General features: G+C 28.6%; 46 protein-coding genes and 2 tRNA genes (1 of these 48 running past the window's edge). 30 read left to right on the top strand and 18 right to left on the bottom strand.

What is annotated here, in order from left to right; all coding sequences use genetic code 11:
• The 10 genes from mnmG to glmU all read left to right on the top strand — a co-directional run bounded on the left by mnmG (position 1) and on the right by glmU (position 10,606).
• Positions 1–1,899 (top strand): tRNA uridine-5-carboxymethylaminomethyl(34) synthesis enzyme MnmG, encoded by a 1,899-nt coding sequence (gene mnmG / locus Bsans602_RS00005; RefSeq protein ID WP_500837085.1) that lies wholly within the window; start codon positions 1–3, stop codon positions 1,897–1,899.
• Positions 1,900–2,534: 635 nt separating this feature from the next.
• Positions 2,535–3,347 (top strand): F0F1 ATP synthase subunit A, encoded by an 813-nt coding sequence (atpB, locus tag Bsans602_RS00010; RefSeq protein WP_500837086.1) that lies wholly within the window; start codon positions 2,535–2,537, stop codon positions 3,345–3,347.
• Positions 3,348–3,399: 52 nt separating this feature from the next.
• Positions 3,400–3,639: a F0F1 ATP synthase subunit C gene (gene atpE / locus Bsans602_RS00015; RefSeq protein WP_500837087.1), complete on the top strand. Its 240-nt coding sequence runs from the start codon at positions 3,400–3,402 to the stop codon at positions 3,637–3,639.
• A gap of 58 nt (positions 3,640–3,697) precedes the next feature.
• Positions 3,698–4,180 (top strand): F0F1 ATP synthase subunit B, encoded by a 483-nt coding sequence (gene atpF / locus Bsans602_RS00020; RefSeq protein ID WP_500837088.1) that lies wholly within the window; start codon positions 3,698–3,700, stop codon positions 4,178–4,180.
• A complete protein-coding gene (locus Bsans602_RS00025; protein WP_500837089.1) occupies positions 4,181–4,726 on the top strand; it encodes a F0F1 ATP synthase subunit delta in 546 nt (181 codons plus the stop codon). It begins immediately after the preceding gene.
• A gap of 37 nt (positions 4,727–4,763) precedes the next feature.
• Positions 4,764–6,305: a F0F1 ATP synthase subunit alpha gene (atpA, locus tag Bsans602_RS00030; RefSeq protein WP_500837090.1), complete on the top strand. Its 1,542-nt coding sequence runs from the start codon at positions 4,764–4,766 to the stop codon at positions 6,303–6,305.
• A 35-nt stretch (positions 6,306–6,340) separates the two neighbouring features.
• A complete protein-coding gene (atpG, locus tag Bsans602_RS00035; protein WP_500837091.1) occupies positions 6,341–7,207 on the top strand; it encodes a F0F1 ATP synthase subunit gamma in 867 nt (288 codons plus the stop codon).
• A gap of 28 nt (positions 7,208–7,235) precedes the next feature.
• On the top strand, positions 7,236–8,627 hold the full coding sequence (gene atpD / locus Bsans602_RS00040; protein WP_500837406.1) for a F0F1 ATP synthase subunit beta: 1,392 nt from the start codon (positions 7,236–7,238) through the stop codon (positions 8,625–8,627).
• Between the two features lie 36 nt (positions 8,628–8,663).
• On the top strand, positions 8,664–9,089 hold the full coding sequence (locus tag Bsans602_RS00045) for a F0F1 ATP synthase subunit epsilon (RefSeq protein WP_500837092.1): 426 nt from the start codon (positions 8,664–8,666) through the stop codon (positions 9,087–9,089).
• A gap of 128 nt (positions 9,090–9,217) precedes the next feature.
• Positions 9,218–10,606 (top strand): bifunctional UDP-N-acetylglucosamine diphosphorylase/glucosamine-1-phosphate N-acetyltransferase GlmU, encoded by a 1,389-nt coding sequence (gene glmU, locus Bsans602_RS00050; protein WP_500837093.1) that lies wholly within the window; start codon positions 9,218–9,220, stop codon positions 10,604–10,606.
• Between the two features lie 234 nt (positions 10,607–10,840).
• Here glmU and mnmE read toward each other — a convergent pair whose 3' ends face one another.
• From mnmE to rpmH, 4 genes are all read right to left on the bottom strand, one after another.
• A complete protein-coding gene (mnmE, locus tag Bsans602_RS00055; protein ID WP_500837094.1) occupies positions 10,841–12,256 on the bottom strand; it encodes a tRNA uridine-5-carboxymethylaminomethyl(34) synthesis GTPase MnmE in 1,416 nt (471 codons plus the stop codon).
• A 77-nt stretch (positions 12,257–12,333) separates the two neighbouring features.
• Positions 12,334–14,256, bottom strand: a complete 1,923-nt coding sequence (gene yidC / locus Bsans602_RS00060) for a membrane protein insertase YidC (protein WP_500837095.1) — start codon at positions 14,254–14,256, stop codon at positions 12,334–12,336.
• Positions 14,235–14,582, bottom strand: a complete 348-nt coding sequence (gene rnpA, locus Bsans602_RS00065) for a ribonuclease P protein component (protein ID WP_500837096.1) — start codon at positions 14,580–14,582, stop codon at positions 14,235–14,237. Before rnpA ends, yidC begins: the two co-directional genes overlap by 22 nt.
• A gap of 29 nt (positions 14,583–14,611) precedes the next feature.
• On the bottom strand, positions 14,612–14,752 hold the full coding sequence (rpmH, locus tag Bsans602_RS00070) for a 50S ribosomal protein L34 (protein WP_500837097.1): 141 nt from the start codon (positions 14,750–14,752) through the stop codon (positions 14,612–14,614).
• A gap of 322 nt (positions 14,753–15,074) precedes the next feature.
• Between rpmH and dnaN the strand changes: the two genes are divergently transcribed.
• The 3 genes from dnaN to Bsans602_RS00085 all read left to right on the top strand — a co-directional run bounded on the left by dnaN (position 15,075) and on the right by Bsans602_RS00085 (position 19,579).
• On the top strand, positions 15,075–16,202 hold the full coding sequence (dnaN, locus tag Bsans602_RS00075) for a DNA polymerase III subunit beta (RefSeq protein WP_500837098.1): 1,128 nt from the start codon (positions 15,075–15,077) through the stop codon (positions 16,200–16,202).
• Between the two features lie 318 nt (positions 16,203–16,520).
• On the top strand, positions 16,521–18,938 hold the full coding sequence (gene gyrB, locus Bsans602_RS00080) for a DNA topoisomerase (ATP-hydrolyzing) subunit B (RefSeq protein WP_500837099.1): 2,418 nt from the start codon (positions 16,521–16,523) through the stop codon (positions 18,936–18,938).
• Positions 18,939–19,168: 230 nt separating this feature from the next.
• Positions 19,169–19,579, top strand: a complete 411-nt coding sequence (locus Bsans602_RS00085; RefSeq protein ID WP_500837100.1) for an Hsp20 family protein — start codon at positions 19,169–19,171, stop codon at positions 19,577–19,579.
• A 162-nt stretch (positions 19,580–19,741) separates the two neighbouring features.
• Here Bsans602_RS00085 and Bsans602_RS00090 read toward each other — a convergent pair whose 3' ends face one another.
• Entirely contained in the window at positions 19,742–20,749 is a 1,008-nt protein-coding gene (locus Bsans602_RS00090) for an AI-2E family transporter (protein WP_500837101.1), read from the bottom strand.
• 453 nt (positions 20,750–21,202) lie between these two features.
• On the opposite strand from Bsans602_RS00090, the gene glyQ reads away from it, so the two are divergent.
• Positions 21,203–22,117, top strand: a complete 915-nt coding sequence (gene glyQ, locus Bsans602_RS00095) for a glycine--tRNA ligase subunit alpha (protein WP_500837102.1) — start codon at positions 21,203–21,205, stop codon at positions 22,115–22,117.
• A gap of 25 nt (positions 22,118–22,142) precedes the next feature.
• Positions 22,143–24,224, top strand: a complete 2,082-nt coding sequence (gene glyS / locus Bsans602_RS00100) for a glycine--tRNA ligase subunit beta (RefSeq protein WP_500837103.1) — start codon at positions 22,143–22,145, stop codon at positions 24,222–24,224.
• A 167-nt stretch (positions 24,225–24,391) separates the two neighbouring features.
• On the opposite strand, the gene Bsans602_RS00105 is transcribed toward glyS, so the two are convergent.
• A complete protein-coding gene (locus Bsans602_RS00105) occupies positions 24,392–25,012 on the bottom strand; it encodes a Fe-Mn family superoxide dismutase (RefSeq protein ID WP_500837104.1) in 621 nt (206 codons plus the stop codon).
• Between the two features lie 360 nt (positions 25,013–25,372).
• Here Bsans602_RS00105 and Bsans602_RS00110 point away from each other — a divergent pair.
• Together Bsans602_RS00110 and Bsans602_RS00115 are read left to right on the top strand one after the other, a co-directional pair.
• Positions 25,373–25,446: transfer RNA gene (locus Bsans602_RS00110), tRNA-Pro, on the top strand.
• A 200-nt stretch (positions 25,447–25,646) separates the two neighbouring features.
• Positions 25,647–27,737, top strand: a complete 2,091-nt coding sequence (locus tag Bsans602_RS00115; RefSeq protein ID WP_500837105.1) for a M3 family metallopeptidase — start codon at positions 25,647–25,649, stop codon at positions 27,735–27,737.
• A 262-nt stretch (positions 27,738–27,999) separates the two neighbouring features.
• Here Bsans602_RS00115 and Bsans602_RS00120 read toward each other — a convergent pair whose 3' ends face one another.
• Entirely contained in the window at positions 28,000–29,622 is a 1,623-nt protein-coding gene (locus tag Bsans602_RS00120) for an inorganic phosphate transporter (RefSeq protein ID WP_500837106.1), read from the bottom strand.
• A 339-nt stretch (positions 29,623–29,961) separates the two neighbouring features.
• On the opposite strand from Bsans602_RS00120, the gene ubiA reads away from it, so the two are divergent.
• Positions 29,962–30,834: a 4-hydroxybenzoate octaprenyltransferase gene (gene ubiA, locus Bsans602_RS00125; protein WP_500837107.1), complete on the top strand. Its 873-nt coding sequence runs from the start codon at positions 29,962–29,964 to the stop codon at positions 30,832–30,834.
• Between the two features lie 251 nt (positions 30,835–31,085).
• Here ubiA and zur read toward each other — a convergent pair whose 3' ends face one another.
• Complete coding sequence (gene zur, locus Bsans602_RS00130) at positions 31,086–31,559, bottom strand: zinc uptake transcriptional repressor Zur (protein WP_250232559.1); 474 nt, start codon at positions 31,557–31,559, stop codon at positions 31,086–31,088.
• Between the two features lie 564 nt (positions 31,560–32,123).
• On the opposite strand from zur, the gene dnaB reads away from it, so the two are divergent.
• From dnaB to gltP, 4 genes are all read left to right on the top strand, one after another.
• Positions 32,124–33,497, top strand: coding sequence for a replicative DNA helicase (gene dnaB, locus Bsans602_RS00135; protein WP_500837108.1), 1,374 nt, complete (start codon positions 32,124–32,126; stop codon positions 33,495–33,497).
• A gap of 489 nt (positions 33,498–33,986) precedes the next feature.
• On the top strand, positions 33,987–34,451 hold the full coding sequence (gene ssb, locus Bsans602_RS00140) for a single-stranded DNA-binding protein (protein ID WP_500837109.1): 465 nt from the start codon (positions 33,987–33,989) through the stop codon (positions 34,449–34,451).
• A 517-nt stretch (positions 34,452–34,968) separates the two neighbouring features.
• Positions 34,969–36,612, top strand: a complete 1,644-nt coding sequence (locus Bsans602_RS00145) for a Na+/H+ antiporter (RefSeq protein ID WP_500837110.1) — start codon at positions 34,969–34,971, stop codon at positions 36,610–36,612.
• 717 nt (positions 36,613–37,329) lie between these two features.
• Complete coding sequence (gene gltP / locus Bsans602_RS00150; protein ID WP_500837407.1) at positions 37,330–38,616, top strand: glutamate/aspartate:proton symporter GltP; 1,287 nt, start codon at positions 37,330–37,332, stop codon at positions 38,614–38,616.
• Positions 38,617–38,871: 255 nt separating this feature from the next.
• Here the strand turns inward: gltP and Bsans602_RS00155 are convergent, their stop codons facing one another.
• The 5 genes from Bsans602_RS00155 to Bsans602_RS00175 form a co-directional block, all read right to left on the bottom strand.
• Complete coding sequence (locus tag Bsans602_RS00155) at positions 38,872–39,279, bottom strand: Rid family detoxifying hydrolase (RefSeq protein ID WP_500837111.1); 408 nt, start codon at positions 39,277–39,279, stop codon at positions 38,872–38,874.
• An 89-nt stretch (positions 39,280–39,368) separates the two neighbouring features.
• Positions 39,369–40,412 (bottom strand): ornithine carbamoyltransferase, encoded by a 1,044-nt coding sequence (argF, locus tag Bsans602_RS00160; RefSeq protein ID WP_500837112.1) that lies wholly within the window; start codon positions 40,410–40,412, stop codon positions 39,369–39,371.
• Between the two features lie 261 nt (positions 40,413–40,673).
• The gene (locus Bsans602_RS00165) at positions 40,674–43,550 is read right to left on the bottom strand and encodes a valine--tRNA ligase (RefSeq protein ID WP_500837113.1); all 2,877 of its coding nucleotides are present in this window, start codon (positions 43,548–43,550) and stop codon (positions 40,674–40,676) included.
• A 7-nt stretch (positions 43,551–43,557) separates the two neighbouring features.
• Positions 43,558–44,013 carry a DNA polymerase III subunit chi gene (locus tag Bsans602_RS00170; RefSeq protein ID WP_500837114.1) on the bottom strand — a complete coding sequence of 152 codons (456 nt, stop codon included), beginning with the start codon at positions 44,011–44,013 and terminating at the stop codon, positions 43,558–43,560.
• Between the two features lie 24 nt (positions 44,014–44,037).
• Complete coding sequence (locus tag Bsans602_RS00175; RefSeq protein ID WP_500837408.1) at positions 44,038–45,567, bottom strand: leucyl aminopeptidase; 1,530 nt, start codon at positions 45,565–45,567, stop codon at positions 44,038–44,040.
• A 238-nt stretch (positions 45,568–45,805) separates the two neighbouring features.
• Between Bsans602_RS00175 and lptF the strand changes: the two genes are divergently transcribed.
• Positions 45,806–46,915 (top strand): LPS export ABC transporter permease LptF, encoded by a 1,110-nt coding sequence (gene lptF, locus Bsans602_RS00180; protein ID WP_500837115.1) that lies wholly within the window; start codon positions 45,806–45,808, stop codon positions 46,913–46,915.
• A gap of 17 nt (positions 46,916–46,932) precedes the next feature.
• Positions 46,933–48,006, top strand: coding sequence for an LPS export ABC transporter permease LptG (gene lptG / locus Bsans602_RS00185; protein WP_500837116.1), 1,074 nt, complete (start codon positions 46,933–46,935; stop codon positions 48,004–48,006).
• Positions 48,007–48,043: 37 nt separating this feature from the next.
• On the opposite strand, the gene Bsans602_RS00190 is transcribed toward lptG, so the two are convergent.
• Positions 48,044–48,943: a LysR family transcriptional regulator gene (locus Bsans602_RS00190; protein WP_500837117.1), complete on the bottom strand. Its 900-nt coding sequence runs from the start codon at positions 48,941–48,943 to the stop codon at positions 48,044–48,046.
• A 285-nt stretch (positions 48,944–49,228) separates the two neighbouring features.
• Between Bsans602_RS00190 and Bsans602_RS00195 the strand changes: the two genes are divergently transcribed.
• The 4 genes from Bsans602_RS00195 to Bsans602_RS00210 all read left to right on the top strand — a co-directional run bounded on the left by Bsans602_RS00195 (position 49,229) and on the right by Bsans602_RS00210 (position 51,379).
• Positions 49,229–49,311 (top strand) — tRNA-Leu (locus Bsans602_RS00195).
• 325 nt (positions 49,312–49,636) lie between these two features.
• Complete coding sequence (locus Bsans602_RS00200; protein WP_500837118.1) at positions 49,637–49,777, top strand: hypothetical protein; 141 nt, start codon at positions 49,637–49,639, stop codon at positions 49,775–49,777.
• A gap of 20 nt (positions 49,778–49,797) precedes the next feature.
• Positions 49,798–50,439, top strand: coding sequence for a metal ABC transporter ATP-binding protein (locus Bsans602_RS00205; protein ID WP_500837119.1), 642 nt, complete (start codon positions 49,798–49,800; stop codon positions 50,437–50,439).
• Positions 50,440–50,521: 82 nt separating this feature from the next.
• Positions 50,522–51,379, top strand: coding sequence for a metal ABC transporter permease (locus tag Bsans602_RS00210; protein WP_500837120.1), 858 nt, complete (start codon positions 50,522–50,524; stop codon positions 51,377–51,379).
• Between the two features lie 954 nt (positions 51,380–52,333).
• Here Bsans602_RS00210 and lptB read toward each other — a convergent pair.
• The 3 genes from lptB to lptC are packed head-to-tail and all read right to left on the bottom strand — an operon-like array spanning position 52,334 to position 54,195.
• Positions 52,334–53,059, bottom strand: a complete 726-nt coding sequence (gene lptB / locus Bsans602_RS00215; protein ID WP_500837121.1) for an LPS export ABC transporter ATP-binding protein — start codon at positions 53,057–53,059, stop codon at positions 52,334–52,336.
• A gap of 31 nt (positions 53,060–53,090) precedes the next feature.
• A complete protein-coding gene (lptA, locus tag Bsans602_RS00220) occupies positions 53,091–53,555 on the bottom strand; it encodes a lipopolysaccharide transport periplasmic protein LptA (protein ID WP_500837122.1) in 465 nt (154 codons plus the stop codon).
• A gap of 49 nt (positions 53,556–53,604) precedes the next feature.
• The gene (gene lptC / locus Bsans602_RS00225) at positions 53,605–54,195 is read right to left on the bottom strand and encodes an LPS export ABC transporter periplasmic protein LptC (RefSeq protein ID WP_500837123.1); all 591 of its coding nucleotides are present in this window, start codon (positions 54,193–54,195) and stop codon (positions 53,605–53,607) included.
• 1,533 nt (positions 54,196–55,728) lie between these two features.
• Here lptC and Bsans602_RS00230 point away from each other — a divergent pair.
• Positions 55,729–55,983 (top strand): BolA family protein, encoded by a 255-nt coding sequence (locus Bsans602_RS00230; protein ID WP_500837124.1) that lies wholly within the window; start codon positions 55,729–55,731, stop codon positions 55,981–55,983.
• A gap of 48 nt (positions 55,984–56,031) precedes the next feature.
• Positions 56,032–57,297, top strand: a complete 1,266-nt coding sequence (gene murA / locus Bsans602_RS00235; RefSeq protein WP_500837125.1) for a UDP-N-acetylglucosamine 1-carboxyvinyltransferase — start codon at positions 56,032–56,034, stop codon at positions 57,295–57,297.
• Between the two features lie 261 nt (positions 57,298–57,558).
• On the opposite strand, the gene Bsans602_RS00240 is transcribed toward murA, so the two are convergent.
• Positions 57,559–57,671, bottom strand: the 3' portion of a protein-coding gene (locus Bsans602_RS00240) for a Do family serine endopeptidase (protein ID WP_500837126.1). 1,264 nt of this gene lie beyond the right edge of the window; only the last 113 of its 1,377 coding nucleotides appear in the window; the start codon falls outside the window, past its right edge — the gene reads right to left on this strand; the stop codon is at positions 57,559–57,561.

Below are 57,671 nucleotides of genomic sequence, written 5' to 3' on the forward strand. Positions count from 1 at the left end.
ATGTTTTATTCGACTCATTTTGATGTTATTGTTGTTGGAGGAGGACACGCTGGGACAGAAGCAGCTTTAGCTTCTGCTAGAATGAAATGCAACACTTTATTAATTACACATAATATTGATACACTTGGACAGATGTCGTGTAATCCGGCTATTGGTGGCATCGGAAAAGGACATTTAGTAAAAGAAATTGACTCAATGGGTGGAGCAATGGCGTGTGCTATAGATAATGCAGGCATTCAATTTAGGATACTTAACAAAAGTAAAGGGGCTGCTGTTAGAGGAACACGCGCGCAAGCTGACAAGATGTTGTATCGTCAGATAATACGTAATGTTCTTGAATATCAAGATTTTTTACTAATTATCCAGGCGTCAGTAGAAGATTTAATAATTAATAAAAATAAAATTGTTGGAGTTTTTATTCCAAAAATAGGAATGAAAGTTAATGCTACGTCTGTTGTATTGACAACAGGGACGTTTCTTAATGGTAAGATGCATATTGGAATGAATAACTTTAGAGGTGGTCGCGCTGGAGACGTAGAATCATCCTCATTGTTATCTAAACGATTAAAAGAATTTTCTTTGAGAGTCGGTCGTTTAAAAACAGGAACTTCTCCTCGTGTACACAGTAAAGGGATAAATTTTGATGTTTTACAAGCACAATATAGTGATAATCCTGTGCCTGTGTTCTCATTTATAGGATCTGAAAAACAACATCCTAAACAAGTGCCTTGCTATATTACATATACCAATGATAAAACACATGAAATAGTTAGATCAAATTTAAATCAGAGCCCTATGCAGGCAGGATTAATAGAAGGAACTGCGCCTCGTTATTGTCCATCTATAGAAGATAAGATAACGCGGTTTTCGGATCGTAATGCTCACCAAATTTTCTTAGAACCTGAAGGGCTAACAACGCCTGAAATATATCTTAATGGCATTTCTACGAGTTTGCCATTTTATGTGCAAATACAGATCATTCAATCAATTCAAGGATTAGAAAATGCTCATATAATAAGACCAGGATATGCAATTGAATATGATTTTTTTGATCCGCGTGATTTAAAGCTAACATTGGAAAGTAAATTTATTTCTGGTTTGTTTTTTTCTGGACAGATTAATGGCACTACTGGTTATGAAGAGGCAGCTGCCCAAGGACTGTTAGCAGGAATAAATGCTGCTAGGTTTTCTCAAAATAAAGAAGGATGGTATCCTAGAAGAGATCAGGCATATTTAGGAGTACTTGTAGATGATTTATGTACACACGGAACAGACGAACCTTATCGTATGTTTACGTCACGTGCTGAATATCGTTTATCTTTACGAGAAGATAACGCTGATTTAAGATTAACTGCCATTGCGCGACAACTAGGTTTAGTAGATGAGTTACGTTGGAAAAATTTTTGTTTAAAAAAAGAAAATATTGAAAAAGAACGTCAAAGATTACGTAGTACTTATATTTTTCCATATAGTACAGATGCTAAACAATTGAATAATTTTATTAAGACACCTTTAATATATGAAGTTAGTGGTGAAGAACTATTAAGAAGACCAGAAATTAATTATACGAATTTATTTAAGTTAAAATCCTTTAGTTCCTTTGTGTTAGATCGTCAGGTATATGAACAAATTGAAATTCAAATAAAATATGAAGGTTATATTCATCATCAACAAAAGGAAATAGAGAGAAATATTTATAACGAACATATATTGTTGCCAACCAATATAGATTACAATATTGTTTCTGGTTTATCTAAAGAAGTGATTGACAAACTTAATGATTATAAACCTTATTCGATTGGACAAGCTTCAAGGATTTCTGGTATCACTCCTGCAGCTATTTCTAATTTGTTAGTTTGGTTGAGAAAAAAAGGTTTGTTGAGTCATAGCGTATGTTAGTTATGTTAAATGACGATAACATATATTAATATGAGTATTACTTATAAATAGCAGATATTTAATATTTCTGTATATGACGATGAAGTAAAAAAATGACACAGTATATGTGTTTATAAATTGTTTTAGCATAATTAAACTTATATATAGTTTAAGTTAGTTTAATTATATTTTTAAATATTTAAAAAGAAAAAAGATTATGCTAGGATTTATTTGAATGCAGCAGCAGGGGTTTTTTCTAAATTAAAGAAAGTATATGTTTGTATTAATATTTGTTAATAAAAAGGTTATGTTATTTATTTGATATTGGTCTTTTATTTAATTTATATGCAATGTACTGTTATATGATGTTAATTAATTTAATACCATTATGTATAATTGATGTCGCTGTACTGTAATGATTATAGATTTATTCAAATAGTCGATGTTTGTAGAGTTTAATTAACATTTAATTCTGTATAAAAATTGAACCTAAGTATTTTATTTTAAAATAGTCAACATTTAATAAGATCATGGTTTAGTATATTTATACATTGTTATAATTAGTTATATATCGAGAAATATAACTAATGCTAGACTGGATAAGAGCATCATAAAGTTTTTGATATATAGCAAATAATGTTTTTGACAGGTAGTTTATGTTAGAGATAAAAAATACTTCTCAGGGATATATTGGGCATCATTTGTATCATCTACAATTTGATTTAAACACTTTTTTGTGGGTAGACACAGGAAATATTTCCTCTTTTTGGGTGTTAAACGTAGATTCTATATTTTTTTCAACGCTATTAGCCGTTTTATTTTTGTTGGTTGTGGGTCGTGTTGCTAAAATGGCAACTTGTGGGGTTCCTACCAAAATACAAACGTTTATAGAACTGATAATATTGTTTGTTGACAATAATGTAAAAGATATTTTTCATGGTAAAAACAAATTAATTGCGCCGTTATCTATGACCATTTTTGTTTGGGTTTGTTTAATGAATGCTATGGATCTGTTTCCGATAGATTTATTTCCTTATATAGCGAAACTTACATTAGGATTACCGTTCCTACGTGTTGTGCCATCTGCTGATATCAATATAACTTCTTCAATAGCTTTTAATGTGTTTATACTTATTGTATATTATAGCATTTATACTAATGGCATTCATGGATTTATTAAAGGATTTATATACCATCCATTCAATCATCCAGTATGCATTCCTGTTAATTTAATTCTTGAAGTTATTAGTTTATTATCTAAACCAGTATCACTTAGTCTTAGATTATTTGGCAATATGTATTCTGGTGAGTTGATTTTTATTTTAATATCTGGTTTGTTACCATGGTGGAGTCAGTGGGCGTTAAGTTTGCCTTGGGCTATTTTTCATATCGTAATTATTATATTACAAGCCTTTATTTTTATGGTATTGACAGTGATTTATCTGTCTACAGCGCATGATTCGTGTTGAAATAGATACTATGTAATTTATATGGCACAGAAGATTGTAGATAGGAGGTTTTATGGAACATTTAAGTTTTGATATGTTGTATATTGCTGCAGCAATAATGATGGGATTAGCGTCAATTGGAGCGGCTATTGGTATTGGTATTTTGGGTAGTAAATTTTTAGAAGGTGCTGCGCGCCAACCAGATCTTATTCCTATTCTTCGTACTCAATTTTTTATTGTCATGGGATTGGTGGACGCAATACCTATGATTACTGTAGGCCTTGGTTTATATGTAATGTTTTCTGCGGTTTAATAATTAAAATTTATGAATGTATTATTTTCATTAATTATTAGATGTTGGGATTGGTGCTGTGAATATTAATGCAACAATATTAGGTCAGTCTATTTCATTCGTTTTATTTGTTTGGTTTTGCATGAAATATGTATGGCGTCCATTTATGCTTATTATTGAAAAACGTCAAAAAGAAATTTCTGATAATTTAACTTCTGCTAATTATACTAAGGTTGAATCTGAACGCATTCATGCTACAGCCTTGCTTTGTTTAAAGCAGGCTCAGGTTAAAGCTCAAGATATTATACAACAAGCAAACAAATACAAAATACAAATAATTAATGAAGCTAAATATGAGGCAGAAAAAGAGCAAAATAGAATTTTATCTCAAGCACGAGAACAAATTCTGTATGAAAAAAAATGTGTTACTGACGAATTAAGAAAGCAAATAAGTAAAATTGCGGTTGAAGGTGCAGAAAAAATTATAGAACATTCTGTAAATGAACTCGTTGATAATAATCTTATAGATAAGATTATTAATACGTTATCATATGAGGACTAAATGTCTAGAATGGTTGTAATTGCTCATACATATGCAGTGGCTATATTTAATGTAGCTATAGCATATAAAAGTATTAAAAAGTGGGAATCAATTCTTGATTTGTTCTCAAAAATAAGTCAGCACAGTTTAGTACGATCTTTATTTTCTAGATATTTAGAATCAAAAAAATTATCAAATATATTTATTGCTATTTGTGAAGATTATCAAAAAAAACCAATTGATATTTTTGGTAAAAATATAATTTATATTATGGCTGAAAATAATCGATTGCTGTTGTTACCAATTGTTTTTAAAGAGTTTGTAAATTTGTGCGCTGTACATGCAGGTACTATAGAAATAGAAATTTTTTCTGCTTATCCTTTAAACTGCGGACAGCTAAATAAAATTTCTAATGTAATGACTAAACGTTTATCTAAAAAAGTAAGTATAGTGCATAAAATAGATAAAGGCATTCTAGCTGGTATAATTATTCGTGTTGGAGATACTATTATTGATGGAAGTATACGTGGACGTATTTTACGCTTAAATCATATATTACAATCTTAATATTTTTAGTTTTATCCCTTTGGGTACAAATAAGATTATGCAATTAAACTCAAATGAAATTAGTGAATTAATCAGGCGGCGTATTGCTCAATTTGATATAATGTACGAGACTCGTAACGAAGGTACTATTACTGCTGTAGGAGACGGGGTAATTCATATACATGGTTTAACAAATGTAATGCAAGGAGAAATGATTGCTCTTCCGTCAAATCAGTTTGCCATAGCATTAAATTTAGAGCGTGCTTCTGTCGGAGCGGTAGTTATGGGTTCATATTTAAATTTATCTGAAGGAATGGTGGCAAAGTGTACAGGAAATATATTACGAGTACCTGTTGGACCAGAATTATTAGGAAGAGTAGTAAATACATTAGGTATGCCTGTAGATAATAAAGGAGCTATTCAATGTTCTTATTATCTTCCGGTAGAAGCTAACGCACCTAGTATAATAGATCGAAAATCGATAGATGAACCAATTCAAACCGGGTATAAATCTGTCGATTCTATGGTTCCTATTGGACGTGGTCAACGTGAGTTAATTATCGGGGACAGACAAACTGGAAAGTCTGCATTAGCAATTGATACTATTATTAATCAACGTTACAGCGGAGTTAAGTGTATTTATGTTGCTATTGGTCAAAAAGCAACAACTGTGGCTAGTGTTGTAAAAAAATTAGCACAGTATCACGCATTAGCTAATACCATTGTGGTTCTTGCATCTGCCTCTGAGTCCGCTGTGTTACAATATTTGGCTCCTTATGTTGGTTGTGCTATGGGAGAATATTTTAGAGATCATGGAGAAGATGCTTTAGTTATATATGATGATTTGTCTAAACAAGCGGTGGCTTATCGTCAAATTTCTTTATTATTACGACGCCCTCCTGGACGAGAGGCGTATCCAGGAGATATATTTTATTTACATTCTCGTTTATTAGAACGAGCTGCCAGAGTTAGTGCTGATTATGTTGCGCAATGCACTCATGGGAACGTGACAGGAAGAACTGGTTCATTGACTGCAATACCTATTATTGAAACTCAAGCTGGAGATGTTTCTTCATTTATTCCAACTAATGTGATTTCTATTACTGATGGTCAGATTTTTTTAGAGTCTCATTTGTTTAATTCAGGAGTTCGTCCTGCAGTAAATCCGGGTATTTCAGTATCTCGAGTTGGAGGATCGGCTCAAACCAATATTATGAAGGCGTTGTCTGGTGGAATTCGTACCGCCTTAGCTCAATATCGCGAATTAGCTGCTTTTTCTCAGTTTGCTTCAGAATTAGATGAAGTTACACAAAAACAATTGAAACATGGCCAAAAAGTTACTGAATTATTAAAACAAAAACAATATGCTCCTATGCCCCTTTCATGTCAATCTATTGTTTTATTCGCAGTGATACATGGTTATTTAGAAGATGTTGAAGTATCAAAGATAAGTGATTTTGAATCTGCATTAATATTATATATGACTTATAAGGAAAAGGAACTTATGAAAATCATTGATCGTGACGGTACATATGATATGAATATTGAAAAAAAATTTAAAAGTATTCTTGAAACTTTCAAATTAAATCAATCCTGGTGAATTTAAAACACATTATTATTGTGGAATAAGAAAACATGCCTAGCACAAAAGAGATACGCGGAAAGATAGCCAGTGTTCGAAATATACAAAAAATTGCTAAAGCTATGGAGATGATTTCTGCTTCTAAAATTCATAAAACTCAAAAACGTATGTTAGTAAGTCAACCATATGCAGAGACTATACGTAAAGTTATTAATCACATTGCTTTAGGAACATTAGAATACAAACATTCTTATTTTGAAGAACGAAACATTCGATCTGTTGGTTATTGGGTAGTTTCAACGGATAGAGGATTAACAGGAGGGTTAAATATTAATTTATTTAGAATGTTATTATGTGATTTCAGAAGATGGAATAACGCAGAAATATCAATTAAATTGGCAGTTATTGGATCTAAAGCTGATTCTTTTTTACGTTATATAAAACAGACAAAGATAGTTAGCTGCATTTCTGGAATTGGGGATGTTCCTCAAATGTCAGATTTAATCGGTTCAGTTAGAGTAATGTTGCAATTATATAATAAAAATGAAGTAGATAGATTATATTTAGCATATAATAGATTTGTTAATACTTTATCTCAGGTTCCTACAATTTTGCAGATTTTACCAATTGTTTCTGAGGATAAAGTTGTATTAAAAAATAAATATTGGGATTATTTATATGAACCCGATTCTAAAACATTATTAAACAATTTATTACAGCGGTATATCGAATCACAAGTTTATCAAGGGGTAGTAGAAAATTTAGCTAGTGAACAATCTGCTAGAATGATGGCAATGAAGACTGCTTCAGATAATGGGGAAGTTATTATTAATGATCTAAAGTTATTTTATAATAAAGTTAGACAAACTAAAATTACGGAGGAATTGATAGAAGTTATTTCAGGCTCTTCTGTAATGTAAATGATAAGATAGTAGGGGTGTGGCTAATATGAATTCTGGAAAAATAATCCAGGTTATTGGAGCGGTGGTTGATGTTGCGTTTGAGCAAGATTCAGTACCTGCTGTATATCATGCGCTTAAAGTATGTACTGATGATAGATTTAATAAAAAATTGATATTAGAAGTAGCTCAACAATTAGGCGGGGGTATAGTGCGCTGTATAGCTATGGGAAATACAGATGGATTGCGTCGCGGATTAGTAGTAATTGATTTGAAACGTTTTATTGAAGTTCCAGTAGGAAAAGAAACTTTAGGTCGTGTGGTAAATGTATTGGGTGAACCAATCGATATGAAAGGACCGATTAAAGAAAAAGAAAAACGGTCTATTCATAGATCTGCTCCACTTTATTCTGAGTTATCTACTAGCCAAGAGCTTTTAGTAACTGGTATTAAAGTAATTGATTTAATGTGTCCATTTGCTAAAGGAGGTAAAATTGGTCTTTTTGGGGGAGCAGGAGTTGGGAAGACTGTCAATATGATGGAGCTTATTCGTAATATTGCAGTAGAATATTCCGGTTATTCAGTATTTGTTGGTGTTGGAGAACGTACTCGTGAAGGTAATGATTTCTATTATGAAATGATAAATTCTCATGTTATTAACAAAGTTGCTTTAGTATATGGTCAAATGAATGAGCCGCCCGGAAATAGATTACGAGTAGCTTTAACTGGGCTTACTATGGCGGAAAAATTTAGAGATGAAGGACATGATGTATTGTTGTTTATAGATAATATATATCGTTATACTCTTGCTGGGAGTGAAGTATCCGCATTATTAGGTCGTATTCCATCGGCAGTAGGATATCAATCGACATTATCAGAAGAAATGGGTATTTTACAGGAACGCATCACTTCTACAAATTTGGGTTCGATTACTTCTGTACAAGCAGTGTATGTTCCTGCGGATGATCTTACAGATCCATCTCCTGCTACCACTTTTTCCCATTTAGATGCAACTATAGTTTTAAGCCGTCAAATTGCTGCTCTCGGTATTTATCCTGCGGTAGATCCATTAGATTCTAATAGCCAACAATTAAATCCGCTTATTGTAGGGCAGGAACATTATGATGTTGCTAGAGGCGTTCAATCAATCTTACAACGTTATCAGGAACTTAAAGATATTATTGCTATTTTAGGTATGGATGAATTATCAGAAGAAGATAAATTGATAGTGTTACGTTCACGGAAAATTCAACGGTTTTTATCGCAACCTTTTTTTGTTGCTGAAGTATTTACAGGATTTTCTGGCACATATGTTTCTTTAAAAGATACTATCCAAGGATTTAAAGAGATTATAGAAGGAAAATATGATAGTATTCCAGAACAAGCATTTTATATGGTAGGAACTATTGAAGAAGTTATAGAAAAAAATAAAACTCTTTAAATTTTTTGTTGATCAAAGCAAAGTATAAGGATGTGTATGTCAGTCAGTACTTATCATTTGACCGTTGTTTCTATTGAAAGTCAAATATTTTCTGGTACAGTTCAGAAAATTCAAGTAGCAGGGACTGAAGGTGAAATGGGTATTTTTCCGGGTCATACTCCGTTGCTTACGTCGATTAAGCCGGGAGTGTTGCGTATAGTGAAATTATATAGTGATGAAGAATTTATATATATATCTGGAGGCCTCCTTGAAGTTCAAAAAAATATAGTAACAATATTGGCAGATACGGCTATTCGTGCGGAAGAATTAGATGAAAAAAAAGCTGAAGCAGCAAAATATGAGGCTGAAAAGCGTATTAAAGACTTACGTTATAATGATAACGTAGATTATATTGCAATAGCTTTAGAAATATCTAAAGCTATTGCAAAACTTAGATTAGTTGAATTAACCAAAAAAAAATAATCATATTTAATACATAATTATAATATGATTTTATATAAAAATTTTTATGTGTACAAGTGTAGTTATATATTGTGATTGCGTAAATAAATTTATTTCATAAATAAAAAAACAAAAGAGATATATAAATTATGTCATATGTTAGTTTTAGCGCAATTATTCTTGCTGCTGGTAAGGGTAAAAGGATGTTATCTGATGTACCGAAGCCACTACATAGAATTGGTGGTAAATGTATATTGCAACATTTAATTGATTCTGTAGTACAAGCGGGAGTTCAGCGCATATATATAGTATATGGTTATAAAAGCAAAACGGTAATGGAAAAAATTAATACAGATCAATATAAAGTTCCTATACATTGGGTATTGCAACATGAACTTGTTGGAACTGGAAATGCTGCGCAAAGCGCGTTGTCTACCATCAGTGATAAAGAAGAAATTCTTTTTTTGTATGGCGATGTCCCTTTTGTTTCCTATAGAACATTACAACAACTGCATGTTGTTAAATCACAGTGTGATATCAGTATGCTGACAGCTACGTTATCTAATCCAAATGGATATGGACGTATTGTGCGTAATCAAAAAGGTGATGTTATTAGTGTAATAGAACATGATGATATAATTAATGATCATCACAAAAAAATAAAAGAAGTAAATACTGGTATTTTTATAGCTATTTCTGGAAATTTAAAGCATTGGTTAGGCGTATTAACAATTCATAAATTAAAAGATGAATTTTATTTAACAGATATAATTCAGATAGCTTATCAATCAGGATATATTATACACACTATGCATCCTTATGATACGTTTGAAATTATGGGAGTAAATAGTAAATCAGATTTGGTGTCTTTAGATAGACAATATCAACAAAGACAAGCACAAAGTTTGTTATCATCAGGAGTAACAATATCTGATCCAGATAGATTTGATTTGAGAGGAACATTAGTGTGTGGAAAAGATGTATATATTGATGTAAATGTGATTATTGAAGGACATGTTTCTTTGGGAAATAGAGTGAAAATAGGAGCAAATTGTATATTGAAAGATACAGTGATTGAAGATGATGTAATGATATATCCATTTTCAATTATTGAAAACACAAAAATAAGCATGAAAAGTGATATTGGACCATTTGCTCGGTTAAGACCAGGAACTGAATTAAAAGAAAACAGCCATGTGGGGAATTTTGTTGAGATAAAAAATACGCAATTAGGTAAAGATTCAAAAGTTAAGCATCTTAGTTATTTAGGCGATGCAAAAATTGGCGCCCAAGTGAATATTGGCGCTGGGACAATTATTTGTAATTATGATGGCGTCAAGAAACATCATACTGTTATTGGAGATGGTGTTTTAATTGGGGCTGATAGTCAGTTGGTAGCTCCAATTACTGTTGGAAAAAATGCAACTATTGGAGCTGGAACTACAGTAACTCAAGATGTACCGGCTGATGAAACTATTATCAGTAGAATACGACAGTTTTCTATTTTAAATTGGAAACGACCAATAAATAAAAAATAACTTTATTTTTTATTTATTGGTTATATATTTGCACAAAATATTTATTATAGGCTTTATATTTGGATATTAATTTCATCATGTGTTTATAATGTTGAAAGCATATTAGTTTGGATATATAAACAAGATGTTTATTACTTCATAAGCTATTATGTATTATGTACTGCAAAAGTAATAGTTTTGGGTTTTATATATCTGAAATAAGTATCATTTAACTTTTATAAACTTTATTAAAAATTATTTTCCAACGCAAAATGTGGAAAAAATTTCTTCTAATAAATCTTCAGAAGTAAATTTTCCAAAAATTTTATTTAGTTCATTATGTGCTAATCCAAGATCTTCAGCAAAAAACTCATTGATAGTTGTAACAGATAATAATTGCTCCTGAGCAGATAAAAGGTATTTATAAGTTTTTTCGAGAGCATTTAGGTGGCGTCTACGAGCAATATAATTTCCTTGATTTTCAGTTAAGTTATAAGAATAATTTTTCTGCTGCTTATATTTTAAATGGTCGTTTAAATGTTTTCTCAATAAATCTGTTCCATCATCAAACAAAGCCGATAGTGTGATACACGTATAATTATTTATTCTAGTGATTTCAATTTGCTCCTTAGTTAAATCAGATTTATTGCGTATAATTGTGATGGGAATCTTTTTATTTTTAGTAAATAATATTTCTTTTACATATTCTAATGTAATGTCATATTTTTTATTTGAACCATCATCATTAGAATCGATTACCCATAAGATATGATCCGCGTTATTTAATTCATTCCATGCACGCTTTATTCCAATTTGTTCTATTTCATTATCACTATTCTTTTGTAATCCAGCAGTATCGGTAATATGACATGTTACTCCGTTTAACTGAATAGACTCATGTAATGTATCTCGTGTAGTTCCAGCCACTGTGCTTACAATGGCTCTATCAATACCAACTAATGCATTAAATAAACTAGATTTTCCCGCATTTGGATTACCAGCGATTACTATTTTTATTCCTTCACGCAATAAAACACCGTGACAAGTTAATTCGTATACTTGTTGTATGTCATTTATAACGTTTTTTAATTTTCTTTTAATATCATTATATGATAATATATCAGTTGTTTCTTCTGAAAAGTCAATAGATGCTTCTATGTGCGTGCGTAAATTAACAAGTTTTTTTAAAATTATATGTATTTTACGAGAAAAAGCTCCTTGTAGGGTATTTGATGCCGATTTTGCAGCTTGATATGAAGAAGCATTAATGATATCAGCAATTGCTTCTGCTTGTATGAGATCTATTTTGTTATTTAAGAATGCTCGTTTGGTAAATTCTCCTGGATGCGCTATTCGAATGTTAGAAGATGTTTTTAAAATACGTTCTAACAACACATCTAAAATCATTGGACCACCGTGTCCATGAATTTCTAGTATGTTTTCTCCTGTAAAGGAATTGGGTTCAGGAAAAAATAAGGCTATTACTTTTTCTAATATAAATCCATCTGTATCTAAAAATGGTAAATATTCTGCTTTTCTAGGTTCGAGTATTTTTCCTAACAATTTAGGAATAATTTCAGGAACTAAATTTCCAGACATTCGTATAACTCCAATACCTCCGTGTCCTGGAGGCGTAGAAATGGCGGCTATTGTATCAATTATGTAATTCATAAACTTTTTTATTACTTTGTATAATATAGTTATTGAGATAGAAAATATATTTTTTTAAAAATCATGTTCCTATTAATTTAAAAATATTTTTGATTATGCAATCCTTTTTTTTCTAATCCTTGGTAAATTATTTGTTGTTGAATGATAGTAATTATATTACTTACTATATAATATAACACTAAACCAGATGGGAACCATAAAAAAAATATAGTAAAAATTATTAACATGATAGTCATCATCTTTTTTTGCATGGGGTCAGTAATAGTGGTAGGTGACATTTTTTGTATAAAAAACATAGTAATTCCCATTATTATTGGCAATATGTAGTAGGGATCTTGAGCAGATAAATCATGGATCCAAAAACCAAATTTAGCATGTCTTAATTCTACAGAACCTGATAGCATATAATATAGGGCTAAAAATATTGGCATTTGAATTAATAGAGGTAAACATCCTCCTAATGGGTTTACTTTTTCTTCTTTATATAATTCTATAGTTTTCTGATGATATTGATATTTATCATGTTTATATTCTTCTTGTATCGCAAATAATTTGGGTTGTAACATGCGTATTTTTGCCATAGAAGTATATTGTGCTTTGGTTAATGGATACATAGTTAAACGTATAATTAATGTTATAATGATAATAGATATACCCCAATTTCCTATATAGTTGTGAATTAAACTTAATAATTTAAATAATGGTTGAGAAATAAACCACAACCATCCGTAGTCTATTATTAAGTCTAAATTTGGAGCTATTTTTTTCATTTTTTCTTGGATTTTTGGTCCCATCCATAAGATAGACTTTAATTCTCCTTGCCCTCCTATAGGAATAGATATTGAATCAGATCGAAAACCTATAGTAGAAACACTATTATTTTTATGATAGGTAGTATAAAATGTGCTATCGCCCTGAGTGAGAGGAATCCAAGCAGTCGCAAAATATTTTTGAGACATTGCTATCCATCCGTTAGAAGTATTAATTTTTAAGTTCATATTTTTTATATCTTTGAAGCTATATTTTTGATATTTTTGTTTGTCAGTGGAATATGCTGATCCACGATAAGAATATAGAGGAAAATTATCTCCGTTATTGTTATCATCGTATGATTTAGGATAATGTATAGATTGCACTAAATTTCCAAATAATTTAACTGTTAATGGATGATCACTCATGTTTTTTATGGTATAATACACGTGTATGGCGTAATCATCCCTATTAAAAATATAATTCTTAGTACAGGTGATATTGTTAGAATGATTAATTAAAGTTAGATGTAATTTGTTTCTATTTTTTGGCAAAATAAACACATTTTGATCAGTTTCAGTAGTGTATAATAGTTTCTTATAATTAAATGAAGGTGTTGGTGTATTTTTAATTATTAGTCCGCTATTCGTTTGATATATAAACTCTTGCGAAGTACTTAATAAGGGGAAAGGTTCATTAGAATTCAAATTCTTTGAGTAATTTGTTAGATATGCTTCTTCAATATCTCCCCCATAAGTATTTATTTTTAGCAGAAGTACATCTGTTTTTACTGTAATTATATGATCTTTGTTGTATATACGTTGTGTATTGTTATTATTTACAGAATGGATTGGCGGGTGTATGTTTTCATGTGCGTCTATTTTTTGAATATTAGTTCTTTGGTGATATTCCGTTTGCCATGTTTGCCACAGTATAAACGACATAATTAAAAAAGCTATCACAAAGAAATTACGTTGCGAGTCCATGTTGATTATGTCCTGAATATGTGAATATGAAGAAGACATAAAATCTTCATTATTATTTAAAGCTAAAGGATGACATTGTAATATGCGAATACAAATCATCCAAGTACCTTGTAAGACTCCAAATTTATATATTGATTCAATCCCGTATTGAGAACACGTTATTTTAAAACGACAATGATGTCCTAGTATAGGACTGATACTAATTTGGTATCCATGTATAAACCATATTATTATTTTTTCTATTAATACAAATGGTAATACCATAATTTTTCAAGCTCTTTTATCAGTATATTATTTGTAAAATGAATAATTTCTTTTGAGTTAATAGTTAGCACAAAGTCTTTAGATGACAAGTTATGCTGATTTATACGAAAGGTTTCTCGCATGTGTCTTTTAATTCTATTTCGTTCGTAAGCGTGTTTAATATATTTCTTGGATATAGCTAACCCAATGCGGGGATATCCTAATCGGTTAGACCTACTAAACAAAGTAATTCCAGTTATTTTAATACGTTCTGGGTTTTGAAATACAAAAACAAACTCGCTTACAGTCAACAATCGTGCCCGTTTAGGCAAAAATTTTCTATTCATTTAGTTGCATTAACAGTTTTGTTTAATATTTAAACAGATACAACCAATCGAACACGTCCTTTAGACCTGCGTCTTGATAATATTTGGCGCCCTTGTCTTGTTGACATTCTTCTTCTAAATCCGTGTGTTCTATTGCGTTTTAATATGGAAGGCTGAAAGGTGCGTTTCATATTTAAATTCTTGTACGTTTACTTAATAATAAAAGATAATTTTTAATTATTTATTTGTTACATCTTATGTAAGACTAATTTTTATGTTATAGGATAGTATATAAAAAGTCAAAAAACATTTAAAAATTTATCTTATTATTTTTTATAAATAATGGATTTTGTTATAATAATATTGTAAAAAGATGAATGATTATTTTAACGTATGGTGTGCACGCTTTAATGTCATTATTAATAAGTTTGTATTTTAAATCTTATTAAATAATAGTAATTATGCAATCAGATTGGGTTTTCAATTTAAATGATTATTATGTAATTAACCAAAATGTTGTCCAATAAATCTACTATAAATTTTGTAATAAGCAGAACGTCCTTGTACCAACCTTTGCAAAAAGTTGTAAGTATTATTAGCGGGCGACCAAGGATGCCCATTTTAACTCATGTATTATTAAAAATTAATGGCGATTGTTTATATATTACTGCTACAGATTTAGAAATAGAAATAACAGTTACAGTGATGTTAGAAGGTAAATATTCTATTGGATCTATCACGACACCAGGGCGTAAGCTTTTTGAAATCTGTCGTAGTTTACCTGAATCATCAAATATTTCTATTATGTTAAAAGATAACAAGCTAATTATTTGTTCTGGATATAGTACTTTTTATTTATCTACTTTACCTGCATCAGATTTTCCTAAATTAGAGGAATGGAATAATAAAATAAAGTTAGTTATATCACAATCTATTTTAAAAGAAATGATTGAATTAACTCAATTTTCTATGGGCCAGCAAGATGCACGTTATTATTTAAATGGGATGTTTTTTGAAACCAATAAACATACTTTACGTGTTGTTGCAACGGATGGACATCGTTTAGCGAGTTGCAAAACCATTGTAGACTCGTTATTACCTTATCAGTCAATTATCATACCTCGTAAAGGAATTGTTGAAATTGTACGTTTGTTAAATATTGGGAAAAAATTAGTAAATATTCAAACAAATAATAATAGCATTCGTATGAAGATGGATAATTATACTTTTACTTCTAAATTGATTGACGCTGTATTTCCAAATTGTCACGATATTTTTTTGAGAGAACCGAAAAACATTTTAGAGGTATCACGTGATATCATGCAACATGCTTTAAAACGCGCCGCGATTCTGTCTAATGAAAAACTTCGTATCATTCAATTTGCGTTAACTACTAATCAATTAAAAATAACTACACATAATTTTGAACATGAGGCGTCAGAAGAAATTTTGGATGTTTTATATTCAGGAGAAAATATTAAAATATCTTTTAATGTGGATTATTTGCTCGATGTGCTTCATGCAATGGTGGGCATACAAACTTTACGGTTTTTTTTTACAAACGAGATATCCAGTATTCAGATTGAAAGTATGGAGAAATGTTACGATGCAACTTATATTATTATGCCAATTAGAGTATAAAACAATTTACAGATTGTAAGCTAACATGTATTTTAATATTTAAATTGTGTGTTAAATTTTGAGTGTGTAATTAATAATAACATCATAATAAATAATCTGCATATATAATTGTATATTTAAAATAAAAAAATGCATAATGTAAATCTATATTTACTTCTTATATCAGTGAGGCATTCTAGTGATATGAAAAAATAATTATTTATACATTAGATATTACATAATTTGTAAAAATAGTAATAATTCGATGATAACTGTCTTTGATATGTATATTTATAACTACTAATTTATATTATATGTGCATTATACAGGAATAAGGTTATGTTGAGCGCTTATGATTCTTCAAGTATTAAAATATTAAAAGGATTAGATGCGGTACGAAAACGTCCTGGGATGTATATCGGAGATACTGATGATGGAACAGGATTGCACCATATGGTATTTGAAGTGGTGGACAATGCTATTGATGAAGCTATTTCAGGATATTGTCAAAAAATAGTTGTCACAATTCACCAAGATAACTCAGTATCAGTTCAGGATGATGGGCGTGGTATTCCTACCGGTATACATGAAGAAGAAGGAATATCTGCAGCTGAAGTGATTATGACTGTATTACATGCTGGAGGGAAATTTGATAATAGTAATTACAAAGTGTCAGGAGGATTACATGGTGTTGGAGTGTCGGTAGTAAATGCATTGTCAGAACGGTTAGAGTTGGTAATAAAAAGAGATTTTAAAATCTACAAACAAATGTATTATGAAGGAAAACCACAATCACCTTTAGAAATTATAGGAAATAGTGAAGCAAGTGGTACTACAGTACGGTTTTGGCCAAGTCTTAAAATATTTACAAATAAAACTGAATTTCAATATGATATTTTAGCGAGACGCTTGCAAGAATTATCATTTTTGAATTCAGGAATTTCAATTATTTTAAATGATTATCGTAATAATAAAAAAGAAAATTTCCATTACGCAGGCGGAATAAAAGCTTTTATAAAATATTTAAGTATCAATAAAATACCGATTCATCCTAATATATTTCATTGTTTAGGGAACAAAGGAGAAATTAATATAGAAGTTGCATTGCAATGGAACGATAACTTTCAAGAAAAAATATATTCTTTTACTAATAATATTCCACAAAAAGATGGTGGCACTCATTTAGCAGGATTAAAAGCTGCTATTACAAGAACAATGCATTTTTATATGGATAAAGAAGGATATAATAGAAAAGTTAAGGTTGTTACTATAGGAGATGATGCTAGGGAAGGATTAGTTGCCATATTATCAATTAAGATACCAGACCCAAAATTTTCTTCTCAAACTAAAGATAAATTAGTTTCATCAGAAGTGAAAACTGCCGTTGAGTCATTAATTTATGAAAAATTGATTGAATTTTTTTTAGAACATCCAATAGATTCCAAGAATATAATAAATAAAGTTATAGGAGCAGCACGTGCTCGGGAAGCAGCACGAAAAATTAGGGATTTGACACGTCGTAAAGGACTATCGGATTTTTCAACACTTCCAGGTAAATTGGCTGACTGTCAAGAAAAAAATCCAGCTTATTCTGAATTATATTTAGTAGAAGGAGATTCTGCTGGTGGTTCTGCGAAACAAGGCAGAAATCGCAAAAATCAAGCAATTTTACCGCTTAAGGGTAAAATATTGAATGTAGAAAAAGCACGTTTTGATAAAATGCTGACTTCTCAAGAAGTAGTGACATTAATTACTGCGCTTGGATGCGGCATTGGTCCTAATGAATATAATCTAGATAGATTACGATATCATAATATTATAGTTATGACGGATGCAGATGTTGATGGAGCTCATATTCGTACTTTGTTGTTAACTTTTTTTTATCGTCAAATGCCAGAAATTATTGAAAGAGGACATATATTTATCGCGCAACCCCCTTTATATAAAGTACAGAAAGGACATACAGAACAATATTTTAAAGACGAAGAAGCGATGAATAAATATCAGATATCAATGGCAGTAGTTGATGCTCGTTTTTATATTAATTCTAACACTCCTCCTTTAATAGGAAAAATATTGGAACAATTAATTTTTGAATATTATTTGATACGAAAAATTGTTATTCGTATGGAACGTCAATTTCCAAAGATATTGCTTAATAGATTGATTTATCATTCAGTTTTATCTGAAGAGCAATGGTACTTTTATGAAAACGTTAAAACATGGATGGAATCTTTAGTTGAATCGTTACGTCGTTTTGAAGAATATGGCAGTAGTTATGATTTTATTATTTCAAAAAATCATGAGCATAAGTATTTTGAACCGATATTACGTATACGAACATATGGGGTAAATATAGATTATGTATTAAGTATGGATTTCATTAAAAGTCATGAATATAAAAAACTAGTATCTTTTGGGATAAGAATGAATGAATTATTTCTTTCAGATGATGCATATATAGAATATGGGTTATATCGTAAAAAAGTATGTTCTTTTGACCAAGCAGTAAATTGGCTTATGCAGGAATCTCGCAAAGGGTTAATAGTGCAACGTTATAAAGGATTAGGTGAAATGAATCCCGGTCAATTATGGGAAACAACCATGAATCCTAAAAATAGATGTATGTTACGTGTCACAATAAAAGATGCGATAAAAGCTGATCATTTATTTACCACGCTTATGGGTGATTTAGTTGAACCAAGACGTGCATTTATTGAAGAAAATGCATTGAAAGTAACCAATATAGATTATTAATGTATATGGGGATAAGGATAAAAATATTTACTCTATACTACTATGTAGTATACCGTGTTTTTATATTATCTGTTTAAATAAGTTTACAATTATGTAATTATATAGTTGATATCATAAGTATGTATAGTATCTATGATGTGTTTGGTGATTTCAGTATGAAAGATATCAATAATTACATCTGAATAATATGTTTATAAAATTTATTAATCACTTTATTAGGAGTATTATAAATGCGTAATTTTGATTTTTCGCCATTATATGGTTCTGTGATTGGATTTGACAGATTGGTTAATTTTTTAGAAATTGGACAAAGTAATGGAAATTATCCACCTTATAATGTTGAATTAGTTAGTGAGCATAAATATTGTATTTCTATTGTAGTAGCTGGTTTTACAAATAGTGAATTGGATATCACGATGCATGATAACATGTTAGTAATAAAAGGAGTGCATGTTGATTCTCATCAAAATTCTAAAAATTATTTGTATCAAGGTATTACTGAGCATGATTTTGAGAGAAAATTTCAATTATCTGAGCATATTCAAATAACAGGAGCAAATTTGGAATATGGGATTCTTTATATACATTTGGAAAGAATATTACCAGATACGTTGAAGCCAAGACGCATAGAAATTAAATAGTAATTAAATTTATTATTATTATTACATCGTTAATGTGAAAACACAAGATCAGGTTTAATCTATTAGGATTGATACCAAGGAAGAAGCCCGATCTTGTGTTTGTTTTTCATTTTAATGGTGTGCAGTTTTTAATTCTTTGTATATGTGCTTGTAGATGAGAGATTAAATTAGTTTCTTTAAACGTAGTTCAGTTTTTAAATAAGCATAAAAAATTGGAGCTGCTATTAAACCTTCTAAACCGAATATTGCTTCTAATAAAAGCATGGAAAGTATCAACTCCCAAGGGTTAGCATTAATTCTATTTCCAATAATTTCAGCGTTCAGAAAATATTCTAATTTGTGAATTAGTATTAAATAAATAAACATTATTATTCCAATGCTTAATGAAATAGATAAAGCAGAAATAGTGATCATAACGTTTGAAATAAGATTGCCTATAATTGGCAACATACCTAAAATAAAAGTAATAATAATTAAAGTTTTTCCTAATGGCAAAGATTTTTCAATTAATGGCAATAAAATAAAAATCATAACAGATGTTAATGATGTATTTACTAAAGAAATTTTAATTTGTGCAAAAACAATGTTACGAAATGCTTGAGAAAGATTATATACACGTTCTAATAGTTGGATAGTAAAATATGTATTATTGGTATAGTTTTGTGTAGATTTAGCGCAAGATACCAAAGTACCAATTACTAGTCCTATTAATAAAGTGATAAATCCGTGCAGAAAAGTATGTCCCATATTACGGATAAGAATTAAGTTTGATTCAATCCAATTAAATATTTGATCTTTTAATTCTTCAGTAGTATTCGGTAAAAAAGAAGGTAAGAACTCGGGTAGTCGTTTTTTTAAATCAGAAAAAATTCGATTAATTTCAATAGAAATACTAATTTTATTAATATCTTCTGTAAAAAAATTAGTACAATTAATAATTCCTATAGTTACTACAATAATGATACTTATTGTTATTAGTATTACAGCTGTCCAACGAGCACGATTGATGCCAATAAAACGTTCAAAGTAAGATGCGGAAGATACTATAATTTCATAAGTTAAAAATCCAGAAAAAAAACAAGGAAATAAACCTAATGGTATAATAACCATGATGCCTGTAAATATTATTATATAAGAAATTATCATGATTGATGTTTCTTGAGAAATCATTTTTTATTTCCTAATAATATATAGATATTGAAAACATACAGTTTTTATTAAAGTTCAGAGTAACCTAAAGGTTTTATAATTATATATATATATGTGTACATATGAATTTGTATGTCGTCATATAGCATATTTTTAAAGTTAACTGTACAATTAGTATGTTTAAAACGATTTATTTATATGACTTTAGTAAATATTGAATATGTACACAACAAAATAAAAACACACAATTCTTAATAAGTATAACAATATAGATGTTGATGCATTTAATTTTATGTATATAAAAGAGTATAAGCTTGTTTTTAGTTTAAAAGATTCGCTAATGATATAATGTCGCTTACTGTCAGTAAGTATACATATCATGTTTTTGTTATATAATTGTATCATAAATAATATTGAAATAATTGATATTATTATAGGTATGAAATATTAAAATTTTTAAATAAATAAGATGAAATGTACTGTAATAATAGCTCAAAGACTTTTCAAGGATTAATACAAGCATTAGAATGTTATTGGAGATGCTGCGGCTGTATTATAGCCCAACCATTGGATATAGAAGTTGGAGCAGCAACATCACATCCTGTCACTTTTTTTAATGCTATTGGTCCAGAACCTGCTTCAGTTGCTTATGTTCAAGCATCTCGTCGTCCTATGGATAGTCGATATGGCCAGAATCCAAATAGATTGCAGCAATATTATCAGTTTCAAGTGATTATGAAGCCTTCTCCTAAAAATATGATACAACTATATTTGAATTCTTTAAAAACGCTTGGATTAAATTATGTAAAAAATGATATTTGTTTTATTGAAGATAATTGGGAAAACCCTACACTTGGAGCATGGGGATTAGGATGGGAAATTTGGTTAAATGGCATGGAAATAACTCAATTTACTTATTTTCAGCAAATAGGTGGATTAGAATGCAAACCTGTTACAGGAGAAATAACTTATGGATTAGAACGGTTAGCTTTATTTTTGCAGGGTGTAAATAATGTTTATGATTTAGTTTGGGGGTATAGTGCGCTAGGGTCAGTTACTTATGGAGATTTATTTCGTCAAAATGAATTAGAACAATCAGCTTATAATTGTGAACATACAGATATTGAATTTTTATTTAGAATTTTTAGTCAATATGAAAATGAAATAGAACATTTAATTACTATGATGCAACCTTTAATTATTCCAGCATATGAACGAATTTTAAAAGCAATACATATTTTTAATTTGTTAGATGCTAGAAAATTGATTTCTATTACAGAAAGAAAAAATTATATTCTACGTATTCGTAAATTAGCAAAAATGATAGCAGAAACTTATTACATATTTCGTAAAAAATTAGGATTCCCTATGTGTATAAATAAATCATAATGTAATACAAGGATTAATATTTATTATGAAAAAGTATACTTTTTTAGTAGAGGTTGGTACTGAATCGTTGCCGTCAAAACTTTTAAAAAAATTAGGAAAAGATTTTTTTTATCAGATTATTAGTGGCTTAAAAAAGAATAATTTTGTTTGTGATAAAGTTAATTGGTTTGCATCTGCATGTCGTTTAGCAGTTAAGGTTAATATAAGAATACAGGGAAATCTTCATCATAAGCCATCTATTAATCAAATAAACAATGATAATGTACATAATAAACACGTTAGGAATATATATAATCAAAAAAATTTAATAACGAGTAAGATGCACATTCAGAATAGTACACAAACTAATAACTATAAAAAAATATTAAAATGTGATGATAACGTAATAGTACATAAAAATTATGAATATTTATTTTGTGAAATAGTTAATATTGCTTTAGAAAAATTAAATAATTACGCAATGATGCGTTGGGGAGATGTAGATATTCCATTTGTTAGACCCGTGCGAACTATAACAATATTATTAGATACATATCTTATTCAAGGTTGTTTTTTTGGTATAAAAACAGACCGAGTGCTTCATGGCAATAGATGCATACAAGATGATGAAATTATTCTTGAGCACGCAGATTATTATCCAGATATTTTAACTACAAATGGTTGGGTGATAGCGGATTATATTGTACGCAAGAATGTTATACGAGCTGCAGTAGAAAAAGAAGCCGTAAAACTTGGAGGTGTTATAGATATTCAGGATGATAGTTTGTTGGAAGAGGTTACTTCTCTAGTGGAATGGCCCGTAATTCTTTCCGGTCGATTTCATGAAAAATTTTTAGCATTGCCTCATGAAGTAATACTTCATATTATGCGATATGATCAAAGATACTTTCCAGTGTACAATTGTATTAATGGCATGTTGTTGCCATATTTTATTTTTGTAGCAAATACTATTTCAGATAATTATGAGCAAATTATTGTTGGTCATGAGAACGTAATAACTCCACGTTTAATGGATGCAGAATTTTTCTTAAAAGATGATAATAAATGTCGTTTAGAGGATTACATTCCTAAATTAAATTCTGTTTTATTTCATAGAAAACTTGGTACTCTACGTGATAAAATTTGGCGTATAGAAGAATTGTCTGGTTGGATAGCTCATCAGATAGACGTAGATATCCAACAAACGAAACGTGCTGGATATTTATGCAAGTGCGATCTTATGAGTAACATGGTATTTGAGTTTCCTTCAACTCAGGGCATTATTGGTATGTATTATGCTCGCCGGGATGGGGAGTCAGAAAAGATAGCAGTGGCACAAAAAGAACATTATCAGCCACGATTTTCTGATGATAAATTACCTACAACTTATATTTCTTGTGCTGTATCTATTGCAGACAAAATAGATACCATTGCAGGTATATTTGGAATTAAAGAATTTCCAAAAGGTAATAGAGACCCATTTGCTTTAAAAAGATCTGCTATTGGAATATTACGTATTCTTATATGTAAAAAATTACCATTAAATCTATTATCTTTAATACACAAATCAGTGGAATTATATGGTGAACAATTGACTAATATGACAGTTATTAATGATATCCATAATTTTATGTATAATCGTTTGTTTTCGTGGTATTCCACCAAGGGCTATAGGTCTGACATTATAAAGGCAGTATTCAACGTTAAAACTTCTAGTATAGTAGATATTCATGCTAGAATAGATGCGGTAGCTGATTTTTTTAAATCTAAAAAAGAGGAAAATGTTAAATTAAATTTAATTTATAAAAGAATATCAAATATTATAGCTAAAAAACAAATGTTATATAATTATGATGTGAAGTTTAGTTTACTTAAAATGCCAGAAGAAATGAATTTAGCTACACAAGTAGTTTCAATAGAAAATAAATTGCAACAATTATGCACTCAGCATCGTTATTACGATGCATTAGTTATTATGGTAACAATTTTTAACGCAGTAAATGTGTTTTTTGATAATGTTATGATTATGGACAAAGATGAACATGTACGGATTAATCGATTAACTTTGTTAAATAAAATAAGAAATTTATTTTTAAAGGTAGCAGATTTTTCAGTATTATATCTTTAGTCCCCTATGTTAAATAGGTTTATGTTGCTGTTGTTTGTATATTAGCACGTACAGGTTAACCCATCTTATATTCAAGCATGTAACTTGTAAATTAGGTATTCAGAAGATAAAAGAAAATGCTCGAATATATTACAATATTTGTTATTATAATAGTAAATGACAATATTTTATACTTGATCAAATTGTATAAATACCTCATCCCAGTTAACTATATTCCAAAAAGATTTAATATAATCTAATCGACGATTTTGATATTTTAAATAATAAGCATGCTCCCAGAGATCTAACCCAAGAATTGGGTATCCAATTGTTCCAGACATATCTGTGCCCATTAATGGGTTGTCTTGATTAGTAGTAGATGCTATAGATAAAGTGTTATCATGTCGTTTTATTAACCATACCCAACCAGATCCAAAATGACTGATAGCAGTTTTTTCAAAACTATCTTTAAAAGAAGAAATTCCTGAAAAATTGTATTCTATTGCATCTTTTAATTCTCCTTGAAGCATAGTATTTTTTTTAAGAAACTTCCAAAAAAGGCTATGATTAATATGGCCTCCAGCATTATTACGTAATATGGTTTTTTTTTGATTAGGTAAATTATTTAATTTCTGTATTAATTCTATAATAGGTAAATTAGAAAATTCAGGTAAATCAGTTAGTGCTGCGTTAGTATTATCAACATATGCTTGATGATGTTTGGTATGATGAATCCGCATAGTTTGTTCATCGATAAATGGTTCTAAAGCATCATACGAATAAGTTAAAGAAGGTAATGTAAAACTCATAATACAATTTCTCCATGATTATATCAATGTTATATACAATAACTTAAAACCAGTAATATTAAAACATATTATAAGTAATAATGTTATTTTTAGATAATTTATTAACAAATATGATTTATACAACATTTTCATATTACTTAGCAATAGAAATATGTAACATATTTTTTATTTTAGATGTATTATGATCGAAAGAATAAAGCTAATATGATTTTATTATTTAAATAATGATAATTATATTTTGTTTATAGAGTTTAAATATATGATTAAAGATGTTGTTATTAATTTAGATTATATTAGTAATATTTAAGTTTTTATCTGTTATTTTAATAAAAACAAAAATACTTTTATCTTATAAAACAACGGTGAGTAGCGTAGTTTGGTAGCGCAATACGTTCGGGACGTATAGGTCGGCGGTTCGAGTCCACCATCACCGAGAGAATGTAAGTAATAACATATTTTTATTTGGTGTTTTTTGTATCTAACGACAAAGTAATTACAAATGATGTTTTTTATTAAAATTATTTAACAGGTCATGATATTTATCATATAACAAATATTGTATCTTATATATATATATATGATATATTGCAAGGTCTATAAAATTAGAAATATAATTATAAATTAAGGTTTTTATATGCAAAATAATTTATTACTTCATTCTTTTGCATTTCCTCTATTTTCTTCTATTGATCTGAAACACATAAAAGAATCTATACGACAGGTTTTGACTAATTGCTATAATACGGTAGATAAAGCTGTATCAGAAGAAAATATAACTTGGGATACATTGTATTATCCATTAATGATTGCAGAAAATGAATTGCAACGTACTTGGTCTCCGATAGCACATTTAAATTCTGTGAAACATAATTTAGAATTACGTAAAGTTTATGAAGAAAGCTTATTATTTATATCTGAATATAAAAATTGGATTAATCAGCATTATGGTTTATATAAGTCTTATCAGTTATTGAGGAATGGAGACTCTTATCAGAAGTTAAATATAGTACAAAAAAAGGTTATAAACAATATTTTATGTAATTTTAAATTGTCAGGAGTTGATTTATCTCCGAAACGAAAAAAAAAATATATCTATATAACTTCTAAATTGTCACAATTAAGTGTAAATTATGCTAATAATGTATTTGATGCAACATTAGGTTGGAATAAATTAATTACCGAAAAGAAGGTATTATCTGGCATACCAAAGAGTAGCTTGGAAAACGCTCGTTTGGAAGCGCAAGCTCACGGGGAAAAAGGATGGTTATTTACATTACAATATCCTAGTTATTCTTCAGTTCTTTTATATTGTGATACTCAAGAACTTAGAGAAGAATTATATTGGGCTTTTAATACTCGTGCTTCTGATCAGGGACCTAATCGTGGACAGTGGGATAATACTGTAATAATGGATGAAATTTTGGCATTACGTCACGAACTAGCACAAACATTAGGATTCAATAGTTATCTTGAAAAATCTTTAATGAAAAGAATGATGCAAAGTCCAGAACAAGTATTTAATTTTCTTACAAGTTTATCTACTCAAATATCTCATAACGAATATAAAGAATTTTTAGAAATTCAAAATTTTGCTAAAACGCAATATTCCTGTACATCTTTAAATCCGTGGGATCTTGCATATTATAGAGAGAAACGAAAACAATATCTTTTTTCGATTACACATGAAGAGTTACGTTACTATTTTCCTGAACAAACAGTACTGCACGGCATGTTTTTAGTAGTGAATCATATATATGGAATTTTTATCAAAGAACGTTTCAATATAGAAACATGGCATCCTAATGTACGATTTTTTGATATTTTTGATGATAAAAATAAATGGATGGGAGGATTTTATTTAGATCTCTATCTTAGAAAAGACAAACGCGAAGGTGCTTGGATGGATGAATTAGTGAGTATGATGTACCGAAAAGGCACCATTAATCAAAAACCTATTGCATACCTAATTTGTAATTTTAGTTATTCAGAAAACAAAAAATCAGCATGTTTTCTAACACATAATGATGTAATCACTTTATTTCATGAGTTTGGGCATGTATTACATCATATTATGACACGCATTGATGTTCCAGAAATATCCGGAATTAACGGAGTACCTTGGGATGCGGTAGAATTACCTAGTCAGCTTATGGAAAAATTTTGTTGGGAACCTGATGTATTACGATTAATTTCTGAGCATCATCAAACAAAGGAACCATTATCTGATTGTATAATAAATAATTTATTAAAAACGAAAACATATCAGTCATCATCTTATCTTTTACGTCAAGTGATATATGGGTTGTTTGATTTACGAATACACTATGAGTATATTCCAGGAGAACGAGGAAAGACACTGAAAGTATTTAATGAAGTAGTGAAACAAATATCGACACATCATTTTCCAAAAAATTGGGAGCGGTTCCCTCACTCTTTTATTCATATTTTTTCTGATGGCTATGGAGCAGGATATTATAGTTACCTATGGGCAGATGTATTAGCATCCAATGTTTGGTATCGTTTTAAAAAAGCAGGTATTCTTAATCCAAAAATAGGAAAATTATTTCTGAATAATATTATTGCATTAGGAGGAATTATTGATCTGAAACAATGTCTTATAGAATTCTGTGAGCAGTCAGTCACAGTGGAATCTATGTTACGATATTATGAAGTTCCTATATCTACAAATAATGATTTGTTGAAAAAAATTATAATTTATGACTAGTGTATGTGTTTATTATTATACTATATACTGTAAATTAAGTACAATGAATTGCTCTTGTAATTTATTTTGTTATTACGTATGCCATGTGATAGTTTTGTTTGTAAGACGGTTTACATATTTATTTTAAATTCTTTATTATAAAGGGTTAGTGGAGTATAGATTATAAATAAATATGTTATATTTAACTTTAGTTTTATAAAAGTCTTAATGATTAGCCTAAGTTATTAGGCTAATCATTAAGACTTTTTCATGTTTATTTAATTTATATTTGAATGTATTTATGTAATAATTTTAATAAAGTCCAATAGAAACTTCCACTTAGTATAATTGAAACAGGTAGGGTTAACGACCAAGTTATTAATATGTTTTTTATTGTTCTTTTTTGTATTCCCCAACCACGCATTAACATACTTCCCGTGATAGATGAAGATAATACATGAGTGGTAGAAACTGGCATTCCAGCGTAGCTTGCTGTTCCTATAGATATAGCCGTAGTCAATTGTGCTGATAGGCCTTGCGCGTAAGTCATTTCTTTTTTCCCTATTTTTTCACCAATAGTGATGGCAACTCGTTTCCAACCAATGATTGTACCTAAAGATAATGATAGCGCGACAGCTAAAATAATCCAAGTCGGGGCGTATTCAATTGTATTTAGTAAATGTTCTTTTAAATGATTAAGAAAATTTTTATTATTATAAGAGGTTTCTGGAAGTGCTACTATTTGGTCTAAAATATCTACTATATAGATTAATAATTGCCTCATTTGAGAACGTTGTTCTATGTTTAGTTGCGAATAGTGATCTAAATTTTCAAGTAATAATGAAGCGTTATGAATAATAGTAAGGGTTAATGATAAATCATAGAAAATTTTTTTTACTTGTATTTCTGTGTCTGGAGAAGATAGATATTGATTGAGATATGTTATATTATTGTTTTTTACAAAAATTTGTGTAGAATCTGTAATGGAAGGAACAATAACTTTTAATTGATTTAATGCTATTGATATAGGTATGGATGTGATTTCTGATGGAATGATAGCTTTAAAATTGTTGCAGTGTTGAGTATAATATTCATAAAAATTATTGACTGCATTTCGAGTGCGAGAGATGTCATGACTACTAGCATTCATATCAAGCATAAAGCTTGCTGGAGCTACTCCTATTAGGAGTAACATAATTAGACCAATGCCTTTTTGCCCATCATTTGCTCCATGAGAAAAACTGACCCCAGCTGCAGATAAAATTAATACAACACGAGTCCACAATGATGGTTGAGGTCTTCCATATTCTTGTATTTGTTGAGTTGGAGTTATATGAATATCTTTGTGTTTTTTGCCATTATTCCAATATCGACACAGTATCAGCATCATTATTCTAGCTAATGTTAAACCTATTATTGGTGATATTATTAATGATAAAAAAATATTAATTAGTTGCGGAATATTCAATCCCTGCATCATTGGACAATGTGTAATTACTGCATGAACTAATCCGATTCCGATTAATGTACCAATCAGAGTGTGAGAACTAGAAGTAGGTAATCGTAAGTACCACGTTCCAAGATTCCATAGTATTGCTGCAAATAACATGGAAAAAATCATAGCTAGAATATGATTAGGATTGGTATTTGTAAAGAAATATGTAGGAAGTAAATGAATAATTGTATATGCAACACTTAAACCACTCAATATGACTCCTAAAAAATTAAATATTCCTGACATTAATACTGCACTATGAGAACGTAACGCACAAGTATAAATTATAGTGACTACAGAATTAGCAGTATCATGAAAGCCATTAATAGCTTCATAAACAAATACAAGAATTAATGCAAGAATCAACATAATTCTAATATGTATTTCTAGGTTGAAGAGAAAATGTGACATAAGAAAATACGCCATTATTAAAATGATAAAATTCGTATTATCTATGAGAATCTATGTAGAAAAAAATTATATTTTTATAGTGATCATATGTAAAGTGATATATACGTGCCGTCGTATGATCATTTTTTTATAAAAAAGTTTCATATCAGTTTCCTATTGTATGTAACATGATATTTATTGGTATAATCAATTGCAATTAATACGTATAGTAGTATGTAATTATCCATTAAATGTAATCTAAATGAATGTCTTTTATATCATTTATATACACTATTATAAAGATATCAGTTCTCAATAGTGTTATAGATATAGATTATAATTATATTGTTTACTAATTTTATGTCAAATAAGCCATTTTTTATTAAAAAGTGCTACAATTTAGCACAGTTAATGCGCATTAATCAACCTATTGGATTTTTTCTATTGCTTTGGCCTACTTTATGGGGGTTATGGTTATCGAATAGAGGTATACCCGACTGTGTTATTTTAATAGTGTTTATCATTGGTGTATTATGCATGCGTTCTGCAGGTTGTATAATTAATGATTATGTTGATTATGATATCGACAGATATGTTCAGCGCACTAAAACACGTCCTTTGTCATCTGGTGCAATTACAAAAAAAGAAGCATTAACGGTATTATCAATATTACTTGTTATTGCGTTAGTACTAGTTTTAATCCTTAATTTAATTACTATATTTTTGTCTTTAGTAGCACTTATGTTTTCTGGAATATATCCTTATCTTAAGAGATATACTTATTTCCCTCAACTAATGTTAGGATTATTATTTAGTTGGCCTATTTTAATGGCTTTTACCGCAATTCAGCATCCTATAGGTAGTACTGCATGGTTGTTATTTATAATGAATACCATATGGACAATAGTATATGATACGCAATATGCTATGATAGACAGAGAAGATGATAAATATATTGGTGTAAAATCGTCTGCTATATTATTTGGGAGCATGGATAAATTTATCATAGGGATATTTCAGTTCATTATTATACTTATATTGGGGATTATTGGGTGGCAAGAACAATTTACTGTATTATTTTATTTTTTTTCACTGTTTGGAGTCACCGTAATGTTTATATGGCAACAAATTTTGATTAATAAAAGAATACAATCGAAATATTTCCAAGCTTTTTTAAGTAATAATTATGTAGGAGCATTAATATTTATGGGAATTGCTTTAAATTTATATTAATTTAAAGGAATATACATTATCACTTTTGATAATATATGGAATGTATGTATGCTTGCAGTGTAATAAGGTGTACTAAAAAGATTTAGCCATATTATTCATAGTTGTGATTAGCGTTTATATTCTAATCACATACTGTGATTAGAATATAAATTTAAAGTTAGATCAATGTTAGTTGGTTGCTATTACTTATATTCATATAAATTTAAGTATTTTTATAAAAATGTTTTACTATATTAATTATGTATGAGTAATTAGGATCTAAAATATGAATGTAATTGTATGTTAATGCACTTTGTGCATAATCCGTGTGCTTCAATAACGTTATTAAACATAGTAAATCCTGTAATTTTAGCCATGTTTTGCAAAATTTCTTCAATACCCTTTGTTGTTTGTTCAGTAACTTGTTTACAGCTATTACAAATAAAAAAAGCAAAATTGTGGGATAGCTCAAAAAAATAATGACATAGCATAAAACTGTTAGTGGATTCAATACGATGAATAAATCCTTGTTCTAATAAAAAGTTTAAGGCTCGATAAATAGTAGAAGGTTTTGCATGGGGGAGTGAAGATTGTCGTAGCAAATGCAGTAAATTATAAGCACTGATAGCTCCGTTGTATTGGGATATTAATCGTAATACTGCTAATCGTTGTGGTGTTAAGCGTACACATCGTTGTTCGCATAATTTTTTAATTTGAGTTAAGATTTTTTGAACATTAGTATTCATACTGTTCCTTAGTTATTAATTATATGACGCATGTTGCTATTATCATAGGAGATACAAATAAGATAAATCTTAAAAAATAAAATGGTATTTTATAGTAATCATATAGCATATTAAATCAGGGTTTATCTAATTAATCATTCATTAGATTTGTGTATAGTCATTATTTATTTCAATATTTAATAAATGAATATTGAAATAATTGAAACATTTATCATATATAAATAACTTTATTTTATTATATGTAGTAAAATATTCTGTATATATTCTCAATATTAGTAATTCATTATTGATATTGTACAGTATTTGATAGTTATGTTAGTAAAAATACTAAAACGAATTAATATAGAAATATGTTTTTATAATTTTATTTACAATAGCTTAAGACACTGATTTACATATTAATTATGATAACTTCATGTATGTGTGGTTGTGATTTTAATTAGTATAATTACTATACTTGTTTAAATAATATTATAGTAAAAGTATGATTTTTGATATTTAAGTATTTAAAATATTTCTTCTTGAAGAAGATAGCAAGTTTGTACGGGAAAAAATATTAATACGATGCACATTACTCGTGATCAACAAGTAGACAATGTAAAAATACCACCATATTCGTTAGAAGCTGAACAGTCAGTATTAGGTGGCTTGATGTTAGACAATACTCAATGGGAATATATATCAATACAAGTAGATTCTGATGATTTTTTTAATTATGCTCATCGAATTATTTTTAACGAAATGAAACGTTTGTTAGAAACAAATAAACCTATTGACTTAATAACGCTAGCAGAATCTTTGGAAGTTCAAGGAAAATTGGAATCAGTAGGAGGATTTGCATATTTAGCAGAATTATCAAAAAATGTTCCTAGTACTGCTAATGTAGTTGCTTATGCTGATATAGTACGTGAACGTTCAGTAATACGAGCAATGATTGCCATAGCAAATAAAATTGCTGATGCTGGGTATAATCCTCAGGGACGAAGTAGTGATGAATTATTAGATTTGGCTGAATCCCTTGTTTTTCAAATTTCGCGCAGTAAAAACAATCATAATCTTAATCCAAAAGGAATAGATTATATGTTAGAAAACACAGTTGCTCATATTGAGCGGGTATGCAGTAGGCCAAAATATGGTGTTACAGGTATATCTAGCGGATATAAAGATCTTGATAAAAAAACTGATGGTTTACAAAAGTCTGATCTTATTATTATAGCCGCTCGTCCTTCTATGGGGAAAACTGCTTTTGCTATGAATTTATGTGAACATGCAGCAATGACTGAAACAAAGCCAGTATTGATATTTAGTTTAGAAATGCCTGGTGATCAAATTATGATACGTATGTTAGCTTCATTATCTCGAGTGGACCAAGTACGTATTCGTACAGGACGGCTTAATCATGAAGATCGAGAAAGAATTACTAGTGCTATGAAGCTGCTTTTAGAAAAACGTAATATATATATTGATGATTCTTCATATCTAACACCTGCTGAGGTGCGCGGGCGTGCTCGTAGATTATGTCGCGAGCATGATGGCTTAAGTTTAATTATGATTGATTACTTACAATTAATGAGAGTTCCATCTTTATCTAATAATCGAACATTAGAAATTTCAGAAATTTCTCGATCATTAAAAGCTTTGGCTAAAGAATTACAAGTACCAGTTATAGCAATATCTCAATTAAATAGAGGTTTAGAACAACGTATTGACAAACATCCTATTAATTCAGATTTGCGTGAATCTGGAGCGATTGAACAGGACGCTGATCTCATTTTATTTATTTATCGTGACGAAGTGTATCATGAAAATAGTGATATGAAAGGTATTGCTGAAATTATTCTGGGGAAACAACGTAATGGACCTATTGGTACCATACGGTTGATTTTCAATGGACAATGGTCTCGATTTGATAATTATATTGATCCTACTCGTTATTAATACGCTGTTAGTTATGTCAATTGTATTATAGGTATTATTTTAATAATAATTTATATACGTACACTATTATTTTAGTATCTATCTTTGATTAAAGATTAGATATATAGTTTACATGTGTTATTTTTAAAAGTATTTTGTATTACCAGAAGAATAACAAAATTATAATAAACTATTGTTTTAGAGGTTATTACTTATATGTAAGTTTACATGTAGTTAAAATTGTTTATTAAACATATTAAATAAATTTAAAAAATTATTTTTCCACATGTGATTTCTTGATATAAAAAAACTAATGTAATATTAGAATAATGTATTGGGGCATAGGTATTTTATAACTATATTAGTTGATAATATTAATTTTAGAATCGAGAATTATATTAATTGATGAAATTATCTATTATATAGTTCACTGCTCGATCAAATATTTAAGTTTTACATCATATTATAATTACCGTATGATTTTATCATACGGTAATTAGTGGAGGAACTGTGACTAATAGAGGGATTAATAAAGTTATTTTGATTGGCTACCTTGGTCAGGATCCGGAAACTCGTTATATGTCTAATGGTAATATAGTGACTAATATTTCTATAGCTACTACTGAATCTTGGAAAGATAAACAAACCAATGAACTGAAAGAGAAAACTGAATGGCATCGTGTGGTATTGTTTGGAAAATTGGCAGAAATTGCGTCGGAATATCTTCATAAAGGTTCCCAAGTATACGTCGAAGGATCATTAAAAACTAGAAAATGGCAAAATAAAAATGGACAAGACAGATATATTACTGAAATTATAGTTAATATCGGAGGTACAATGCAAATGTTGGGTCATCGCCACGTAGAAGAAAGCGAATCGGTAGATAATCAAAATTTAATAGATAACGATAGCGCAAGATCATCTAACGATGAGGAATCTAATATTAACTTCAATGAAGCAGATATTCCTTTTTAAAAAAAAATTTTAAATATAAATTAACAGTTCTGCTGTATTATCATTTTCTATGACAGGTAGTATGTATATGTGATAATTTTTAATTATCATTGAATTACATCTATAAATTTGTAGACATAAAACATATATGAATCATGTTATATTTATTTTAACGTATTGATCATAATTTCGCATCTTTGTTATATCATTTAAATTGTAACAATTAATATCATACATATTCTCAATTTAAGTTAATTAATTTAGCTTATATTAAGCGTTATTCAGTATTGTAAAGACTATTGAAGCAATACATGTTTAAATAATAAATCATGACAGTATGTATTTTGTTAGGGTAAATATAAAAATATGTCGTTGTTAATAAATAACGTATAATTGAAAATTCATTATATCCATATTGTTGCCTGTTTTATACATTGTAAGTTTGTCATATCCATCAGAATATGAAATAAGTGTAAAAGATAATCATCTAATGTCTACAGGATAATATTTATTTTTGGATACAGTTGAGATTTAAAGCATGGAGATTTTTTTTACGATTCTTATTCTTACTTTAGCTGTCTCCATTTCAGGGGTAATAACACGGATTTTGCCATTTCAAATGCCATTGCCTTTAATGCAAATTGTATTAGGAGCTTTATTAGCTTGGCCTAAATTTGGATTACATGTAGATTTTAATCCTGAGTTGTTTTTATTGCTTTTTATACCTCCGTTATTATTTTCAGATGGTTGGAAGACTCCCATGCGTGAATTTTTACGACATGGGGGAGAAATTGTTTTGTTAGCATTAATATTAGTTATTATTACTGTAGTTGGTATTGGATATTTAATTCATTGGATGATACCAGAGATGCCATTGGTAGCAGCATTAGCGTTGGCGGCAGTTTTATCTCCAACTGATGCAGTGGCGTTATCAGGTATAGTGGGAGAAGGACGTATTCCTAAAAAACTTATGGATATTCTTCAAGGAGAAGCTTTGATGAACGATGCATCAGGTTTAGTTTCTCTTAAATTTGCTATTTCAGTGGCTATGGGAACTATGGTTTTTAGTGTAAGCGGAGCTTCTATAGAATTTATTAAAGTATCTATGGGTGGTTTATTGGCAGGTATAATTATTACTTGGGGATATAGCAAATCATTAAGATTTATCACTCGTTGGAGTGGTGGCGATCCTGCTACTCAAACGATATTTCTTTTATTATTACCTTTTGCTGTATACCTGGTTGCTGAACATATTGGAGTATCTGGAATATTATCGTCAGTTGCTTCAGGCATGACTATTGGTCAATCTGGAATTATTCGAAATGCACCGTTAGCTATGCGTTTGCGAGGCAATAGTGTTTGGACAATGTTAGAGTTTGTATTTAATGGGATGGTTTTTATTATGCTTGGATTACAATTACCAGACATTTTATCAACTTCTATTTTACAAGCAGCAATGGATCCGACTATTAAAACATGGATGTTATTTATGTACGTAATTTTTATTTATGCTGCATTAATGATACTTAGATTTGGGTGGTTATGGTTAATGAAACATATAAGTTTATATTACATGACTAAGCGTCCAATGGTATTTAGTGAATATAGCATACGAGAAATTTTAATTGCTTCTTTTGCTGGAGTGCGGGGTGCTATTACGTTGGCAGGAGTACTTTCCATACCATTGTTTTTAAGAGATGGTTCAGCTTTTCCACTTCGTTATCAATTGGTTTTTATTGCTACTGGCGTCATTTTGTTTTCTTTACTATGTGGTGTAATTGTTCTGCCATGGTTATTGCAGGGAATTATAGTATCTGATAAATTATTACAACGAAAAGAAGAGCGTATGGCACGAGCGATAGCAGCAGAAGTGGCTATTGAAAGTTTATATAAATTAGAAGAGCGGTTAATACACAGTAAAGAAGAAAATATTGATAATCAAATGATTAATGAAGTAAGCGCGCGTGTTATAGGCAATTTACGTCGTCGTATAGATGAAAATAATGATGCACATGCCATTTTAATTGAAGATTTAGAGAGGCGAATGAGATTGAATGCATTACGCGCTGAACGAGGCGAATATTATCATTTACGTGCACAACAAAAAATTAGTAATGAAACATTAACGAAATTATTACGTGATTTAGATTTTTTGGAAGCTTTATTAGCGGAACATGAATAACGTCAGTGTTATGAATGTTTATAGATTATGAATTTCAATCTATTTTTATAAGGTTTAATTTATTAGTTTTATATAAAATTATATATAATTGCATGCTGTAGCTATTATGTATTCCATAATAGAATACAATGTGTTTAACTTAAATATATATACTATGACTATTTATATTATATATTGAAATATATTACAGTGCTAGTATACGGTATAGCTTTAAATGCAAATAAACCTGATCCTACTAATGATATTTAATTATGTAGTTCTTGACTTAAGAAGCGATAGATAATATTATTCTTTGCAGAGTCATTCATAATTGTTAATTATTTCTTATGCTTTATGCAATTGTCAACTTTAAATATTTGCAATTATATTGTAACATATAGTTATTTATATTAATGAATAGTTGATTTGTGATTTTAGATATTAAGTTTATATAATTACTCAATGCACATAAAGGGGTGTTGCGTTGAGTTTTATTTTTTCATGGTGGTTGGTTTGCATAGTGATTTATAAGTATGAACCTCTTTATTCAAAGGGATTCATTGAATTTTACTGTATAAAAAATTTATGAATTTATTGAAAAAAGTTTTAACGTATATTTATGTTTTAACGGATATTTTTAAATCATTATTATCTACATTAATTTAGTGCAATTGTTTCCGAATTGATTAGATGAATGATAACAAAATAACTCATTTTAATTAAGGGGTAACTATGATGATAAAAAAATTTAAAATTACCCTTGCTTGGAAAATTTTTTTTGCTTTAAACTTGGGTATTGTTTTAGGAATCGTATTACATAATCAAATAGAATTGAAAGATTGGATGATCACTACATTTCTTTCTCCGGCTGGAGAAATTTTTATTCGTATGATAAAAATGATTGTAGTCCCTATTGTAATGGCTACATTAGTAGTTGGAATAGCTGGTATCGGAGATGCTAGAAAACTTGGAAGTATTGGATTGAAAACTATTATTTATTTTGAAATTATTACAACAATTGCTATAGTACTTGGTGTAGCTTTGGCCAATTTGCTTCATCCTGGTTATGGGATTGATATGTCTGTATTGTCTAAAACAGATATTTCTATGTATGAGCAAACTACATCTGAAATACAGTCGAATTTAGTAAATACTATGTTATCGCTAATTCCTTCGAATATTATTTATTCTATGGGTAGAGGAGATATGTTGCCGGTTATTTTTTTCTCGGTTATTTTTGGGCTTGGGTTAGCTACGTTGCCAGATAAAACGAAGAACCCATTATTGGATATTTTTAATTCTATAGCGGATACTATGTTTGAAGTAACTCATATAGTTATGCGTTATGCTCCTATTGGAGTATTTGCTTTAATTTCAGTCACGGTTGCAACTTTTGGCTTTAGTTCTTTATTACCGCTTACTAAACTTGTGTTGTTAGTTTATGGTGCTATTGTTTTTTTTGCATTAGTAGTATTAGGTATAGTGGCGCGTATATGTAATCTAAGAATTTGGAAATTAATTTGCATTTTAAAAGAAGAACTTATTTTATCTTTTTCTACTGCTAGTTCAGAGACTGTATTACCACGTATTATAGAAAAAATGGAAGCTTATGGAGCTCCATCAACTATTACCGGATTTGTAATACCTACTGGTTATTCTTTTAATTTGGATGGATCAACTTTATATCAAAGTATTGCTGCTATTTTTATTGCACAACTTTATGGTATTGAATTATCTTTAAGTCAAGAAATTATTTTAGTATTGACTTTGATGATAACTTCTAAAGGTATTGCCGGTGTTCCTGGAGTTTCTTTTGTAGTTTTGTTAGCTACTTTGGGTAGTGTAGGTATTCCATTAGAAGGCTTGGCATTTATAGCAGGAGTGGACCGAGTGTTAGATATGGGTCGTACAGCGCTTAATGTAATAGGTAACGCTTTAGCAGTATTGGTAATTGCTAAATGGGAAAATCAGTATGATACAGAACAGGCGCGTCTGTATGAATCAGAGATGTTACATAATAAATAATATGTGTAAATATGTATTTTTTGAAAACGGCATCGACATCATACTCCTTCTTATCTTTTTTAATAAAGAAAGATGGTGTCCTTTTAAAATGTCACCATCTAAGAAGGTGTGGTGTGGAGTTTCATAATAATAATTGATAGATTTATTATTTTGGTAATATAGTAAATATACAAAAGATATGAAGGTATACGCAATTTAAAGAAAAAGTTTATATGAAAATATATAATATTTTATTTTTTACACAATGTGATTAATTTATGAAAAATCACGAATCGCGATGGCTTCAATTTCTATTTTAGCATCTTTTGGTAATTTAGAAACCTCTACACAGGATCGTGTTGGTAAAGTTATCTTTTTATAAAAAGAGTATGTGTTAAAAAAATTTATGTAACTAGTATTTATTGTGGGTAAGTCATTTATATCAACAATAAATAATGTGGTTTTAACAATATTATTTATTTTTAATCCAGTGGTTTCTATAATATTTTTAACATTTAATAGAGTTTGATGGGTTTGGTCATGAATATTATCAGACATAGTATTTGTTTCCGGACATACAGGGATTTGACCAGAAATAAATATTATATTGTTTATCTCTATAATCTGTGTATAGGGACCAAGTGGATCAGGAGTATTTTTGGTATTAATAACGACATGTCGCATATGCATTTACCTTAATATTGTATTTTTTTAAAAGTAAAAAATACTAGGTTTTAATACCCAGTTATATATAATAAAATTTATTGTTTATATCATAAATTATTGTAATTTATTGGATCAGCAGAATCAAAATTAGGAAGTAATGTTGCTAAAATAAGAGCTTTAATAGTATGTAAGCGATTTTCAGCTTGATCAAATACTATACTATATGAAGATTCAAATATATCATTTGTTACTTCTAGCCCATTTCTTAAATTATATTTTTTTGCTATTCTTTTCCCAATAGTGGTTTCGGTATCATGTAATGCTGGTAAGCAATGTAAAAATTTTATATTTGGATTGTTGGTATTTTGAATCATACGATGATTTACTTGATATGGAGATAATAAAGAAATACGTTTTTCCCATATTTTTTCATTCTCTCCCATGGAGACCCACACATCGGTATATAAAAAATCTGCATCCTTTACCCCATGAGAAATATCTTCAGTAAGTATAATGTTTCCATTATTACGTTGTGCAAGATTTTGGTAATGTTGAAATAATTCTTGTGTGGGCCAAAATATCTTCGGTGATACTAATCTTAAATTAAATCCCATTATTGTTGCAGCTTCTAATAAAGAATTACCGATATTGTTTTTTGCATCTCCTACATAAGCTAGCTTCATTTGATAAAATGTTTTATGTGGTAATTGTTCTTGCATGGTCATAAGATCAGCAAGTAATTGTGTCGGATGAAATTGCATAGTTAGACCGTTCCATACTGGTACTCCAGAATATTGTGCCAACGTAGTAACTATATCTTGGCTGTAACCACGATATTGAATCCCATGGTACATTCGTCCCAAAATTTTAGCAGTATCTTTAATGGATTCTTTATGTCCAATTTGGCTAATATTTGGAGTTAGGCAGGTTACACGTGCACCCTGATCAAATGCTGCTACCTCAAAAGCACATCTTGTTCTAGTTGAATGATTTTCAAAAATGAGTACAATGTTTTTTCTGTTTAATTTTTGAACTTCAGTTTGTGTGTTTTTTTGATGCTTTAAACGATTTGATAATTGCAGTAGAAACTTAATTTCATCCGCAGTGAAATCCATTAATCGTAAAAAAGATCGTTGATATAGTTGATTCATATGATATTTACCTAAAATATTGATCTATACAAAGTGCTTATTTATACTTGAGTGAAAATAATATGCAATATAAAAATAAATAATTTATTTTTATATAAAAATTTCTTAAAGATTTGTAAATTAGTTTTAGTCAAAATAAGGTACAAAGGTTATTTATAATCAATCAAAATAATGAAAATAAACCTGTTGTTTAACTTTTCATATTTAACGTACAGATAAAGAAACTTTATTTTTCAGTTATTTTCGATATATATTTTTTAACTACGGTTTCGTCATTGTAGCATGCTGATCGAGTAATTTATGTTTAATTTGCGTATAATAATTTAATAATTCTTGTTTATTTTTTATGATAGATGGTGGTGCGTGATTTATGAAATCATTGTTATTTAGTAGTTTTCGTATTATTTCAATTTTATGATTTATTGATTTTATTTCTTTATTTATTTGATTGATTTTAATATTTATATGGAATTCTTCTGGCATACGTATTAATAGTTCTGTTGAATCTAAAGGTATAGTAATAGATTTTGGATATATTTCATGTTTTGAAATGAAATCTATGTTTTTTAAGTGAGCAAGATTGCATAAAATATTGTAATTATTTAAAATACGATTTTTAGTATCTGGTGAAGTATGTCTGAATGCTACTTGTAGAGATATATTATATGTGATCTTCATATTTGCACGAGCATTACGTATTGCTGTGATAATGTGTTTGATCCATTCAAAGTCTATAACGGATTCAGTATCAATTATGGATGCATCATATTGTGGAAATGGTTGTAACATAATAGTTTTTCCGTTATTTCCAGTAATTACTTTAACTTCCTGCCAAATTTTTTCTGTAATAAACGGAATAATTGGATGTGCTAAGCGTAGTAATGATTCCAATAATGTAATTAATGTATAACGCGTTCCCCTTAGTTCCAAAGTATTTCCATGATATAGTGTTGATTTAGTTGATTCTATATACCAATCACAGAATTGATGCCAAATAAACTCGTGTAAGATATTTGCTATTTTATCGAAACGATAAATTTCTAAATGTTTATGGAAATTTTGCACTGTCTGATGAAATTTTGTAATAATCCAACGATCTGCTAAGGAAAAAGATTTGTCTATAGCGGAAGACATACTGCAATCTTGATTTTTAGTATGCATTAGAACAAAGCGGCTAGCATGCCATAATTTATTACAAAAATTATGATAACCTGTGAGTCGTTTCATATCCCAATTTATGTCTCGTCCAGATGATGCTAGCGCCACTAAAGTAAATCTTAAAGCATCAGTTCCGTGAGATTTGATCCCATTAGGAAATTGTTTTTTAGTATATTTTATAATTTGATCAGCCAATTGTGGCTGTAGCATGTCTTTTGTGCGTTTTTTTAATAAATTCTCTATAGAAATTCCATCTATTATATCTATTGGATCAATGATGTTGCCTTTAGATTTAGACATTTTTTGGCCAGCCTCATCACGCATAAGACCAGTAATATATGCAATTTTGAATGGAATTTGAGACGCTCCATTATTATCTTTTATAAAATGCATGGTTAACATAATCATTCGTGCAATCCAAAAAAATATAATATCAAATCCACTTATTACAATACTGGTAGGATGAAAAATACTTAACAAATTAGTATTCTTGGGCCAACCTAGACTAGAAAATGTCCATAGACTTGAAGAAAACCATGTATCTAATACATCGTTATCTTTACGTAATACTACGTCATTATCTAATTTATTTTTTATTCTAATATCTTTTTCACAATGTCCTACATATATTTTATTATTAGTATCATCATACCAAGCCGGGATTTCATGTCCCCACCATATTTGTCGAGAAATACACCAATCTTGTATATTATTCATCCAACTAAAATACATATTTTTATATTGCTTTGGAACAAGACTAATTACATCCGATTTTACTGCATTTACTGCTTTCTGGGCTAAAATTTTAGTTCGTATATACCATTGATTAGTTAACATAGGTTCAATTATAGTTCCAGTACGATCGCTATATGAAATTATTGAATTATAAGGTTTTACGTCATGTAATAAATTGAGTTTAGTGCATTCAGAAATTATTTTTTTTCGTGCATGATCACTATTAAGATCATGAAATATTTGAGGAATATTGTAATATACTTGATCATTAGGTTGCCCGTAACTATCAAATATTTCCGGATATTTAAGAATTTTTCCATTAAGTGAAAAAATGTTTATCATAGGCAATTTATGTCGTTTTCCTATTACATAGTCGTTAAAATCGTGAGCGGGGGTTATTTTAACACAACCAGTTCCTTTAAATATATCTACGTGTTCATCTAAAATAATAGGAATACGTTGGTTAGTTATTGGTGTGATTACATATTTTCCAACCAAATGTTTATAACGAGAATCTTCTGGATGTATTGCGACAGCAGCATCTCCTAATATAGTTTCTGGACGTGTTGTTGCTACAATTACATGATTTGGGGAGATTATAGAACGATTATTTGTAATAGTAGTAGAATTATCTAACTTATAGTATAGGTACCACATGGAGCTTTGTATTGGTTTATTTATAACTTCTAGGTCAGAAATTGCACTTTGTAATGTGAAATCCCAATTTACTAGTCTTTTTCCTCTATAAATTAAATTATCTTGATATAAACGAATAAAAGCTTCTTTTACTGCATAAGACATCTCTGTATCCATGGTGAAACATTTTCGTTTCCAATGTACAGAGTTTCCTAATCGTTTCATTTGATAAGTAATAAATTTTTCAGATTGGTTCTTCCATATCCAAATTTTTTTTATTAAATCATCACGCGTATAGTTACATCTAATTTTACCTGTATCATTATAAATTTTATTTTCTACTAGAATTTGTGTAGCAATCCCAGCATGATCTGTGCCCGTTTGCCATAAAGTATTTTTTCCCTTCATTCTTTGATAACGTACTAAAACGTCCATAATGGTTTGTTGAAATGCGTGACCAAGGTGTAATTGTCCTGTAATATTAGGAGGAGGCATCATAATACAGTAACTTTTGCAAGATGTGTCTCCATTGGGGGCAAAGTAATCTCCTTTTTCCCAAAATTTATAAATTGGTTCTTCTATATTTTTAGGATTATATGTTTTTTCCATGATACGTTTACTCATGAATTGGGGGATTAATAACATTTAGTGTAAATCCATTTTTTTTGTACGATTGGTATCTATATCTTGCCCATTTTTTTAAAGTGTCAGTTACAGGTACAAAATCTATTATTTCATTAAAATTAAAAAAGAAATCCATATTCTGTTTCATAAGATTAACTAATAAATCTCTGGGATTGTTGTCATAACAACATTGATTCCAGTATATAATTATTGGAGCATTATGAACAGTTTTTCCAAACAAATTATGTGGTAAAAATGTATTTTGATCGAATGTCCATAATATTTCATCTATTTTTGTAGCTTGATGTTCATTTTCGCAAGTCACTAGGACAGTTTTACCAGATCTCCATTGTATACTTATTAAATTACACACAAGCTTTGCTATATAACTAAGTTCGGTTTTTTGCTTGAGTTTTTGAGGTATCAAATAAAAAGTGCCATGCTTCATATATTGTTAATGTTTCATTAAGTTTTATAATTCGGATAGTCTTAATTTATTTTGCGGGAATGATGATCTATTAATCAAATATTGAGACAAAAGCGCTACGGGACGTCCCGTAGCGCTTTTGTCGTGATAATTAGATATCCATGCTGTTCCAGCAATATCTAAATGTGCCCAATGATATTTATGCGCAAATTTTTGAAGAAAACAACCAGCTGTAATAGCCCCACCAGGTTTACCTCCAACATTTGTCATATCTGCACATGTAGATTCTAATTGTTTTTGAAATACATCATTTAGTGGTAATCTCCAAACGTAATCTCTAGATTGTTTTGCTGCTACAATTAAATCATTGGTTAAATGTTCATTATTAGACATTAAACCACTAAAATGATGTCCTAATGCAACGACACAAGCTCCAGTTAATGTGGCTATATCAATTACAACATCAGGTTTATATCGTTCTGCGTATGTTAATGCATCACATAATACTAAACGACCCTCAGCATCGGTATTTAGTACTTCTACTGTTTGTCCTGACAAAGTAGTTAAAATATCACCTGGACGAAAAGAAGCATGACTTACCATGTTTTCACCAATAGCAAGTATTCCGATAATATTTAGTGGTAAATTAAGTTTTGTAGCTATATGCATAACTGCATATACTGCGGCAGCTCCACACATATCATATTTCATTTCGTCCATTTTGTTTGATTCTTTAATAGAAAGACCGCCAGAATCAAAAGTTAATCCTTTTCCTATAAATACAATAGGAGGAACATTAGGTCCTTCAGGATGTCCTTCATATTTGATTATAGGCATTTTAGGAGTATAACTAGATCCTAGACTTACTGCTAAATAAGCATTCATGCCTAATTTTTTCATTTCTAAAGTATCAATTATATTTATTGTGATATTATTATAACTGGATAATTTATTAACTTGATCAATGATATAATCAGGAGTACAAAAATTAGGAGGCATGTTTCCTAAATCTTTAGCTATTTTTATTCCACGAACGATCGATAATCCATCTTTAATAGATTGTTTACAATGCGCAAGTTCGTTTGTATTGGATATATATAAAGTTATTTCTTGCAGCGACTGATTCAATTTATTCTTATTATTTTTAAATTTATTAAATACATATAATTCTTCCTCAACAATTTCTATTGTTTGTCTGATTTTCCAGTAATTATTGTATTCTTTGATGTTTAGTTCGCTTAAAAAAAACAATATTTTAACTATAGGAATTTCTTTACATAAGAGTATTATTTTACGAATTAATTTTTTATAGCAATATTCATCAAAATTATATTTTTTACCACAACCAATTAACAAGATTTGTCTATTATATAATTGAGGCACATCATATAATAAGAGTGTTTGCTCCATTTTCCCCTGAAATGCTCCGCGATGTAATAATGAACTAATGTATCCCTTACTTATGTTATCAATCTTTTTTGTTGAAGGAAATAAATGTGATTCTTCAAATACACCAGTAACCACGCAACTATCAGGATATGATTCTAGATGACTATCAGTTACCTTAAATTTTATCATAAATTTTCCTATATCAGTGTACTAAACAACATATTGAAATAAATTAATCACAATACGCGTAATTATATATTATATGTAACAATGAAGTATATTGTTTATATGATCTGAACTTATATTTTTCATTAATTAATCTAGCTTGTGTTATAAATAAATTAAGTATGCATTGTTTTAACATTGTAGTTTCATTATCGTTACGATGCCAATTTTGATATAAAAATAAGTTTTAGGTAAAGCAATGATATTTACGAAGTATATATTAAAAGAAATGTTCAGAAATCAACTAATTATTTTAGTATTATTATTTTTAGTTTGTTTTTGTCAAAAATTGATTAAAATGTTGGGATTGGTAATAGATAGTAATATTTCAATGTATTTAGTTTTCTTATGTCTTGGTTTAAACATACCAGAAGCAGGAAAATTACTTATTCCTTTTAGTGTATTTTTGAGTGTACTAGCAACTTTTTATCGCCTACATATTCATAACGAAATTATAGCTATGTATTCTTGTGCTGTAGATAAATACATTCTTATAAGGAGTATATTTTTATTTAGTGGAATTGTAGCAACGTTTGCTATGGTTAATATAGGGTGGTTATCTCCTTATTGTTCGAGTTATCAAAATAAATTATTGTGTGAAATAAAAGAAAACATTAATTTAGCTGTTTTGTCAGAAAAGAAATTTCAATCATTATCTAGTAAATATTTAACTTTATTTGTAGATAATATCCAGGGTAAAAAATTAAAACATGTTTTTTTAGTAAAAATAAATCAAAATAAAAACAATGATATGTTTACAATTATTACATCAGAACAAGGTAATATTGATCAAAATCCTGATGGTTCCCGATTTATTATTTTAGAAAAAGGTACTTATTACGAAATTTATAATAAATGCGAATTATATAAAAATATATTTATAACTGATTTTTTTAAGTATAAAGTGTCGATTAGTAATACGTTTAAAACATTGTTAAAAAAAAACAAATCCATTGATTATATGTCTATAGATCAATTATGGTGTTCTGCTGAACCAGAAGCACGTGTAGAGCTACATTGGCGTTTAACTTTGTTAATGTCTATTTTTATTATGCCAATGATTACAACCTTATTAAGTATTACTATTTCATATAACTATTTGTCAAATTTTTTATTAACAATTTTTTTGTATACTATTTTTTTTGTTTTGCATACCTTATTACGTTCTCACATTATTTTAGAGAAAACAAATCCTATGATATGGATGTGGGTTATAAATAGCATTTATTTATTCATAGCCTTATTAGTTAATGCATGGGATACTTCTTGTATGAAAAAATTAGTTCTAATAATACTTCATCGTAATTAAATAAAAGTACAGTTCATATGTTCAATATTTTGAACCATTACATTAGAAAAGTAATTATATCAAGCACAATAGTGGTGTTTTTAGTGTTGATATCTTTATCTAGTATAATTAGATTAGTGGACGAACTACGTAAAATAGAAGAAGGCAATTATTCTATTTTTGAAATTGTTATTTATATTGTTTTAAGTTTACCAAAAGATTTTGAACTATTTTTTCCTATAGCTACTTTATTGGGGGGGCTTTTAGGTTTAAGTACACTTGAAGTACATAATGAGTTTATAGCAATGCAAGTTTCTGGATTGAGTAAACTACAAATTGCTTTTTCAGTTATAAAAGCTTCTATTCCTGTACTACTGTGTAGTATGATTTCTAGTGAGTGGGTGGTACCTAATAGTGAAAAAATAATACATATGTATCGTGATAAATCACAATATGATGCTTATTTATTGTCTATAAAGTTTAAAGATCTATGGTTTATAAACAATAATGATTTTGTTTATGTTAAGCATGTGGTTTCATGCAACGAGTTATTGGGAGTAAAATTGTATAATTTCGATAAAGAAAAAAAATTGAAAAAGATATTTTACGTTGATCGAGCAGTATTTATTAATAAAGTATGGCATTTAATTGATGTGAATGAATTGGATATTTCTAGCGAGATGTGTATTGTTAATAAAAAAATATCACATTCTGAATGGCATACTGCGTTAACTCCATACAAATTATCGATGATGATTACTCATCCAAATATTTTATCTATTTCTAAATTATATCATTGTGCTAAATATTTTAATAAAGTTGGTCAAAATTCTAAGTATTATCAGATGATCTTTTGGAATAAGATATTGTCTCCTATATCTGGGTCAACTATGACCATAATGGCATTAGCGTGTACTTTTGGTCCATTATATAAAAAAAAGATAGGATTTAGATTATTCATAGGAAGTATAATCGGATTTTTATTCTATATTTTAAATCAAATATTTGGAATATTAGGTATAATGTACAATATCTATCCAATAGTTGGATCAATATCGCCTAGTATAATATTTTTGGCAATTAGTATAATTATTATATGGATATATTCATAAATTTATTAAATTAACAATCTTTAAAAAATTTTTATATTTATTTTATTTTAGTTAAAAGCATGGTTTTAGTAAATTCTCGTAACCATTTATGAGCAGGAGAATGATTATGTTTAGAATGCCATGCTTGTATAATGTTTCTTTTTCCTAGATTAAAATCAGCATGAAAATATGTTACTGATATGTTTAATTTTTGTGCAATTGTTAACACAAATTCTGGGATTATAGCTAATGCGTCTGAATGAATGATAGCATTTACAGTGGTAATGTATTCAGGAGTAATACCAATTAGATTTCGTTCTGACCAAAAGTATTTGTTATATTCGTCAGAATTAGTTAGGTATTCATTTTTAGTTTGAATAAATTGATATTTTAATAAATTATCCATATTTTTACTTTTGGATAAAATAGGATGGTGATTTCGGCAAATTAAACAACACTTAGATACATAGATGGTTCTAATAGTTATTTCAGGATTGAGAGGACGCATTTCTCCTATATATAAGTCTATGGTGTGATTGCGCAAAAAATCGTCATCATAATCTGAATCATTTACCAAATTAATAAATATGTTAGGAGCGTTATTTTGAATTTCTTGGAATAAGATAGTATTAAGAATGAAAAAAATAGCATAATTTGATGCAATAGTACATGATATAGCGGTACTCTTAGGCTCAAATGCTATGTTGCTATTGAATACTGATTCAATACGATTGACCAATTCTTTAATATTTTCTTTTAGAGAAACTGCTTTGGGCGTGGGAATTAATTTAGTCCCACTGCGTACTAAAATTTGATCATGGAACAGAACGCGTATTTTATTTAGAGATTTACTAATAGCTGGAGCAGTAACATTTAGTTTTTTTGCTGCTAAATTTACGCTATTATCTTCTAATAACGCATTTAGAACTACTAGTAAATTAAAATCAAAATTGTTCATATAATGAAATTTCATATAATATTTATTTACTAGGTATTATAATGTATAAATATACAAGAGTAAAATATATTAATGTAATCAATTATAATATTACCTATCAGTAATAAGTGTATTAGATATAATATCATATTTATATTTTATATAAAACAAGAACTATAAGTAATAGGTGTAGTTGAGAAGAATAAAAATGTATGATATATTTGTCGTTGTGAATGGTATTAAAAAATTAACATTTGATCATTAAATTTCAATTTAGACAATAATTTTAGGGGTATTTGTTTATTTGCCGAAGTGGCGAAATAGGTAGACGCAATTGACTCAAAATCAATCACTTTTATAGTGTGCCGGTTCGATCCCGGCCTTCGGCAGTGTTTATGTAAAGTTGTTATAACAGAACAAACTAAAAATATCTATGTTTCAAATTTTTAACTTTGAAACCTGGGAGTATTACGTTAAAATGAATAAAAATGTATTTTATAACGATAGATGAAAGTAGTTTATTTTTGAATTAGAGTGAACGCATGCGGTAGTTATGGTCAGAGAAATTGGAATTGAAATTTGATAAGAATTTGAGTTGTCATTAAAAGTATCGTGGGTGACAAGGCAGGAAAGGGGATTGAAATTATGTTAGAATGGGGTTTTTGATTAATAAAATGTTATGTTATAACATAACTTTAGTTGAAGAGAGTTTTCATGTCATCATTTTGTTCTAAACAACGTTTATCTATTGGTATGAAATTATTTATTGCTTCAGGATTAATTCGTATGCTCATAGCATTGGTGATATTGATATGTTTGTGGGTTGCTATTCTTTGGTCCTCCTTATTACCATAATAATATAAGGTAACTCCATGATGACATTATATAATGTAACAGCAGGGTATTATGGCCGTAATGTTAGTCCATCTGTGAGTGGCCGTATTAAGTATGGCAGTATGATTGCTATTGTAGGACCCAACGGAATAGGGAAATCTACTTTATTAAAAACATTAGCCGGATTGTTACCTCCAATATCTGGCACATTAGAATTTGGAAAAAGAGGTAAACCTCGTATAAGTTATTTACCTCAAGGTAAAACTATAGATCATCATTTTCCATTAACTGTTTTTGATGTAGTATCTATGGGTTGTTGGCCTAGAATAAATTTGTTAAAAAAACTAAATCGACGTCAAACAACCGTAATTTGGCGTTCTTTAGAACAGGTAAAATTATTAGATTTGTTAAATCAATATATAGAAAACTTATCAGGCGGACAAATTCAACGTATGTTATTTGCTAGAATATTAACACAACAAGCATCATTGATTTTACTTGATGAGCCATTTCAAGGCGTTGATACAAATACTTGTAAAATAATGATACGTTCCGTAAACTTGCTGTGTAAACGAGGTTGTACTGTGATTGCTGTGTTGCATAATGATGAATTAGTAACTGAATATTTTCCTAATATATTATCATTAACTCATTCTTGTAGTACTTGGTATCTTTCTGTATAAATATAATAATTTAATTTTATGTGATTTTATATTATTTATATGTAAAATTGTTGATGTATAATACATTTATTGTGGTAAAAATATGACCATTCATATGTTGTTTGATCCTTTTATTAATTGTGGCTATATGCGTAGAGCTATAGTTGCTTGTTGTGTGTTGTCCATTAGTATGACACCAATTGGTAATTTTTTAATGTTAAAACGTATGAGTCTAGTGGGAGATGTATTGTCTCATGCTATATTACCAGGAGTAGCTATAGGATATTTTTTTTCAGGTATGTCATTTTTTGTCATGAGCGTAGGAGGATTTATTTCTGGTTTAGTTGTTGCGATATTATCTAATTGGATTAGCGAAAAAACATCGTTGCAAAAAGATGCTAGTTTTTCTGGATTTTATCTGGGATCTTTAGCGCTTGGGGTGATATTAATGTCATTGCATGGTTCTAATATAGATTTATTAGATTTATTGTTCGGATCTATTTTATCTATAAATCTATTAAATTTAGAATGTATTGGAGTCATTGGCACAATAACTCTACTTACTGTTTCGTTACTTTATAGAGCTTTAATTATTGAAACATTTGATCCAGATTTTTTAAGAGAAAATGGTATTAAAGCATCTAAATTTATTCAAATAATTTTTTTATCGATAGTTATGTTAAATTTAATAGCAAGTTTTCAAGTAACTGGTACTTTGATGTCTGTTGGGCTAATGATGTTACCTGGATTATCAGCTCGGTATTGGGTTAAGAGTTTAATAAATATGCTTTTGTTGTCGGTACTCATTGCTTTGTTATGTTCATGGATAGGATTGCTTGGAGCATTTTATATGGTTTTTCCAGCAGGGCCTGCTATAGTACTATGTGGTAGTATGGTATTTTTAATTTCTGTGTTTTTTGGAAGAAATAAAGGAATCTTATTTTCTATGTATCACAAATAATGAATTTTTCATTATTTATTTAATTATTTATTATATCAGAAAAAATTAAGTGTGTTTGTTTAAAAATATGATTCTTGCTAAACATAAATACATAATATTGTTTGAATACTTATATAAGTAATTTTAATTTTTATGTTAAATTATATTTAATAATTTTGTTTATATCTACTTATATGTGGAAATATTAAGTTTTTAACAATTTTTAAAAATTTTTAGTGATGGGTTTAGTGTTACTGACAAAATTATATATATATATTGAATTTTTATTTAAAGAGATATCTTTGATTATAATAAAAACTAATAATTAATGATTTTTATAGTTACTGTTACTGTTTTTTGTTTTTAGCAAATAAAAATATGATAGTGTAAGATACATAGCATATATCAACTAAAATTAATACTTTATAACATTTGTAATCATATCAAAATAATAATCGTATGTTGCAATGAAGTTTATGTAATGAAAATAAGGAGATTAAAAATCTAATTTTTAAAAGAGAATATAAAATAGTAGCTTAAAAAATTAATTATTTCTGAATAAAAATAAAGTAATTTGAAATACTAAAGATAGATGTTTTTACTTGAGAAAAAAGGTAAATAGTATCTCATATTTGTATTGTTTTTATTTATCTCATATAAGTAGAAGTGTTGTTTAATACGTATATTATAATACAATGTAGCTGTAAGTAAAATAGGTCGAACTGATGTTCTATATAATTATTATCTATTATGTATAAATTTTTTAAAATAATTCTTATTACTTAATAGGATTTATATATAGATAACGCGTAAGTATATGTAGTTTTATAATGAAATAATATTTATACATTAGTATTTATTTTGATTTAAGTTATTTAGTTAACATAGATTAGTTTATATAAATATTGGTATGTGCAATCGTTAAAAATCATTAATTTTTTAATTTGTGTGTATCCATCATACTATACACTATAATTATAATTTAATCGTATTTCCTAAGTATACTTGTTGTACACTTTTGTTATTCAATATCTCATTAGGAGAACCATGGGCGATTAACTTTCCTTGATTAATGATATATGCTCGTTTACATATACGTAATGTTTCTCTTACATTGTGATCAGTTATTAACACTCCAAGTCTTCGGGCTTGAAGTTTCTTAATGGTCTTTTGTATATCTATTATTGCGATTGGATCAACCCCAGAAAAAGGTTCATCAAGTAATATAAATTTAGGATTAGCAGCTAGTGCTCGCGCGATTTCTACGCGTTTTCGTTCTCCTCCAGACAATGTTTGACCAATATTGTTTTGCAGATGACCAATATGGAAGTTGTTCATTAATTCTACAATCAATTTATTACGTTTTGTTGTATTAAGATGACGCTGAGTTTGTAATATAGCCATCAAATTGTCAAATACAGTTAATCGACGAAAAATTGAGCTTTCTTGAGGTAAATAGCCTATTCCCAATCGAGCTCTAAGATAGATTGGGAATAGGCTAATATCTTTTTCTCCAAGAAAAATATTTCCGGAATTATGTTGAACAATTCCTAATATCATATAGAATGTTGTAGTTTTTCCTGAACCATTTGGACCTAGTAACCCAACGATTTCTCCAGAGGAGATATATAAACTTATATCATTAACTACATGTCGTCCTCTGTAAATTTTAGATAAATGTCTTATAGTAAGTGTTGCCATTCTATCAAATTAGAATTAATTATATAGTGTATTAAATGTATTTTTTAGATTGGTTTGCTAACAAAGTTGTAACAACTTTGTTTCCTTGATTAGAAATAGCTTTAATTTGTTTTTTTTTAATTGAGTATATTATTTTATCACTTTTTATAGAATTTCCTGATTGTTCTATGTAAACATTACCAACAAAAGTAATAGTATCATCATTAGTACTGTAATATATCATCAATGATTGAGCAAATATCGTATTCTTCATGTCTTCTTGTGTTTGATTTAAAATGGCAGGTTTTCCATGCGCTTCTATTACAGATGCGTGATGTACATCTTCTGTATGAGAGATTAGTATTTTATCTGCATGAAGATTGATATTTTTATATTTTAGAATAACTTGATCTGTAAAAATTATTGTATTAGTTAGCATATTAATTGATTGGCATTTAGAACAAATCTGAATTGTTTGTGTTTTTTTATGTGTTGTAGCATGAGAGTGTGTAAACATAAAAAATATACTAATACAAATAAGTATTATTTTACGTTTACTGTATATATTAAATTTCATAATAAGTTTGTGTACTATCAATTAATTTAACTGTTTGTGTATGTAAATTGGCATGCATTTTCATCCCAACAGAATAGAAATAATGACCATGTACGATTACTTTTTTGTCTGCAATAATATCTTGAGTTATTAAATTAATTATCACTTGATTGGTTTCAATGGATTGAAAATATGTGCTATCTATTAAACTATTCATATGAACGTGACCGTACAAATGTAATGTTTTTTCATGATTTAATCTAGCCTGATTTGCTATAATTTTCCATATTGGAGTATTTTTATTATTAAAAACAGTAACGTTAGGACATATAAGCCAAGTAATTTTTTGATTTGAAAAATGTTGAATACAATATGCTGTTAATTTAAATTTCAGTTGCCCTGTTGTATGGTATATATGAATCGTTATATCGTTACCTTCATGTGTATATGGTTCTTGATTGACCAATGAATTTAGCGGGGGTGTATTAAAAATAATTAATGATTTTTTTATAATAATGAACAAAAAGATTATTAATATTGGTAAAACAAAAATAAAAAAATATTTTTTATTTTTTTTTAATAATTTAGATGTATAAAACATTATATTATCTCTTATTTGCATGGCTATAATTCAATATTTATTCATGTTTTAAATAATAAAAATATTATCAGGCGGGTGATATAAATTAAATTTTATTGTTATGATTGTTGGTTTTAATGTTATTTCGATGTGAAAGACTACATATAAAATGACATGATTAAAATGGTTTTTCATCATAATATAAAATGCAGTATATATAATGGAACAATATATTCGTTCATTTTAGTAGATCATAGTGACATTAGTTTTCATATATTAATTTGTGACTTAGTTGTTGATCTTGAAATTTATGTTATTAATTAATATATAGTATATATACTTTTGATAAGTTGGGTTCTCCAATTTTAATTTATAATAATATTTTATTATTAAGTTGCGTTGTATGAAGTAACATGAGCACATGTATATTATGTATGTAATTTTTAAATTTATTTTTATTGGAAGTAAATTATTTCTACATAAAATGAACAATTTTTATATTCAGTAATAAAGTTTTAATTTAATATAAAATATATTATTAATGATCTTCATAATATTAAGAAATGATCATACTTAATAAGATTATAAATTTATTTTACGGACTTATTAATTAAATATAATTTTTTGTGTATTTTAGTTATATAAAATATAACAGTGTTTAATGTTACTAGCACATGAAGCACGGAATAAATTTTTATATAAGATTTGATTATTATCTAATTATTTAGATGAAATATTTTTTATGTTGCGGTACACATAGGTAAATAATATATTTATATTTGTATTATATGAGGTCATTCTAATACATGAATAATTCAATCAGAAATATAACAATATTATTATAAATATGATAGAGTGTATCGTTTTTTAATCTATCTGTAGTATTGTATTATGGTTGTTGTCATTTTACAATGCCAGTAATTATATACATGTATGTTCTAAAAATGATCAGAAGTAATATTATTAATTATAATAAAGATTGTTTAATCTTATCAACTACATTTGATAGTTAATGTAGTCGGTGGTGTATTTATTGATATAGTTGAAGGTGTTATTGTAACAAAAATTTTTAAAAAAATAATATAAGTAAAGTATATATTGTAAAAATTTTTAGACAAATAATTCGTTTTTATTTTCTATTGTTAAAAATAAAATTAGGCTTGATATACTTTAGTGTTTGAACAAGATAATATTATTTAATATCGTTTTAACGATAATAAATATAGAAACAAGATTATTAGATAATAAAAGATATTATTGTATATATAATATATATCTACAGATACAAACAGTTTTTTAGATTCATATAGTGTATAAGAATTTGGATTTTATTGTTAAAATATTTTTATTGAGAAATAAAAATAGTAATGATTATTGCTATATATCAATTAAAAATAAAATAAATAATTAATTATTTCAAATTAAAATTAAATATAAATTTCAGGATGTATTAATTTAAAAACAATAGTTTGAAATAATTTTTTTAAATTGAATATGATTCAGATAGTTATCTGATTTATTGTTATTGTATTTATTTGAATGGCTTTAAAGATTATGAATGAGAATGAAGTGAAGGATATTTTATTAAAAAATTTGTTGTTAGATAAAGTGTATGTTTCTTTCTATGAAAATAATTGCCAAATTATTGCTATAAGTCATATATTTTATAATATGAGTGAATTAGAACGACATAAAATGATATATGCTCCTCTCATGCAACATATATCAAATAATGAAATTCATTCTGTATCTATTCAGGCGTTTAATCCTGAAGAATGGAATAAAAAGCGTATATTATATAATATATGAAATAGGTTTTTAATTATTATGATATTAGTACGTAATTAATATTAAATTATGATAACGGATAGATTTTACATTTATGGTCCGACTCCTTTAAATGGCGAAGTGAAGATATCGGGAGCTAAAAATTCTGCGCTACCAATTTTGTTTGCTACGTTATTAACTGAAGAACCAGTAGAAATTTTTAATGTTCCTAAATTAAAAGATATTGATATTACTGTAAAACTATTAAAAAAGCTGGGAGCAAAAGTGGAACATTGCGATGTAGTGTTTGCAGATACTAGTAGTGTTAATACATGTTGCGCTCCTTATGATTTAGTTAAGTCTATGCGTGCTTCTATTTGGGCATTAGGGCCATTGGTAGCACGATTTGGAGAAGGAAAAATTTGGTTACCTGGTGGGTGTTCAATTGGGAAGAGATTGGTAGATTTACATGTTGATGGGTTGAAAAAATTGGGAGCAACAATTATCTTAGAAAAAGAGCACGTTATAGCTTCTGCAAACGGACGATTACATGGCGCTCATATTATAATGGATAAAGTTAGTGTTGGAGCTACCGTCACTATCATGAGTGCTGCTGCCTTAGCGGAAGGAACTACTATAATTGACAATGCTGCTCGTGAACCAGAAGTTGTTGACACTGCTAATTTTCTTACTATGTTAGGCACAAACATTAATGGAGCTGGAAGTAATAGAATTACTATTGAAGGAGTTCGAAAACTAGGTGGCGGAAAATATTGTATTATACCAGATCGTATTGAAACTGGAACTTTTTTAGTTGCTGCTGCTATTTCACGTGCAAACGTAGTTTGTTTAGGATCACGTCCAGATACTTTACGTTTTGTTTTAAAGAAATTACGTGAATCTGGAGCTGAGATCAAAACTGGTAAAGATTGGATTAGTTTAAATATGAACGGAAAACGACCAAAAGCTATCACTATACGTACTAAACCATATCCGGGATTTCCTACCGATATGCAAGCACAATTTACTTTATTGAATATAGTCTCTGAAGGTACGGGAAAAATCATAGAAACTATATTCGAAAATAGGTTTATGCATGTTCCAGAGCTTATTCGCATGGGGGCTCACGTTAAAATATCAAATAACATGATTATTTGTCATGGAGTTAATTCATTAATTGGGGCACGGGTTATGGCAACAGATTTACGGGCATCTGCAAGTTTAGTGTTAGCTGGTTGTATTGCTGAAGGATTAACAATAGTTGATTGCATATATCATATTGATAGGGGATATGATCGTATTGAAAAAAAACTAAAAAATATGGGAGCTCGTATTGAACGAGTTACCAATAAATAACTTATATCAGATGCATAATGATTTTTGTTTAAATAATTTTATAATCTGCAATGCAAAGATGTTTTGTATTGAACAAATTACATTGTTTGACTTGTAGTCAACACATACATAAAATATAATTAATTATATTATTAATTCAAATTAGTTATAATACTTATTGTATTATTTGCAATTTATTAGATATTTGTTTTTGTTTAAGTGTTTAAAAAATTAGATCAGATTTTATTTCGTTAGTTGCGTTAACTTGAAATTGATACAAAACTAACGTAGTAATAAAAATATATTTGTATCTCCACGAACAATATTGAGTGCAATAATGGATGGTTTTTCATTTAAAATTTTGCGTAATTGAGATAAATTGTGTATTTTCGTGC

It is taken from the genome of Candidatus Blochmannia sansabeanus (nom. nud.) (genome assembly GCF_059935345.1).

What these genes read in the sequence shown, in the direction of transcription:
- lptG (WP_500837116.1), top strand. Translation starts at nt 46,933, where the DNA reads ATGTTCAATATTTTGAACCATTACATTAGAAAAGTAATTATATCAAGC.
- gyrB (WP_500837099.1), top strand. Translation starts at nt 16,521, where the DNA reads ATGTTGAGCGCTTATGATTCTTCAAGTATTAAAATATTAAAAGGATTA.
- Bsans602_RS00145 (WP_500837110.1), top strand. Translation starts at nt 34,969, where the DNA reads ATGGAGATTTTTTTTACGATTCTTATTCTTACTTTAGCTGTCTCCATT.
- mnmG (WP_500837085.1), top strand. Translation starts at nt 1, where the DNA reads ATGTTTTATTCGACTCATTTTGATGTTATTGTTGTTGGAGGAGGACAC.
- Bsans602_RS00120 (WP_500837106.1), bottom strand. Translation starts at nt 29,622, where the DNA reads ATGTCACATTTTCTCTTCAACCTAGAAATACATATTAGAATTATGTTG.
- zur (WP_250232559.1), bottom strand. Translation starts at nt 31,559, where the DNA reads ATGAATACTAATGTTCAAAAAATCTTAACTCAAATTAAAAAATTATGC.
- lptC (WP_500837123.1), bottom strand. Translation starts at nt 54,195, where the DNA reads ATGTTTTATACATCTAAATTATTAAAAAAAAATAAAAAATATTTTTTT.
- lptA (WP_500837122.1), bottom strand. Translation starts at nt 53,555, where the DNA reads ATGTTTACACACTCTCATGCTACAACACATAAAAAAACACAAACAATT.
- yidC (WP_500837095.1), bottom strand. Translation starts at nt 14,256, where the DNA reads ATGGTATTACCATTTGTATTAATAGAAAAAATAATAATATGGTTTATA.
- Bsans602_RS00210 (WP_500837120.1), top strand. Translation starts at nt 50,522, where the DNA reads ATGACCATTCATATGTTGTTTGATCCTTTTATTAATTGTGGCTATATG.
- mnmE (WP_500837094.1), bottom strand. Translation starts at nt 12,256, where the DNA reads ATGAATTACATAATTGATACAATAGCCGCCATTTCTACGCCTCCAGGA.
- Bsans602_RS00025 (WP_500837089.1), top strand. Translation starts at nt 4,181, where the DNA reads ATGTCTAGAATGGTTGTAATTGCTCATACATATGCAGTGGCTATATTT.
- dnaB (WP_500837108.1), top strand. Translation starts at nt 32,124, where the DNA reads ATGCACATTACTCGTGATCAACAAGTAGACAATGTAAAAATACCACCA.
- glmU (WP_500837093.1), top strand. Translation starts at nt 9,218, where the DNA reads ATGTCATATGTTAGTTTTAGCGCAATTATTCTTGCTGCTGGTAAGGGT.
- rnpA (WP_500837096.1), bottom strand. Translation starts at nt 14,582, where the DNA reads ATGAATAGAAAATTTTTGCCTAAACGGGCACGATTGTTGACTGTAAGC.
- ubiA (WP_500837107.1), top strand. Translation starts at nt 29,962, where the DNA reads ATGTCAAATAAGCCATTTTTTATTAAAAAGTGCTACAATTTAGCACAG.
- Bsans602_RS00165 (WP_500837113.1), bottom strand. Translation starts at nt 43,550, where the DNA reads ATGGAAAAAACATATAATCCTAAAAATATAGAAGAACCAATTTATAAA.
- Bsans602_RS00105 (WP_500837104.1), bottom strand. Translation starts at nt 25,012, where the DNA reads ATGAGTTTTACATTACCTTCTTTAACTTATTCGTATGATGCTTTAGAA.
- rpmH (WP_500837097.1), bottom strand. Translation starts at nt 14,752, where the DNA reads ATGAAACGCACCTTTCAGCCTTCCATATTAAAACGCAATAGAACACAC.
- Bsans602_RS00090 (WP_500837101.1), bottom strand. Translation starts at nt 20,749, where the DNA reads ATGATTTCTCAAGAAACATCAATCATGATAATTTCTTATATAATAATA.
- lptB (WP_500837121.1), bottom strand. Translation starts at nt 53,059, where the DNA reads ATGGCAACACTTACTATAAGACATTTATCTAAAATTTACAGAGGACGA.
- argF (WP_500837112.1), bottom strand. Translation starts at nt 40,412, where the DNA reads ATGAATCAACTATATCAACGATCTTTTTTACGATTAATGGATTTCACT.
- glyS (WP_500837103.1), top strand. Translation starts at nt 22,143, where the DNA reads ATGAAAAAGTATACTTTTTTAGTAGAGGTTGGTACTGAATCGTTGCCG.
- glyQ (WP_500837102.1), top strand. Translation starts at nt 21,203, where the DNA reads ATGTACTGTAATAATAGCTCAAAGACTTTTCAAGGATTAATACAAGCA.
- Bsans602_RS00205 (WP_500837119.1), top strand. Translation starts at nt 49,798, where the DNA reads ATGACATTATATAATGTAACAGCAGGGTATTATGGCCGTAATGTTAGT.
- Bsans602_RS00115 (WP_500837105.1), top strand. Translation starts at nt 25,647, where the DNA reads ATGCAAAATAATTTATTACTTCATTCTTTTGCATTTCCTCTATTTTCT.
- atpG (WP_500837091.1), top strand. Translation starts at nt 6,341, where the DNA reads ATGCCTAGCACAAAAGAGATACGCGGAAAGATAGCCAGTGTTCGAAAT.
- Bsans602_RS00230 (WP_500837124.1), top strand. Translation starts at nt 55,729, where the DNA reads ATGAATGAGAATGAAGTGAAGGATATTTTATTAAAAAATTTGTTGTTA.
- Bsans602_RS00085 (WP_500837100.1), top strand. Translation starts at nt 19,169, where the DNA reads ATGCGTAATTTTGATTTTTCGCCATTATATGGTTCTGTGATTGGATTT.
- murA (WP_500837125.1), top strand. Translation starts at nt 56,032, where the DNA reads ATGATAACGGATAGATTTTACATTTATGGTCCGACTCCTTTAAATGGC.
- dnaN (WP_500837098.1), top strand. Translation starts at nt 15,075, where the DNA reads ATGTTGTCCAATAAATCTACTATAAATTTTGTAATAAGCAGAACGTCC.
- lptF (WP_500837115.1), top strand. Translation starts at nt 45,806, where the DNA reads ATGATATTTACGAAGTATATATTAAAAGAAATGTTCAGAAATCAACTA.
- atpB (WP_500837086.1), top strand. Translation starts at nt 2,535, where the DNA reads ATGTTAGAGATAAAAAATACTTCTCAGGGATATATTGGGCATCATTTG.
- atpA (WP_500837090.1), top strand. Translation starts at nt 4,764, where the DNA reads ATGCAATTAAACTCAAATGAAATTAGTGAATTAATCAGGCGGCGTATT.
- Bsans602_RS00045 (WP_500837092.1), top strand. Translation starts at nt 8,664, where the DNA reads ATGTCAGTCAGTACTTATCATTTGACCGTTGTTTCTATTGAAAGTCAA.
- Bsans602_RS00170 (WP_500837114.1), bottom strand. Translation starts at nt 44,013, where the DNA reads ATGAAGCATGGCACTTTTTATTTGATACCTCAAAAACTCAAGCAAAAA.
- Bsans602_RS00155 (WP_500837111.1), bottom strand. Translation starts at nt 39,279, where the DNA reads ATGCGACATGTCGTTATTAATACCAAAAATACTCCTGATCCACTTGGT.
- atpE (WP_500837087.1), top strand. Translation starts at nt 3,400, where the DNA reads ATGGAACATTTAAGTTTTGATATGTTGTATATTGCTGCAGCAATAATG.
- atpD (WP_500837406.1), top strand. Translation starts at nt 7,236, where the DNA reads ATGAATTCTGGAAAAATAATCCAGGTTATTGGAGCGGTGGTTGATGTT.
- Bsans602_RS00200 (WP_500837118.1), top strand. Translation starts at nt 49,637, where the DNA reads ATGTCATCATTTTGTTCTAAACAACGTTTATCTATTGGTATGAAATTA.
- Bsans602_RS00190 (WP_500837117.1), bottom strand. Translation starts at nt 48,943, where the DNA reads ATGAACAATTTTGATTTTAATTTACTAGTAGTTCTAAATGCGTTATTA.